We start from the raw sequence: 57671 nt of genomic DNA, 5'->3' as shown, positions 1-57671 counted from the left end.
AAGAAGGTTTTGATTATTCTTTCCGCTTTTGTTTTTACCTTGATTGCTGGGATCTATGCTTTTACCGCCAAGGAGCAATGGACATCAAAAGCCGAGGTGATTGCTCCAAAGACCATTGATTTAGGAAACTATTTTAATATACGTAAAGAATACGCCCGTATCTTAGGCGGGGAATTTGATGCTGGTGCACTAGCGAGCGGATTGTTCGGAAAATTTAATTTACTGTCAGAATCTTTGGATAGACGTAGAGAGTTTTTTATACAATCCGAATGGTATAAAAAATTGGCTAAAGGGGAAGATGAAGAATCTCAAAGAACAATTCTTTCAGAGCTTATCAGCAAAGATATCAGTATCACGAAGCCGGATCCTAAAAAAGAACCTGATTTAGTGGGACGAAGAATCAGTTTTAGCGCAGAAACGCCTGAGGACGCGCAAAAAACACTACAACAGTTTATTTCTTTTACAAATCAATCTGCATATCAACAGGAATTAGATAATTTCTTAATTTACTTTAATGAAATCGTTTCCGATTTAAACTATGAAAAAACAAAATTTGAAAGAGACTTAACCATTCAAAGAACAGTACAGCTTGAAAACTTGAATAATGCATTTAATATTGCAAAAGAGGCAGGAATAAAAGACTATTCAAAATCTTTTGGTTTGGCTAATGATACTGCGCTTCAAGCCGTAGCTATGTCAGAAACTAAAATTCCGTTATCCGATTCTAAATTAAGTGACGGTACATATCTTTTCATGCTTGGTGAGAATTATTTAAAAGCCCAGATTAATGTTATTAAAGAGAAAGGCGTGATTTACCCGCCAAGATATTATCAGGTAACGGAATTACTCAAAGAGCTGGAACCACTGTTAGCAAAAACAAAAGAAGTAAAAGCAGATACGTTTAGTTATCAGGCATCTCCGGATTACCCGGTAAAAAGAGATTGGCCGAAACGAGTTTTGCTACTTTTAATTGGTGCAGTGCTGGGTGGTTTGATTGGTTCTATTTGGGTTTTAGTGAAGTCACTGTTTGGTAATAAAAATGGATAAAGATATTAAAATTATCATCGCCACTCATAAGCAGCATTTTATGCCTTCTGATAACATGTATTTACCGTTGCATGTGGGTAAACTAGGCAAACAAGATTTAGGTTATCAAGGTGATGACACTGGTGAAAATATTTCTGCTAAAAATGCAAGTTTCTGCGAATTAACGGGACTTTATTGGGCATGGAAGAATCTAGTGAATGATTATTTAGGTTTAATTCACTATCGCCGCTTTTTTAGTGTGAAAAACCGTTTAGCGCGTCGTAATCAGCCACTTGAAACCTTATATTTAACTACCGAAGAAGCCTCAAAACTGCTTGAAGAATATGATGTAATTGTGCCAAAACGTCGTAATTACTATATTGAAACTCTCTATTCTCATTATGCAAACACATTACATGCAGAGCATTTAGATGTGACTCGCGACATTATCGCTGAAAAGTGCGGTGATTTTTTAGCAAGTTTTGATGAGGTAATGAAGCAGCGTGGTGGACATATGTTTAATATGTTTATCATGTCAAAAGAATTAGTAAATAACTATTGTTCTTGGTTATTCCCAGTGCTTTTTGAATTAGAAAAACGTATTCCTTCAGACCAATATTCTTCATTCCACGCCCGTTTTTATGGTCGAGTGAGTGAATTACTATTTAACGTATGGATGAAGCAATATTCAAAATCTAATCCATTAAAAGTGAAAGCTATTCCATTTGTTTATGGTGAGAAAATTAATTGGTTGAAGAAAGGTAGTGCGTTTTTAATGGCTAAATTTTTTGGCAAGAAGTATGAGAAGAGTTTTTAATCAATAGTATGAGTAATATTGAAGCTGCGCATAAAAAGAGATTATTTGGTAATTTCTTTTCATTAACTATTTTACAAATGGTTAACTATGTCTTACCACTTCTAACATTGCCTTATTTAGTTCGTGTGCTTGATGTGGGAACTTATGGTTTAGTGATGTTTGCGCAGTCATTTATTATCTTTTTTAATATATTAGTAGATTTCGGCTTTAATTTATCTGCAACAAAAGATGTTTCGATCTATCGAGATGATAGGGTAAAACTTACAGAAGTTTATAGCTCAGTCATGATAATTAAATGTTTATTAATGTTGGTATCATTAATATTATTAACGTTAATTATCTATTTATCAGATAGATTTTCTGAGGATAAAACAGTTTATTATTTAAGTTTTCTTTGGGTGGTAGGTCAGGCATTGTTTCCTGTTTGGTATTTCCAAGGAATCGAAAAAATGAAATACATTACCATAGTAAATATTGTGGCGAAATTTTTGTTTACCGGATGTATTTTCCTTTTTGTAAAAGAAAATTCGGATTATTTATTCGTTCCTTTATTTAATGGTCTTGGCTTAGTGATTGCCGCAGTGATTTCATTATGGATTGTTCATATTTCCTTAAAACAAAAAATTCGTTGGCAAAAATATTCAACATTGTGGTTCTATTTTAAACAAAGTTCAACATTCTTTTTATCCCGGGCTTCTTTGAGTATGTATACTTCTGCAAACTCATTTGTTCTCGGTTTGTTTTCTTCAAATACCATAGTTGGTTACTATGCGATAGCTGATCAACTTTATAAAGCATTACAAGCATTTTATACCCCTTTGTCGCAGGTGTTATATCCCTATATTGCAAAAGAACGAAATATTGGTTTATTTAAAAAAATCTTTAAAGCATCAGTTCTTCTAAATATCGTGGGTATATTTACTCTTTTCTTTATTGTAAAAGATGTGTTTGCAATTCTTTTTACCCAGAAGATTGGTGTAGAATCTATCTCTGTATTTAATATATTTTTAGTCGCTTCGCTAATTGTTGTGCCTAGCATTTTGTTAGGTTATCCATTTTTAGGTGCATTAGGCTATTCAAAAGAGGCTAATCTGAGTGTTATTTATGCATCAATTTTGCATATAGTTGGTTTGGGATTATTAATTTTATTTAATAAAATTTCATTATATTCCGTAGCTTATATGGTGTTAATAACAGAATCATTTGTTTTTATTTATCGTATTATGAAAATAAGAGGCAACAAATTATGGCAAAAACAGTTATAACCTATGGTACCTTTGATCTTTTTCATATTGGTCATCTCAAGTTACTACAACGATTAAAGTCGTTAGGAGATAAATTGATTGTTGCAGTTTCCACGGATGAATTTAATGCGGGGAAAGGGAAGACAACAGTTATTCCTTATGAGCAACGCGCAGAAATTGTTGCGAATATTAAATGCGTTGACTTAGTTATTCCTGAATCCAGTTGGGAACAAAAGATTATTGATGTTGAAAAATATGATGTGGATATTTTTGCCATAGGGAATGACTGGGAGGGGAAATTTGATTTCTTAAAAGAATATTGTGAAGTTGTTTATTTAGAGAGAACGACGGGAATTTCTTCGACCCAATTAAAACAAACACTAAAAAGTTTTTCTATTTCAAAAGATGAAATTCTTAAAGCTTTTGATATTCTAGAACAATTGAAGCGTGATTTAGAATGAAGCGATTAATTAAGTTATTTATTGCCACTTTTGTTGCTCTTGGTGGATGGGTTATGTATTTTTTATCGGGCTTTTTTAACCGAGATGAAAAGAAAATCGTTTTTGGAACCCACACAGGGACTTTTTCAGGTAATGTGAAAAGCCTTTATTTAGATGATAGTTACAAAGTTGGATATAAAAAAATTTTTATTTATAAGAATGAGAAAATTAAATTTAGTCTAGAACGGCTAAATGTAAATGGAGAATATTTGTTTTTTTCTGCATCTAGTATAGTGGGTTTATATCATATTTTAACTGCAAAACATTTTATTTATTCTAGCTACGTCTCTGATATTAATTATTGGCTATCAAAAGGTGCTAAATTATTCAATGTATGGCATGGTACACCTTTGAAAAAAATTGAACGAGATGTTACAACAGGATTTTATTCAATTAGAAATAAATATGAATTTATTTTTAAATATATATTCCCATATTTATATGTTCGCCCAGATGAATTGCTAGTTTGTTCTGAATATGAAAAACGATGTTTTAAAACCGCATTTGATGTATTAAATAGCTCATTTGTTGAAGCGTTTCCTCCAAGATTAAAGACATTGAAAGCAGATTATGAATCATCTCAATCAAAGAACCTTGTTATTTATGCTCCAACGTGGCGGGATGACGCCTCTTTTCAATTTTATAAAAGCTGTGATTTAGATAAGTTAAATGTATTAATGGCTGAGAAAAATTTGATATGTTTAGTTAAACCTCATCCATCAGATAAAATGCAACATTTAGATAAAGCATATAGTAATATTAAGCTAGCAGAATTATCTGAAGATTTTTACTCTTTAGTAAAAAATGCTAAATTAGTAATTACAGATTATTCGTCAGTAATGTTTGATTGTATGTATTGTGACATTCCAATAGTATTATTTTGTCCTGATTTAGATAATTATTTGAAGAATAGTAGAGAATTTTATTGCGATATTAATATTTTACCATTTTCATTAACTTGCGTATCTTCGGAATTGTTTGAGCTCATAAGAACCGAATCTTATATAAAGATGAAAAATGAAATATTTTCTCCTTATGAGAATGATTTATAAAGTCAAAAATATTTCTTTTGGGGGTGTAATGTTATTAACAAAACTAATGAAGTTTATTTTAGTTCTTGCTTTTATTGTTCTGGCTTTACTTTCTTTAGAAAAAATATTTTATATTAATGATTTTGTCCTATTAGGTTTATTCTTATTAATTCTATTTCTGGAATTAATAATAAATCCTAGGAGGACGTTCGTTAATATATTAGTAGTTATTACAATTGTATTAAATATCTTTGGTGTTTTCGCTATTGAGCATGCTACTACGAGTTATTATCTTTATGAGATTGAGCAATGGATTAGTCATGAGGGTAGTCTACCTCTTCTTTTTTTATATCAATACTCTTTTTTAATAGGTATTTTTCTAATTATCAAGGAGAAAAGTATCGATAAATTATATATAGGTAGTATTAATTATAAAAAAGTATTTCTTATTTTATTGGTTTCTTTATTAGTCTTAACTTATGTGGTTATCTTAAAATATAAGCCAGCTCCTATGCTTGGCGTTGATAGATTTGCATATGATAAAGATGTATTGGGGATTTTTGGTCAAATTACTAATATCTTGTTTTATTTTTCTCTAGGGCTGGGGATTTTGTTCTTTAAAGAAAAGAAAAAATTGTATCTATGTCTTTTATTTCTTGTCTTATTTGCCTTCTTATTAAAAGGGCATAAGTTTTGGAATTTAGTTGAAATATTATTTCTGTTTTTTATTCCTTTTTCTATATATATTTTTAGAAAAAAAGTTTTAAAATTAATCTTTATTATTGGTTCAGGGTTAGCAGTTTTTATTATTGCTGCAATTAGTATCAATGTATATTATTTCCCGTCATTCGAACCAATGGATTACGCAAGACAACGTTTATCTCAAGAAGGACAGCTATGGTGGTCAACTTATAAAAATTATTCTGATGAACTAAGATTGGATGAAATAACTAAAGAATTTAATACTTATCTTAACTATAATGATGTAAATCAATATGATGTTGGTATGTATAAAGTTATGCAACTAAATACAACCCCTGAGAGGTTTGAGTGGAAATTAGCTAAATTATCTCGTTTTACCTATTCAACGCCCGCACTAATTTTCTATCACTTTGGTAGTTATCTGGGAATGGTTGCGATGTTCATGTTAGGTGTTATATCTGGGTTATGGTTAAAGTTAGTTTTTGCTTCAATTATGATGGGGGACTTACTATTATCTATAATTTCTTCAAGATTCTTTTATATTCTGAGAAAAGGTGTTAAAGATGGTGACCTTTATAAATTTTTCTCATTAGAGTTTGTAGTCTTAATATGTGTGGTTCTAGGATTGTATTTCTTCTATAACTTTAAAGAAGACTTAGCAAATAAAGTGAATGCTGTATCAAAATAGTAATTTTTAGAAGGTTTAAAATATATGAAATACGATTATCTTATCGTTGGTGCAGGACTTTTTGGTTCTATCTTTGCCTATGAAGCGACTAAACGCGGCAAAAAATGCTTAGTTATCGAAAAACGTGACCACATTGGTGGGAATTGCTATACCCAAAACATTGAAGGTATTAATGTGCATAAGTATGGTGCACATATTTTCCATACTAGTAATAAAGTAGTTTGGGATTATATTCAACAGTTTGCTGAATTTAATCGTTTTACAAACTCACCTGTTGCACGCTATAAAGATGAACTCTATAGCCTGCCATTTAATATGCTAACCTTCAATAAAATGTGGGGCGTGATTACACCGCAAGAAGCAGAGGTGAAAATTAAAGAACAAATTGCAAAAGAAAATATTACAGAGCCTAAGAACTTAGAGGAACAGGCTATTTCTCTGGTTGGTCGTGATATTTATGAAAAACTCATTAAAGGTTACACTGAAAAACAATGGGGACGTAAATGTACTGAGCTCCCGCCGTTTATTATTAAACGTTTACCTGTGCGTTTTACTTATGATAACAACTACTTCTATGATACTTACCAAGGTATTCCGATTGGTGGTTATACGGGGATCTTTGAAAGAATGTTAGACGGCATTGAAGTAAAACTTGGTGTAGATTTTTTTGCTGAACGTGAAGATTATGAAAATCTTGCTGAAAAAATTGTCTTTACGGGAATGATCGATGAGTATTTCGGTTACCAATTTGGTAAATTGGAATATCGCAGTTTACATTTTGATAACGAAGTTTTAGATATGTCGAATTATCAAGGTAATGCAGTAGTTAACTATACTGAACCGGAAGTACCCTATACTCGTATTATCGAACATAAGCATTTTGAATATGGTACACAGCCAAAGACCGTGATTACTCGTGAACATTCAAAAGAATATGAAGAAGGGGATGAACCGTATTATCCAATTAATGATGAACGTAATAATGAACTTTATGCAAAATATAAAGCGCTTGCTGATGCCAAACCTAATGTGATTTTTGGTGGACGTTTAGCGCAATATAAATATTTTGATATGCATAATATTATTGCTGAAGCTTTAGAATGTGTAAATTCGCATTTTGCCTAATAATAGGGAATTATGAATGAAAAAAATCTTTTTTTGTAAATTTACCCTTGCCTTAAGTGATTTTATATGTCTGAGTTTATCTATTATTTTTGCTTTTTATTTGCTTGAAGCATGGACAGGTCAACTCAGCCGTTATGTGCCTACAGAGCAAATAGAAGAGCGTTTCTTAATTCATATCATTCTGTCTTTTATTGGTATGGGATGGTTCTGGGTTCGTTTACGCCATTACACCTATCGAAAACCGTTTTGGTTTGAATTAAAAGAGGTTTTACGAACTATTGTTATTTTAGCCGTTATTGAATTAGCTACAGTTGCATTCTCAAAACTATATTTTTCGCGGTATTTATGGATATTGACGTGGGTCGTCGCTATTATAATTGCTCCTCTTATGCGAGTATTTCTGAAAAAACTTTTGATTAAATCAGGAATGTATTTACGGGATACAGTTATTATTGGCGGAGGTCAAAATGCACTAGACGCATATTACGCTTTAATGAGTGAGCCATATTTAGGGTTTAATGTAAAATATTTTATTTCACCACAACAGAATGAGATGTTAAAGGATGTTAATATTCCTGTTCTTAATGAAAGTGATAATTTATGGAAGTCATCGATTAAAAAATCAGATCAATTTATTATTGCACTTGAAGAAGATGAAACTGAATTGCGCAATACATGGCTACGTTATTTCTCAACAAGAAAATATCGTTCTGTTTCTGTTATTCCTACTTTACGTGGATTACCGTTGTATAGTACCGATATGTCATTTTTATTCAGCTATGAAGTAATGCTGTTGCGTGTAAATAATAATTTAGCAAAACGAACTTCCCGATTCTTAAAAAGAATAATGGATATATTGGGGGCGTTAAGTATTATTATTCTTATTTCTCCTATTTTACTTTATCTTTATTTTGCTGTTAAAAAGGATGGTGGAAATGCAATATATGGGCATCCCAGAGTAGGTAGAAATGGTAAAATTTTTAAGTGTTTAAAATTTAGATCTATGGTTGTTAATTCAAAAGAGGTTTTGGATGATTTATTGAAAAATGATCCGGAGGCTCGCGCTGAATGGGAAAAGGATTTTAAATTAAAAAACGATCCCCGTATTACTAAAATAGGGCATTTTATTCGTAAAACCAGTTTAGATGAACTGCCGCAGCTTTTTAACGTATTAAGAGGCGAAATGAGTTTAGTTGGTCCACGCCCAATTGTGAAAGACGAGCTTGAGCGTTATCAAGAAGATGTGGATTATTATCTAATGGCAAAACCAGGAATGACAGGGCTTTGGCAGGTTAGTGGACGAAATGATGTAGATTATGAAACTCGGGTTTATTTTGACTCTTGGTATGTAAAAAACTGGTCACTTTGGAATGATATTGCAATTTTGTTTAAAACAGTGAAGGTTGTTTTTAAACGAAGCGGAGCATATTAAATTTGTTGGAACTTATATGAAATCACTTAATACAAATTATTTTTCTAGAATAGATCATCTTCGTTTTTTTGCAGCAATGCTTGTGATCTTTCATCATTTTAGAGGTAAGTTGACTTTAGATAGTGCAACAAATTTTGGGGATTATTTTGTTAGAACATGGTTAATAAATGGTTCCACAGGAGTTAGTTTATTCCTGTTTTTAACTGGTTTTTTGTTTTGTATTATTAGTGGATATGGTGATAAAAAAATTCAATATAGAGGATTCATTTATAATCGGATTTTACGTATTTTTCCTCTGATGGTGTTAATGGTTTTTATTGTTATTTCTGTGAACAGAGCGCATTCTACACCGATGGATATTTTCCGGATATTGACATTACAGCTTAATACCGGGCATTCCTATACTGGTTGGGGGCATGAGGCTTATCCTTCAGGTCCGATATGGACAATAGCTGTTGAATTCCAGTTTTATTTATTGTTTCCTTTTCTTGCATTATTTTTGGCTAAATATGGTTTAAAGTATTTATTTGCAGTGATTATATTATCGGTAGCATTAAGATTTAATATTGCGAATTTAGTAGATAGACCTATGTATTGGAATTTTTATCATACTATTTTGGGGCGCTTAGATCAGTTTGTTTTGGGAATGATTTTTGCAGTGTTATGGAAGAGAAATTATTTTTATTTATTTAAGTTTAAATTGGTTTCTTCTTTCATTATAATAATGTCTATTTCTGTTTTAATGTATTTATTCTCCTTTGAGAAGACAGACTCGATTTATGTATATTTTTCTTTTACAATTGAGGCTGTGTGTTGGGGACTAGTTACAGTTGCTTACTTTACTGTGAAGTTGCCTAATATAAAGTTTATAGATATAGGATTAGCTAAGTTGGGAGAAATTAGTTTTTCTCTATATGTTTTGCACTTGCCATTAGGTAATATGATCCAAAAAATATTGAATTTTCCTCCAGCAACAAATGTTATAGATTCTTTATCTCTGACATTAGTTAAGATAATTCCTATTATTTTAGTTTCATTTTTTACATTTTATGTTATTGAGAAACCTTTTATGTCGTTACGAGTAAAATATACCTAGATATATAAGCTTTTGAAAGGTTAATTTATGAAAAGAAAAGTAGTTGGCTTTCTTCTAGTTAGCATTTGGGGATAATATGTAGTAGGTCCGAATATAGCAGAAAATATTAAACGAAATATTATAGGTTAGATGTTTATTTAGCATATTTTGTATAAATGGTGAGTGAATATTTGTCAGGTAGGGAGAATAGGAGGAGGAAGCTCTTCGGCTTTATTATGTTATTTGATAGAACAGGTTTTGTTATACTTCTTTAAGTAGTTGGAAAAATAGTGAACACTCTACTCATCACCGGCGGCGCAGGTTTTATCGGTTCTGCTGTTATTCGATATATTATCAATAATACGCAGAATATTGTGGTGAATATTGATAAGCTGACTTATGCCGGAAATTTATCTTCTCTGACTTCTATCACAGATAATTCGCGTTATTTTTTTGAAAACGTGGATATTTGCGATTCTGTGGCATTAGAGCTTGTATTTGCACGGCATCAGCCTGATGCGGTAATGCATTTGGCGGCAGAAACTCATGTAGATCGCTCAATTAACAGCGCAGGCGAGTTTATCCAAACCAATATCGTCGGTACGTTTCAGCTTTTGGAAGTGGCGCGCCGTTATTGGCAGAGCTTGGAGGTTACTCGCAAGGCGGCGTTCCGTTTTCACCATATTTCCACCGATGAAGTTTATGGCGATTTAAAAAGTGCGGTCGGTTTTTTCACAGAGTTTTCACCTTATGCGCCGAGCAGTCCCTATTCCGCTTCTAAAGCCTCAAGTGATCATCTGGTGCGTGCGTGGTTTCGTACTTATGGTCTGCCTGTTATAGTAACGCATAGCTGCAATTGTTACGGACCTTATCAATTTCCAGAAAAGCTGATTCCATTAGTGATTTTAAATGCGCTGAATGGTAAAAGATTGCCACTTTACGGCAATGGTATGCAAGTTCGTGATTGGTTATTTGTGGAAGATTTGGCATGTGCATTATATCAAGTCTTAATACGAGGCAAGATCGGCGAAACCTACGATATTAGTGCGCATAATGAAAAAACCAATATAGCGGTAGTGCGTATGATCTGCGACTTATTGGAGCAACTGGCGCCGAATAAGCCACTCGGCGTGGCAAAATACGAAGATTTGATTACTTATGTTGCCGATCGCCCGGGACATGATAGCCGTTATGCTATTGATGCGTCTAAAATTCGGCGTGAGTTAGGGTGGAAACCGGTAGAGACGTTTGCAAGTGCTATGCGTAAAACTGTGGAATGGTATCTGAATAGTCAAAATGCTGAATTTTATCGTTAGAGCGTTCTGTTTGTCAGCGTGTTTGTAAAACATCCCATTTAATTTTTTCTTAACAATTAAGACACAAATTGAAAAAACTGGTATAGTTCCGCTGTACCGGTTTTTTTGTATAGGATATCAAGTTATGAAGGTGTTGCTTTCTTTTTCGCCCGCATCTGACGGTTGGGGTAGCGGTGCGTTGCTCAGTTTCAGCGATAATCAGGCGGTGATTCATGTAAAAAGCGATGAAAAAACAGACCGCACTTTAATTCAAAAGGCAGCGCGTAAGTTGCGCGGGCAGGGGATTAAGGCGGTCGATCTGGTTGGTGAACAATGGGGGCTGGAGTTTTGTTGGGCGTTTTATCAGGGATTTTATACCGCAAAGCAAGATTATTCGGTTGAATTTCCGCATTTGGATGATGAGCCGCAGGCGGAATTGTTGGCGCGTATTCAATGCGGTGATTTTGTGCGGGAAATCATTAATTTGCCGGCATCGGTGGTGACACCACAGGAACTGGCACAGCGCGCGGCGGCGTTTGTTAGCGAACAAGCGGCGGAATATGCCGATAAAAGTGCGGTGTCTTTTCAGATTATTTCCGGCGAAGCCTTGTCGGCGCAAGGTTATCAGGGGATTTGGCAGGTCGGTAAAGCCTCAGCCAACAAACCGGCAATGTTGCAGCTGGATTTTAATCCGAGCGGCGACCCAACAGCACCGGTTTTTGCCTGTTTGGTCGGCAAGGGTATCACCTTTGACAGTGGCGGTTACAGCCTTAAATCAAGCGAAACCATGAGCACGATGCGTACCGATATGGGCGGCGCGGCATTATTGACCGGTGCGCTCGGCATGGCGATTGCCGGCGGGCTGAATCGACGGGTGAAATTGTATTTATGCTGCGCGGAAAATATGGTCAGCGCAGATGCCATGAAACTGGGCGATATTATCACTTATGCCAACGGCGTCAGCGCGGAAGTGTTGAATACGGATGCGGAAGGACGTTTGGTGCTGGCAGACGGTTTGATTGAAGCAGATAAGCAACATCCGCAGTTGATTCTTGACTGCGCGACATTAACCGGTGCTGCGAAAGTGGCGGTGGGCAATGATTATCACTCGGTGCTGTCTATGGATGACGCGTTGGTCGCACAATTGTTTGAGGCGGCGAAATGTGTGCAGGAGCCTTTCTGGCGTTTGCCGTTTGAGGAATTTCACCGTGCACAGATCAGCTCAAATTTTGCCGATATCGGTAATATCGGCGCTGTGCCGATGAGCGCGGGCGCCAGTACTGCCACGGCATTTTTATCTTATTTTGTCGCGCAATATCAGAAAAACTGGCTGCATATCGATTGTTCAGCGACGTATCGTAAATCAGCGAACGATCTGTGGGCTGTCGGCGCCACCGGGATCGGGGTGCAGACGCTGGCGAATTTTTTATTATTGAAAGCGAACGGATAGCGCAAAAGGGGGAATTTATGGCGCAGCAACGAACGTTATCCATTATCAAGCCGGATGCGGTGGAGCGCAATTTAATCGGGCGGATTTTGGCGCAATTAGAACAACATGAATTTCGCATTGTTGCCGCAAAAATGGTGCATTTGACGAAAGCGCAGGCACAAGGATTTTATGCCGAGCACGAAGGCAAAAGTTTTTTTGCCGCGCTGGTGGACTATATGACCTCGGCGCCGGTGCTGGTTTGCGTGTTGGAAAAAGAAAACGCAGTGAAAGATTACCGCACTTTAATGGGCGCAACCGACCCGGCAACGGCAGAGCAAGGCACTTTGCGCCATGAATTTGCGCAGAGTAAAAGCCGGAATTCCGTACATGGCTCCGATAGCCTAGACAGTGCGGCGCGTGAAATTGCCTATTTCTTTGTCGATTCAGAGATTTGCCCGCGATAAAACCATGCCTTACGCAACAGATAATCAGCGCTGAATTTTTAACCGCCGCATAATCAACACATTATGCGGCGCTATTTTTTGGCAACGCAGCTGATTATTACTTAAGATATTCGCGGCTGCTCGCTGTTTTCGCGCATCAGCGCTAATCCATTTCGGTGCGGAAATAGCGCTTGCCTTTTAAGCAAAAAAGCGTATTATAGCCGTCCAGACGGAAAAACATCTAAACGAACAGCGAATAAAGGAATCTTATGTCATCATATTTATTTACTTCCGAATCCGTATCGGAAGGTCATCCCGATAAAATTGCCGATCAGATCTCGGATGCGGTATTAGACGCAATTTTAAAACAGGATCCAAACGCGCGCGTTGCCTGCGAAACCTATGTCAAAACTGGCATGGCGCTGGTTGGCGGCGAAATCACGACTTCCGCTTGGGTGGATATTGAGCACTTAACCCGTCAGGTTATTTGCGAGATTGGTTATGAACATTCTGATATGGGATTTGACGGGCATTCCTGCGCGGTATTAAACGCGATCGGTAAGCAGTCTTCCGATATTAATCAGGGCGTTGATCGTGGCAATCCGCTCGAGCAGGGCGCAGGCGATCAGGGCATTATGTTCGGTTATGCCACCGATGAAACGGATGTGTTGATGCCGGCAGCGATTACTTATGCTCACCGTTTAATGGAACGTCAGGCACAGGTGCGTAAAAACGGTACGCTGGCTTGGTTGCGTCCCGATGCCAAAAGCCAGCTTACGCTGAAATATGACAATAATCGCATTGTTGGTGTGGATACGGTGGTGCTTTCCACTCAGCATAGCGATGAGGTCAGCCAGAAAACCGTGCATGAAGGCGTCATGGAAGAAATTATTAAACCGGTGTTGCCGGCCGAGTGGTTGTCCGCGTCAACCAAGTTTTTTATTAATCCGACCGGACGTTTTGTGATTGGCGGACCAATGGGCGATTGCGGTTTAACCGGGCGTAAAATTATTGTGGACACCTACGGCGGTGCGGCACGTCACGGCGGCGGTGCGTTTTCTGGTAAAGATCCGTCGAAAGTTGACCGTTCCGCCGCTTATGCCGCCCGTTATGTGGCGAAAAATATTGTTGCTGCGGGGCTGGCGGCGCGCTGCGAAATTCAACTGTCGTATGCTATCGGCGTTGCCGAACCGACCTCGATTATGATCGAAACTTTCGGCACCGCAAAAGTCAGCGAAGCCTTATTGGTGAAATTAGTGCGCGAATTTTTTGATTTGCGCCCTTACGGCTTAATCAATATGCTGGATTTAATTCGACCGATTTATCGTCAAACCGCCGCCTACGGGCATTTCGGGCGTGAACAGTTCCCTTGGGAAAAAACCGATCGCGCACAGGAACTGCGTGCTGCCGCGGGGCTAAAATAAGTAGTTTGATTGATTGGCGCGGACAATTTGTTTGCGCCTTTGCTTTTTTCTTATGTCCGATCAAGATACCCAATTTCGTCATCTTAATATGCAGGTGCAGCGTAAATTACACGCCTGTTTGCAGCTTGCCGAACAGCATTTTGAGCGCGCTTTTCCGCCGCCGACGGTAAATTATCGCCTGCGCGGTGTAAAAGCCGGCGTCGCCTATCCGGCGCAAAACGAAATCAGATTGAACCGCACTTTATTACTGGAAAATCCGCAGGCGTTTATTGCGCAGGTAGTGCCGCATGAATTGGCGCATCTTATCGTGTATCAGGTGTTTGGACGGGTGAAACCGCATGGAACTCAGTGGCGAGCGCTGATGACCGAGCTTTTTCAGCTGCCAGCGGAAACCTGTCACCGCTTTAATGTGGCAAACGTGCAGGGAAAAACCTTTATTTATCAATGCGCTTGCCGCCAACATCAGTTAAGTGTAAGACGACATAACAAGATTCAGCGAAAAAGTGCGGTTTATTTTTGCCGCAAATGCCATCAGCCGTTATCCTTAGTCAATCCGAATAATTAGATGAATTTACGCAGCAGGTGTGCTATATTTCTCACGCTTAATGACTAATCAAAAGGAGTAAGTGCATGAGAAAATCATTATTGGCTATCGTTATTGCGGCATCAGGCGTGGCGTCAACGGCGGCTGCAAACTGGTATGTTGAAGGTGATTTAGGCTATTCTAAAATCAAAACTTCCGGGCTGAATTATGGGGAAATTAATAAAAGTAAGTTCACCCCAAGTGTGAGCGTCGGCTATAAATTTATCGACTGGCGTTTGGCTGTGGACTATACCCATTACGGTAAATCGGAATACAGTTATAGCGGCAACGGCGTGGTCGGTAACGGCGAGATGAAGATTCAAGGATTTGGGCTTTCCGCGATTTACGATCTGCATTTAAATACGGATCTGCAACCTTATATCGGGGTTCGCTTATCTTCAAACGTGGTTGAGCTGGACGAACATTATCGCCACGGAAGCGGCACTGTGTATACCTACAGTGAAGATACTGCCAAATTCGGCTACGGCGCTTTTGCCGGTGCGAGTTATCAGCTGGCGCCAGATTGGGCATTGACCGGAACGGTTGAATATAATCGTTTAGGCAAAATCAATGATGTCAAAATCAATCAATACGGTGCCAAAGTCGGTTTGCGTTACACATTCTGATTTCTTGGTTATGCAAAAAGTGCGGTAATTTTTACCGCACTTTTTGGCTGCACTGTCGTTTATTTTCTCCTGTTTTCCTGTTCCCGTTCGCTGAAAAAATCAGCGATTAGCCACGTAATCATGCTTGAAATCCTCGCTTTTGTTCCTATATACAACAACATTCAGTCACAGAGGATATTATTATGAGTAAAAATCAAGAAACCCGCGGTTTTCAGTCGGAAGTCAAACAACTGCTACATTTGATGATTCATTCGTTGTATTCCAATAAAGAAATTTTCTTACGCGAATTGATCTCAAACGCCTCGGATGCGGCGGATAAATTGCGTTTTAAAGCGTTGTCGGCACCGGAATTGTATGAGGGCGACGGTGATTTAAAAGTACGCATCAGTTTTGATGAGGCAAAAGGCACGCTAACCGTCAGCGATAACGGTATTGGTATGACGCGTGAACAGGCGATTGATCATCTAGGCACGATCGCCAAATCCGGAACGAAGGAATTTTTAACCGCACTTGGCAGCGATCAGGCGAAAGACAGCCAGTTAATCGGACAGTTCGGGGTGGGATTTTATTCCGCCTTTATTGTTGCCGATAAAGTCAGCGTGAAAACGCGTGCTGCCGGGGCAAGCGCGGATAGCGGCGTCTTATGGGAGTCCGCCGGCGAAGGCGATTACACCGTTGCGGATATCGAGAAAAAAACGCGCGGTACGGAAATTACATTACATCTGCGCGATGAAGAAAAAGAATTTGCTAGTGAATGGCGGTTGCGCGAAATTATTGGTAAATATTCCGATCATATCGGTCTGCCGGTTGAAATTCTAGCTAAAGAATATGATGAAGAAGGCAAAGAAAGCGGCGTTAAATGGGAAAAAATCAATAAAGCGCAGGCATTGTGGACGCGAGCAAAAAGCGATATTTCGGATGACGAATACAAAGAATTTTACAAACATCTAAGTCATGACTTCGCCGATCCGCTGCTGTGGGCGCACAATAAAGTGGAAGGCAATCAGGAATATACTAGCCTGCTGTATGTGCCGTCGAAAGCGCCTTGGGATTTGTTTAACCGTGACCATAAACACGGGTTGAAGCTCTATGTACAACGCGTGTTTATTATGGATGATGCACAACAGTTTATGCCCAATTACCTGCGTTTTATGCGCGGTTTGATTGACAGTAATGATCTGCCGTTGAATGTTTCCCGTGAAATTTTACAGGATAACAAAGTCACCGCGGCGCTGCGTAAGGCGCTGACCAAGCGTTCGCTGCAAATGCTGGAAAAACTGGCGCAAGACGACAAAGAAAAATATCTGCAATTCTGGAAAGAATTCGGCTTGGTATTGAAAGAAGGTCCGGCGGAAGATTTCGCCAATAAAGACGCGATTGCCAAATTATTGCGTTTCGCTTCTAGCAAACAAGACAGCAGCGAGCAGAATGTGTCGCTGGAAGATTATGTGGCGCGCATGAAAGAAGGGCAGAAAGCGATCTATTATATTACCGCTGACAGTTATATTGCCGCCAAAAATAGCCCGCACTTGGAGCTGTTTAACAAGAAAGATATTGAAGTGTTACTGTTATCAGATCGGATCGACGAATGGATGTTAAGCTATTTAACCGAATTCGACGGCAAGCCGTTGCAGCCGATTAGCAAAGCCGATCTGGATTTAGGCGAGCTGGCGGATAAAGAGGAGGACGCACAAAAAGCACAGGATGACGCGCTCGGTTCATTTGTGGAACGGGTGAAAACCTTGCTTGGCGACAGAGTAAAAGCGGTGCGTTTAACGCATCGTTTGACCGATACGCCGGCGCTAGTGTCCACCGATAACGATCAAATGACCACTCAAATGGCAAAACTGTTTGCTGCCGCAGGTCAGAGCGTGCCGGAAGTGAAATATACTTTCGAACTGAATCCGCAGCATCCGTTGGTGCAGAAAACCGCCGATATCGCCGATCAGGACGAGTTTGCCGATTGGGTGGAACTGCTGCTGGAACAGGCGATGCTGGCAGAACGCGGTGCGCTGGAGAATCCGTCGGCGTTCATTAAGCGTGTAAACCGGTTGTTATCTTAGTAAATTTGGATAGAATATAAGTGTTGTGCGTCTTGGAGGCGGCAGCACTTATTTTTTGCACGTTTTATAAGGACGACTTATGAAAAAAATGCTGTTCGCGGCGCTTTTCTTGTTATCAGCCTGTTCAATGAGCGGTTATAAAACAGAAAAATTATCTGCAAGTTGTCAGCTTTATTTTGCGCATATCGAACGGAATTTAGCGGCTTCCACCTTGGCGGCGGATAAACTGGCGGCGATTGCGCGCGGATTTGACAACACCAAAGCCGGGCTAAAAACGCTGTCCGTTGCGGGGCAGGAGCGTATTTGCAAAGCGCGTCTGGCGCAGTTGACGCGGCAGAAAAAATAATATCCGCCCGTATTTTGCGACTGTTCTTGGAATAAAGCATGACATTATTGATTGCCTGCGGCAATATTCAACAACATTATCCGCTACAGGATATACCCGCCGATTTATTAACCGATGAATTATTATTCCAGCCGAATGAGAATCCTCGCGTGCGCCAGCGTCATCGTTGTCGCTGGGTGGCGCATTTTCTATTGTGGGAACTGCTAAAAAAAGCGCAAATTGATACCGCACTTTTAGGCAATATTTCGCGTACTGTAAGCGGTCGTCCTCAGTTTTCGCTGCGTCATATTGATTTCAACATCAGTCATTCCGGCGATTGGGTGGCAGTTATTTTACAGATAAAACGGGCATCCTCTGACAGTGTAGTGGGGATTGATATTGAATATGCGCAAAAGCCGCGAAATTACACCGCACTTTTACGTCATTTTGCCGCCGAAGCTGAGCAACAGTGGTTTATGCGTCAGCAAGATGCGACGGGCAGTTTTTATCGTATCTGGTGTTTGCGCGAAGCGCTACTGAAATCGCAAGGTGTGGGGATTGTGAAACTGTCGGAAGTACGCCATGATCCGCTGTGTTTATCACTTCACTCGGCATATTGTCCGCGCGGGCAGCTGATTTTCAGTGCCCAATTCCCTTTTTATTTAGCCTTTTTCGCCAATGACGAACCGGTTGTAGCCCATTGTTTTCGCTGGGGTCAAGACGGTTTAGCAGCGGAAGAGCTGGAGCATTCGATAGTCTATTCGGTAAATCATTGAATTGCCCTCTTTAAAATCACAAAATCGACCTTAAATAATAGCGACTTTCATTAGACTTAGCGTGATATTTTGTTTAGACTGTGTAACAATTTTTTGACAAATGGAGAGAAGCATGTCCTTTAACGGTTCAGATCAAGATCCTTGGGGTAAGCCGGGCAGTAACGGAAAAAAGCCCGAGCACAATCAGCCGAATGACGGTAAACAAAAGCCGAATTGGAATGATGACGCGCCCCGTGATAATCAGCAGTCGCCGCCCGATCTCGAAGAAGTATTCGGTAATTTGCTGAAAAAATTGGGTGGCGGTAATCGAAACGGCGGCAGCAAAAAACCGTCGTTCAATGCCGGTAAACTGTTGCCGATTGCCGTTGCCGCCGGGGTTATTCTGTGGGGTGTGAGCGGATTATATACGGTCAAGGAAGCGGAACGCGGCGTAGTATTGCGTTTTGGCGAGTTGCATTCGATTGTGCAGCCCGGTTTGAATTGGAAACCGACTTTTGTTGATCGCGTGGTACCGGTTAATGTGGAACAAGTCAAGGAGCTGAGAACGCAGGGTTCCATGTTAACGCAGGATGAAAATATGGTGAAAGTCGAAATGACGGTGCAATACCGCGTGCAGGATCCCGCCAAATATCTGTTCAGTGTCAGCAATGCGGACGACAGCTTGAATCAAGCGACGGACAGTGCGTTGCGCTATGTAATCGGACATATGTCAATGGATGATATTTTAACCACCGGACGGGCTATTGTGCGTGAAAACACTTGGAAAGCTCTGAAAGATATTATTCAGCCGTACAATATGGGGCTGGATATTCTAGATGTGAACTTCCAGTTTGCGCGCCCGCCGGAAGAAGTCAAAGCTGCGTTTGATGACGCGATTAAAGCGCAAGAGGACGAACAGCGTTATATCCGTGAAGCGGAAGCCTATGCCCGTGAGCAGGAACCGATTGCTCGCGGTGATGCACAACGTATTATTGAAGAGGCGACCGCGTATAAAGATCAAATTGTGTTGAATGCGCAGGGGGAAGTAGAACGTTTCCGCCGTTTATTGCCGGAGTTTAAAGCTGCGCCGGATTTATTGCGCGAACGTTTGTATATTCAAACCATGGAAAAAGTAATGGCGAATACGCCGAAAGTGATGCTGGATGGTAATAACGGCAATAACCTAACCGTGTTGCCGCTGGAGCAGATTTTGACTGGTAAACAGGCAAAAGCGACGCCGAGCGCGCAATCGAAAAATGACCTATCACAAAGTGCGGTCAGTGCGAAGCCGGTTTATGGGGAAAACAATCCGCCATCTCATGCACCACACAATTCGGAAAATCGTCAAGGGAGATTTAATTAATGCGTAAATTGTTAACTCCGATCATTATTGTTCTGATCGCCGTAATTTATTCAAGCATTGTGATCGTCGATGAAGGCACGCGCGGTATTATGTTGCGTTTCGGTAAGGTGCAGCGTGATGCCGATAATAAGGTGGCGGTGTATAATCCGGGACTGCATTTTAAAATTCCGTTTATCGACAGTATCACCGTGCTGGATGCCCGCATTCGCACCTTAGACGGACAGGCGGATCGTTTTGTCACCGTGGAGAAAAAAGACTTGCTGGTGGATTCCTATGTAAAATGGCGGGTAAGTGATTTCGGGCGTTTCTTCACCGCGACCGGCGGCGGAGATTATACTCAGGCGTCGAATTTACTGCGTCGTAAAGTCAACGACCGGCTGCGTTCCGAAATCGGTTCTCGAACTATTAAGGATATTGTCTCCGGCACGCGTGGCGAATTAATGGCAGGTGCCAAAAAAGCCTTAAATAACGGACAGGACAGCACATCGGAACTGGGTATCGAAGTGATTGATGTGCGAGTAAAACAGATAAATTTGCCGGACGAAGTGTCTTCTTCCATTTATCAGCGCATGCGCGCCGAACGTGATGCCGTTGCTCGCGAGCACCGTTCGCAAGGGAAAGAAAAAGCGGCGTTTATTCAGGCGGATGTTGACCGTAAAGTGACCCTGATTCTTGCCAATGCGAATAAAACCGCACAGGAATTGCGTGGTAACGGTGATGCCGCAGCGGCGAAATTGTATGCTGAGGCATTCAGCAGTGAACCGGAATTTTACAGTTTCGTGCGCAGCATGAAAGCCTATGAGAATAGCTTTGCCGAATCGGAAAATATGATGATTCTGAAACCGGACAGCGACTTCTTCCGCTTTATGCAGGCGCCGAAATGATCGGCAGATAACAAAACCGGGTGAATTTCTTCACCCGGTTTTTCATTCTACTAAGATTAATGTTTTTAAATATTGGTAAATTTCCCGGTAAGCTTTCGGTGGCTTGTTTTGTTCCTGTTCTTTTTGTGCCGCGCGGATTAGGTTGCGTAATTGCTGGCGATCTGCTTGCGGGTAATCGGTAAGTAGCTGGCTCAGGGCGTCATCGCCTTTGGCAAGAAGTTCATCACGCAGCAATTCTAATTTATGCAGCATCGCCTGTTGATGATTGTGTCGGTTTTCGACTTTATCCAGCGCTTCCTGAATCGGGGCGACATTGGTGTTGCGCAAGAGTTTGCCAATATATTGCAGCTGCCGACGTTTGGCTTCTTTCTGCAAACGGCGGGCAAGTTCCACCGCATCCGACAGGTTGTCATCCAGCGGAATTTTAGCTAAGTTGGTTTGGGTTAAATTCACCAGTTTTTCGCCCAGCTTCTTTAACACTTCGGCATCTCGCTTGATTTCGCTTTTGCTGACCCAGATAATTTCTTCTTGCTGTTCTTCCCAATCAAATACGTCTTTTTTGCGTTTTGCCATTATTACGTCCTGCATTAAAATAAAAACCGCGTTAGTTTAGCATAATTTCGCCCGAATTAGCGAGACGGCGCAAAATAAGCTAAAATGCGTAACATGTTTAATACAAAGGTTTCATTATGGAAAATCAACAAAATTCGACCGCACTTTTAAAACAGCAAGAACAAGCATTGCGCGAGGCGGTGGAATATGCACTTGATACGGCACGCAAAGCCGGTGCCAGCGCGGAAGTATCGGTAACGAAAGTCAGCGGGCTGTCAGTCTCCGCCCGTTTGCAGGAAATTGAAAATGTGGAGTTTAATAATGATGGTGCGCTGGGCATTTCGGTATATCTGGGGCAGCAAAAAGGCAATGCCTCAACTTCCGATTTAAGTCACCGCGCAATTAAAAGTGCGGTGGAAGCGGCGTTGGCAATTGCGAAATATACCTCTCCTGATGATTGTGCAGGCTTAGCCGCGCGGGAATTAATGGCTTTTGAGGCGCCGGAGCTAGAATTGTATCATCCCGCGGATATTGATGTGGAGCGCGCGGCGGAGCTGGCACTGCGAACGGAACAGCGCGCGCTGGATTATGATAAGCGGATCGTAAACAGCGAAGGTGCGGCGTTTAATTCTCATACCGGCGTCAGGGTGTATGGTAACAGTTATGGCATGCTGCAAAGTTATTTGTCGAGCCGCTATTCGTTATCTTGTTCTATGATCGCCGCCCATGGTGCGCAGCAGGAGCGTGATTATGAATATACGGTGGCGCGTAATATACACCGGCTGGAAAGCGCGGATTGGGTTGGAACTCACTGCGCGCAGAAAACCCTGGCGCGTTTGCAACCGCAGAAAATCGCAACGCAGGAAGTGCCGGTGGTGTTTTTAAATGATGTGGCGACCGGTTTATTCGGGCATTTGGCGGCGGCGATAAGCGGCGGCAGCTTGTATCGTAAAGCCAGCTTTTTGTTAGATCAGTTGGGTAAACAGATTTTGCCGGATTGGTTTCAGTTAAGCGAGCGACCGCACTTAATCGGGCAGCTGGCATCATCTCCTTTTGACAGCGAAGGCGTTAAAACGGTTTCGCGCGAGATTATTACACAGGGGATCTTGCAGACATATTTGCTGACCAGTTACAGTGCGCGCAAACTGGGAATGCAGACTACCGGTCATGCCGGTGGGATTCATAATTGGTTGGTCAAGCCGAATTTAAGTGGCGGATTGACCGCACTTTTACGCCGAATGGGGCGCGGTTTGCTGGTTACCGAGTTAATGGGACAAGGGGTTAATCCGGTGACCGGCGATTATTCCCGTGGCGCAAGCGGTTTTTGGGTGGAAAACGGCGAGATTCAATATCCGGTGGCTGAAATTACAATTGCCGGTCAGCTGACGGATATGCTGCGTAATATGATTGCGGTGGCGGATGATATTGAGCACCGCTCGAATATTCAAACCGGCTCGGTATTACTGGCGACAATGAAAATTTCGGGCAATTAAATTAATTTCATAAATGAGAATAATTCTTATTGACAATAATGACGATTTTGTTAAAATGAGCGCGTTTGTTAAGTATTGCGGTTAAAAGTGATTGGGTAGAGGTCATTTTTAGGATACTCCAAACAAAAGTAGAGTAGAAAGTAAATTCGTTAGGGTATTTGAAAAGCTGGAGTTTATACTTCAGCTTTTTTTTTGCTACAATACGCGCGCTCATCCGTAGAACAGAGATAACTTATTGATAAAGGGATAGTAATGAAAAAACATCATGTTGATATTTTAATTCCGCAGCAAGAGGTCAAAACCCGTATTCAGGAATTGGGACGTGAAATCACGCAATTTTACCGACATAAACGGGCGGATAAAGTGATTATCGTCGGTCTGCTGCGCGGTTCTTTTATGTTTATGGCGGATTTGGTACGCGAAATCCAGCTGCCGGTGGAAATCGAATTTATGACAACCGCAAGCTACGGTTCGGGTATGACGTCAAATCATGATGTGAAGATCAGCAAAGATCTGGACGGCGATATTAAACACGAGCATGTTTTGATTGTGGAAGATATTATTGATACCGGTTATACCTTGCAAAAAGTGCGTGAGATTTTAAATTTACGTGAACCGGCATCGCTGGCGATCTGTACCCTGTTGGATAAGCCTTCCCGGCGCGAGGTGGAGGTGCCGGTGGATTGGGTCGGATTTTCTATTCCTGATGAGTTTGTGGTTGGTTATGGCATTGATTATGCACAACGCTACCGTAATTTAGGTTATATCGGTAAAGTGGTGCTGGAGGAATAACGCTGCAATAGCGTTATGTTTTGAATAGACCAAAAGAAAAAAGCTTGCGCTCTGAGCATGATTCGCAAGCTTTTTTCCATATGGCTGTTTATTGTTGTTTAGACGTTAGCTTCGCTAATCCGATATCGCAACTTCGGATTTGGGTGGCAAGTTCCATTTCAAGAATTTGCTGCTTGCTTTGGTTCAATTTGCTTTTAATTTTACGTAACTGGGTGTGGGTGCCCGGTTGTTTTTCTGCTTCGGCAATCAGATTTTCTGTTTCTTTAAACAGCTTTTCACACTGCTGCGGTAATGCCTGAATTTCTTTTTGTTTTTCTGTCGGCTGTGCCTGTGCTGATAACGAAACCGCGGTGAGTGCGGCAACTGCGAAAAAAGCCGTCAGCACTGATTTTATTGTTGTTTTCATTAAGACCCCTTTATTAATTTTTAAATACTAAAAATCAAACGCAACGAAAGTTATCAGAATATCGGGGCAATGTCTAGTATTGGTTGGTTTTTTATTCCGTCTTGTGATCATGCGCATAATAAATGTTGTAAAAATGTTAATAGGATATACAATTTGACCTATATCAATAGATAATATTATACCTATTTATTATTATTTTTGATTTAAATACAAAAATGTGATCGGTATTGCATTTTTACTGTTTTTTATCCTTATCTTTAGTAGTAGAATACGTACCTGTCTTGGGGTACCTATGATAATAATTAATTACTGGCTGTAAAAATAGTGTGAATTTTATGTTGTAGTAATAATTATAAAGGTAATTCAATGGAGCTTGCTTAAGGAACATTCTTTTAAGCGTATGGGGTGATTACATGGTAATCATTTGTGAAGAACTTGTAGCATTTACAAGGAGTTGAGATGTTAGACGTTGTTGAACTCTCTAGATTGCAGTTTGCATTAACTGCGTTATATCACTTTTTGTTTGTGCCGTTAACGCTGGGATTATCCTTTATTCTGGTGATAATGGAAACGCTTTATGTAGCGACAGGCAAAGAAGTTTATAAAGATATGACAAAATTCTGGGGTAAGTTATTTGGTATTAACTTTGCTCTGGGGGTCACCACTGGTATTACGATGGAATTCCAGTTCGGTACCAACTGGTCATATTATTCTCATTATGTCGGTGATATCTTCGGTGCACCGCTTGCGATTGAAGCATTGTTAGCATTTTTCTTAGAGTCAACTTTCGTCGGGTTGTTCTTCTTTGGCTGGGATCGTTTATCAAAAGGCAAACATTTGTTAACAACATATTGTGTGGCTTTCGGTTCAAACTTATCGGCAATGTGGATTTTGGTGGCAAACGGCTGGATGCAGAATCCGATTGGTTCCGAGTTTAATTTTGAAACCATGCGTATGGAAATGACCAGCTTTATGGAGTTGTGGTTAAATCCGGTAGCACAAAGTAAATTCTTACACACCTTATCCGCCGGTTATGTATCCGGTGCGTTCTTTGTATTGGGTATCAGCGCATACTATATTTTAAAAGGACGCGATCTTGGTTTTGCCAAACGTTCTTTCTCCGTTGCGTCGGTATTCGGTTTAATTTCCGCACTTACCGTATTGGTGATGGGGGATGAGTCCGGTTATGAAATCGGTCAGACACAACCGGTAAAATTAGCCGCGATGGAAGGGGAGTGGCATACTCAGCCAGCACCGGCGTCGTGGAATATGGTTGTTGTTCCGAATCAAGCGGAGCAGAAAAATGATTTTGCCATTCAGATCCCTTATGCTGCGGGATTAATTGTGACCCGTTCTATTGATAAACAGTTCGCCGGTTTAGTTGATTTACAATCGCGCAATGAAGCGCGTGTACGCAATGGTATTGTCGCCTACGGCTTATTACAACAGCTAAAAGCGGAGAAAAAAGCGCAAGGTCAAGTAAGCGACGAGCTAAAAGCCCAGTTTAGTGCGGTTAAAAATGATCTTGGTTTTGGCTTATTGTTAAAACGCTACACCGATAACGTTGTGGATGCGACGGATGCGCAAATCAAAGCTGCGGCTGCGGATACTATTCCGAATGTCGGACCGACTTTCTGGTCATTTCGCGTGATGATGCTGTGCGGCGGTTTGATTTTACTTCTGATGCTTGCAGCCTTTGTGCAGAACGTACGTAAAACCGTAGGTCGCAGCTCGTTATTGCTGAAAGCCTTATTATGGGGGCTGCCGTTGCCTTGGATTGCCATTGAAAGCGGTTGGTTCTTAGCCGAATACGGTCGTCAGCCGTGGGCAATCTATGATGTTCTGCCGGTCGGTGTCGCCGCTTCTAATTTAACGACGGGCGATCTGTGGTTCTCTATCGGCTTAATTTGTGCCTTGTACACCATATTCCTTGTAGTCGAAATGTACTTAATGTTCAAATATGGTCGTCTAGGTCCAAGTTCGTTAAAGACCGGTCGTTACTATTTTGAACAATCATCTAAATAAGCAGGAGCGCACTATGATTGATTATGAATTGCTACGTTTTGTTTGGTGGATCTTAGTCGGTGTATTGCTTATTGGATTTGCAGTAACTGATGGATTTGATATGGGCGTTATCACGCTATTGCCTTTCGCAGGTAAAAAAGAGGTGGAAAAACGCATTATGATCAACTCAATTGCACCGCACTGGGACGGCAACCAAGTTTGGTTATTAACCGCCGGCGGTGCAATGTTCGCCGCTTGGCCGATTGTTTATGCCACCTCATTTTCCGGATTTTATATTGCGATGATTCTGGTGCTTGCCGCCTTATTCTTCCGTCCGGTAGGTTTTGAATATCGTGCCAAAATCAACAATCCGACATGGCGTAGCGCATGGGATTGGGGCTTGTTCTTAGGCGGTTTTGTGCCGTCATTGGTGTTCGGTGTCGCATTTGGTAATTTATTACAAGGTGTGCCGTTTGAATTCAACGAATTAATGCAGGTTACTTACACCGGTTCATTCTTTGCGTTATTGAATCCATTTGCTTTATTGTGCGGTCTGATTAGTTTAGCGATGTTAACCACACACGGCGGCGCATGGCTGCAAATGAAAACTACCTCTGAATTGCGCGAGCGTGCTCGTGTTATTACGCAGGTAGGTGCATTTGCAACTTTGATTACTTTCGTGTTGGCCGGCGTTTGGTTGTATTTTAAAGACGGTTTTGTCGTGACCAGCGTGCTTGATCACAACGCACCGTCTTCACCGCTTGGCAAAGAAGTGGTGACTCAAGCCGGCGCATGGTTTGATAATTACAAGGCGGCACCGATATTGTTGCTCTTCCCGGCATTGGCGGTGGGCGGCGCATTGTTGAATATTCTGGCATCAAAGGCGAATCGCTGCGGATTGGCGTTCCTGTTCTCGTCATTAACCATGGCGGGTATTATTCTGACCTGCGGTATTTCCATGTTCCCGTTCATTATGCCGTCAATTACACATCCTGAAATGAGTTTACTGATGTGGGATGCCACTTCAAGTGAATTGACTCTGACGTTGATGCTTGGATTGGCATTAGTATTCGTTGTGATTTTACTGGCGTATACGATTTGGGCATATATGAAGATGTTTGGTCGTCTTGACAGTGATTTCATTGAAGAAAACAAAAACTCATTATACTAAGGAGATAAATTATGTTTTATGTGTTATGGGTAGTGGGTGTTTTGTTCGCCGTTATGATCAGTGCCGTGATTACGATCGGTATTGAAAAAACAGGTAAATTTGACGAGTAAGTCAATGATTACTACATTGTATCAAATGGTAAATAAGGGCTCTTGGCGGGCCCTTTCATTTATTATTGCGCTGCTTATCACCTTATTCTTTTTCTTTAATATCAATGAGTTTGCATCTCAGCTGCGCGTTGTTTCACCATTTTGGGTGATGGCGGTGATCTGGGCGACCATGATCTTATGGATTCACGGAATCGGATTCGACATTCGTTCTGTTGTCTGGAAAAGCGTGTTTTTTCCGCCATTCGGCTATCTGATTGCGCTCATTGCGCTGTTGCATAACCTGCTATAACTCGCCTAAGTGGGATGCACCCACTTTTTTATTTTATCTATAGCGCTGTGTATGAGATTGATAATGTCTGTTATTGGATAATGACAGATTATGAAAATTGTTTAATTTTTATAAAAAATAATTAATTTCGACCGCACTTTATTGCTTGCTAATCCGAGCCAGTCGCTCTAAAATACGCGAATTTTCTTCCTGATAAAATACTGTCGATAGCTCTCAAGGTTGAATGCTGATATGAGTATAGTTTCGTTTCCGGTACGCGTGTACTATGAAGATACCGATGCCGGCGGAGTAGTGTATCATGCGCGTTACCTGCATTTTTTTGAACGCGCGCGAACAGAGTATTTACGCATGCTGAATTTTTCGCAGTACGCGTTATTACATGAACGTAATATCGCATTTGTGGTCAAATCAATGCAGATTGACTACTGTTTTCCGGCAATCTTGGATGATTTGCTGGCGGTAGAAACTGACGTAACCGAAGTCAAAGGCGCAACGATTTTGTTTACACAACGGTTAAGAAGAGATGATGTGATTTTATGCAAAGCCACCGTTAAAGTGGCTTGTGTTAATCTGGGTAAAATGAAACCGATGGCGATTCCTGTTGAGATCAAGTCTGCGTTTCAGATGAACTGACGTTTAGGTATATTAATTTCTCGGAGTTATCTAATGACTACTGAATTGAACTTTTTAGAGCTGTTTCTAAAAGCAAGTATTGTTGTTCAAATTGTAATTTTAATTTTGGTCTCATTCTCGATTGCCTCTTGGGCGATCATTATTCAGCGCAGTCGCGTACTAACGAAAGCGCTGAAAGAATCCTCCGCCTTTGAAGACCGTTTCTGGTCGGGTGAAGATCTGCATAAATTGTATGAAGGATTGTCCAATCGTCGTGACGGATTGTCCGGCAGCGAACAGATTTTTTATGTCGGTTTTAAAGAGTTTTCCCGCTTGAAACAGGCTAATCCGGATTCACCGGAATCCATTATTCAGGGCAGTTCGCGTGCCATGAATCTGGCAATGAACCGAGAAGTGGAAGATTTAGAAACCCGCGTACCGTTTTTAGCGACCGTCGCATCCATCAGCCCGTATATCGGTTTATTCGGTACGGTGTGGGGGATTATGCACGCGTTTATGGGATTAAGTGGCGCCAAACAGGCAACCTTGCAAATGGTGGCGCCGGGGATTGCGGAAGCGCTGATTGCCACCGCAATCGGTTTATTCGCCGCGATTCCGGCGGTGATGGCATATAACCGTTTAAGTTTGCGCGTCAACAAGTTGGAACAGAATTACGGTAACTTTATTGATGAATTCACCACCATTTTGCATCGTCAGGTGTTCGGTCGTAATCATCATAACTAATTGAGATTGCAGGTTGACCGCACAAAAGTGCGGTCGGTTTTAGAAAAGTTTTTTAGAGGCAACTATGTCTTATCGTCGCAGACGTCGCGATATTAAATCCGAAATTAATATCGTGCCTTTTTTAGATGTATTATTAGTACTGGTGCTGATTTTTATGGCGACCGCACCGATTATCAGCCAGAGCGTACAAGTTGAACTGCCGGATGCGGTCGACAGTCAGAACGTATCGAATGAAGATAAAGTGCCGGTGATTCTGGAAGTATCGGGTATCGGTCAATATACGCTTTCCGTGGGAGGCGAGCGCAGTGAGGGGCTAACGGAAGAAATGGTCACTCAAATGACTAAACAGGAATATGACAAAGATAACAACACGATGTTTTTAGTGGGCGGTGCGAAAGATGTGCCTTATGAGGAAGTCATCAAAGCGCTGAATCTGCTCCACCTTGCGGGCATTAAATCCGTCGGTTTAATGACTAACCCGATTTAACTAAGTAGGTATAATTGTGCGGAATAATCGGCAAAATAAAGGTATCGATGCGGTCATTGTTTCTATCGTACTGCACATTATCTTGTTTGGTTTGTTGATATTAGGTTCTTTCTATCACAATGTCGAAATTATGGGCGGCGGTGAAGGAGACGGTGATGTTATCGGCGCGGTAATGGTCGATACCGGATCGGCTGCGCAGGAATGGGGGCGTTTACAGCAACAGAAAAAAGGTGATGCCGACAAGCCAAAGCAACCGGAACCGATTGATGAACAAAAGCAAGATAAGCAGGAACAGCTTGAAGAACAAAAACGCCAGCAGGCATTAGAACGTGAAAAGCAGCAGGAACGTCAGAAAGCGTTAGAACAGCAAAAAGAACAGGCTCGTCAGAAAGAGCTTGCTGAGCAGCAGAAAAAACAGCAAGAAGAAAAAGCCAAATTAGAGGCGTTGCAAAAACAGAAAGAGGCTGAACAAGCCAAAGCCAAACAGGCGGCCGAGGCGGCAAAACTGAAAGCTGATGCCGAAGCCAAGCGGTTGGCGGCTGCGGCAAAACAAGCTGAGGAAGAGGCTAAGGCAAAAGCTGCGGCAGAAGCGGCTCAAAAAGCGAAAGCCGAGGCAGAGGCAAAAGCTAAGGCGGAAAAAGAGGCGAAAGCGAAAGCTGAAGCGGACGCTAAAGCGAAGGCTGATGCTAAAGCGAAAGCCGATGCTAAGGCGAAAGCGGAGGCGGAAGCCAAAGCAGCAGCGAAAGCAAAAGCCGATGCGGAGGCGAAAGCCAAAGCCGACGCCAAGGCAAAAGCGGAGGCGGCAGCGGCAAAACGGCGTTCGGAGCAGGCAGCATTGGACGACTTTTTAAACGGCGGTGATATCGGCGGCGGCAGCGCCTCTGTTGGTGGTAACACCAATCGGCAGGGGAGCCAGGGACGCGGCGCCGGATTAGGTAGCGGTGACGGCGGTAAAGTCGGTGATCAATATGCTGGTGTAATTAAAAAGGAAATTCAACGCCGTTTCTTAAAAGATCCGAGCTTTGCCGGTAAAGTTTGCCGGATTAAAATTCAGTTGGAACGTGACGGTACCATTTCCGGTTACCAAAAGGTTTCCGGACCGGATGATATTTGTACTGCGGCATTAAGTGCGGTTGCGCGAACTAAAAAAGTGCCGGCGGCACCGTCTGATGCGGTTTATAGTAAATATAAAGCCCCGATTATTGATTTTGATATTAAATAACTGGTATGGTTTTAGGAAAGTAATTTAACCTGAGGAAAGCGACATGAAACGTATAATGAGTTTGTTGACAATGCTGTTTCTGTTATTGGCGAATTCAGCTTTTGCCGATGACGAAGTCCGTATTGTAATTGATGAAGGGGTTGACAGCGCACGCCCAATTGCCGTCGTCCCTTTTAAATGGAACGGTTCCGGTGCTGCACCGGCGGATATCGCGGATATTATTTCCGCCGATTTGCGTAACAGCGGGAAATTCAATCCGATTCCGGTAAGCCGCATGCCGCAGCAACCGAGTGCGGCATCCGAAGTGACGCCGGATGCGTGGTCGTCTTTGGGGATTGATGCCATTGTAGTCGGTCAGGTAACGCCGAACGGAAACGGTTATAGCATCGCTTATCAACTGGTCGATACTATCGGGGCGTCAGGTACAGCAGGTACCGTTTTGAGTCAGAACCAATATGCCGTGCCCGCCAATGCAACTCGATTGGGCGCGCATACGGTCAGCGATGAAGTCTTTGAAAAGCTGACTGCCATTCGCGGTGCATTCAGAACTAAGATCGCTTATGTTGTGCAGAAAAACGGCGGTTCTCGCCCTTATCAGGTGCGCGTGGCGGACTATGACGGACACAACCAGTTTATCGTAACGCAAAGTTCCCAGCCGTTGATGTCTCCGGCATGGTCACCGGACGGCGGCAAACTGGCGTATGTTTCCTTTGAGAAGAAAAAGGCTCAGTTAGTGGTACATGATCTGCATTCTGGTGCGCGTAAAGTTGCCGCCTCCTTTGAAGGGCATAACGGTGCGCCAGCATTTTCACCGGACGGTTCAAGATTGGCGTTTGCTTCTTCCAAAGACGGTGTGTTAAATATTTATGTCATGAATTTAGGTAGTGGACAAGTCTCTCAGTTGACCAGCGGCGCCGGTAATAATACCGAACCGGGTTGGTCTCCGGACGGACAGTCAATCGTGTTCACTTCCGACAGAAGCGGATCGCCGCAGGTTTACCGTATGAGTGCGTCAGGTGGTGGTGCCTCATTGGTTAGCTCGGGCGGCCGTAGTTATAGCGGGCAAATTTCCGCCGACGGTAGTACGTTAATCATGATTTCAGGCGATCATATCGTGAAAAAAGACTTGGCGACAGGGGAAACCGAGATGCTAAGTTCCACTTTCTTGGATGAAAGCCCGAGCATTTCGCCGAACGGAATTATGATTATTTATAGCTCTACACAAGGCTTAGGAAAGGTGCTACAATTGGTTTCTGCTGACGGTCGATTCAAAGCCCGTCTACCAGGAAGTGATGGACAAGTTAAATTTCCAGCTTGGTCACCATATTTGAGTAAAAACTAGGAGAAAAGTTAATGAAAAACTTTGCAAAATTATTAGTCGTAGCTGGCTCTGTAGCAGTATTAGCAGCTTGTAGTTCATCCAAAAATGAAAGCGCTGGCGCTGACGCAAATGCTCAAACCTTCGGCGGTTACTCCGTTCAGGATTTACAGCAACGTTACAACACTGTTTATTTTGGTTTCGATAAATACAACATCGAAGGCGAATACGAACAGATCTTAGATGCGCATGCGGCATACTTAAATGCAACTCCTGCATCTAAAGTGTTAGTTGAAGGTAATACTGACGAACGCGGTACTCCGGAATACAACATTGCATTAGGTCAACGTCGTGCAGATGCTGTTAAAAACTTCTTATCAGCTAAAGGTGTTCAAGCTGGTCAGGTTTCAACCGTTTCTTACGGTGAAGAAAAACCAGCTGAGTTAGGTCATGACGAAGCAGCCTATGCGAAAAACCGTCGTGCAGTGTTAGCATACTAATTTTTACGCATTCCTTTTTAATATGAAAACCGAGCCCGAACAGGCTCGGTTTTTATCTGCGCAAAAACCGTTTGTTTCTTATTATATCTGGCGAGTATTCATTCAAATGAATAAAAAATCAAAAATTTTTATTGATTATTAAAATAAAACCAGTATTATAAGCCTCCGTTACGCGATGATATCTTCATGGGTCGTTAGCTCAGTCGGTAGAGCAGCGGACTTTTAATCCGTTGGTCGAAGGTTCGAATCCTTCACGACCCACCATTCAAACGTAACATTCCGTAAATATACTTACGGGTCGTTAGCTCAGTCGGTAGAGCAGCGGACTTTTAATCCGTTGGTCGAAGGTTCGAATCCTTCACGACCCACCAATTAACGGTAATATTCCTTAAATATATTTTCGGGTCGTTAGCTCAGTCGGTAGAGCAGCGGACTTTTAATCCGTTGGTCGAAGGTTCGAATCCTTCACGACCCACCAATTAGTTGAAACTATCCGCCTAAGATTATATGGGTCGTTAGCTTAGTGGTAGAGCAGCGGACTCTTAATCCGTTGGTCGAAGGTTCGAATCCTTCACGACCCACCAACAGTTTTTCTTGTTATTCCAACGTATTCCGACATTTTTATCTCAATTCTTTTTTTGTTTTTGCGATCTGTATTCCAGAAATGTGATGATTTTGTCGCTAAAAGATTTTTTCATATTTAAAGTGCGGTGTTAAAACACAACGTTTTAACTATGCAAGATGAGAATGGGGCATAATGTGGCGAAAGGGGTTACCTTATTGGAAATGTTGACCGTATTGGTGATTCTTAGCAGTGTGATGTTGTTGGCTTTACCAGCTTGGCAGCATAGCGGCGATCGGGCGATTTTAGAAAGAGAACAGCGCAAGCTGTATTTATTTCTGCGCTATATTCAGGCTCGAGCAGAGAATTCCAACGATATTTGGCTGTTGATTGCCAATCGGGATAGCTATCGACAGCGCTGGTGTCTTACGGCGCAGATAAAAAACGAACAGATTTGTGATTGTTTGGCACCGCAGCATTGCTCCGTCCAGCTTTCGGCACAGTTTTACTATCCTGATTATGCCGATAAAACCATGTTGATCAGTAAATCTTATTACCCGACAGAAATCACTCGACTGAACGGTATTCGTAATACCACATCGACTGCCTGCATGGTGTTGCAAGCGGGGGACAGTCGAACCCTGTTTTCGTTTTTTAATATCGGCAGTCTGAAACTGAAGGGTGATCAGGCATTGAGCGCCTGCGTGAAGGATGAGGCATAGAGTATGCGCTCCTTATATCACGGGCAAAGTTTGATCGGGTTGATGTTGTCTCTTTCCCTCTCTTCACTGTTATTGCTGGTGGTGATCCAGTTTTACGGACAGACCCGACGGCAAAATCAAGACATCTTATTTCAACTGCATTTACAAAGTGAATTGCAACGCACGGTGCAGCTTATCGGCAAAGATTTACGTCGCGTCGGCTTCCGTGCCGTTGCGGAGAAATTAACTCGCAATAATCTGATGTTATTTGAACAGGATGAGCGGGGGCGCAGTGTTGTGATTGCGCAGGCAGACGGCGAAAAACCGAATAGTTGTATCTTGTTTTTCTATGATTTGGATGCCACAGGGTGTATCGGTACCGGTTATAAGTCCGGTCTTTGTTTGTCAGCGGGGCAAAACAGTGCCAGAGAAATTGAACGCGAATTATTCGGCTATCGGTTGCATGATAGTATGCTGGAAACCCGTCTGACCTATAAAAATACTGTGCACCAATACTGTACTCAGGAGCAGTGTCGCAGCTATATACAACAGCCGGCTTGCAACAGCGGTGGCTGGGTAGATTTACTGGACGATAGCGAAATTGCCATTACGCATTTGCAATTCGACTGGTTGATTGCGGGAAAGGCGGTGGAAGTGCGGTTGGCGGGGCGCTTAAAAAAACGACCAGAGATACGTTATGACACCGGCATTATTGTGCCGTTAATCAATCAAGAGGCGGAATAATGGCATATCGCGGTATAATGACTCTCACGCTGTTGATGCTACTTAGCGCATTGTTGGTGATGTTTATGCGGTTTGATGACGATCTGTTACGCCTGTATTCCGCTTTGCCCTCACAGCGTCAAGTGTATTTGCAGGCGCAACTAGAATTACAGCATATCAGCCACGAACAGGCACATGCCGAATGTAATAGCGTGCCTTTAGATAATGATGATAAAACCCGGCGCATCCGCTTTGAAAACAATGAAAAAAATCACCGCACTTTCCATTTTGTTTGGTGCGAGCGGCTGTCGCTGTTTCAACAGGCGCCGAAAAAAGCGTTGAACCTGGGCGGGTTTGAACAATATCTCGCACCAGAACTTGAAGCTTTGTTTGCCGCTGAGTTGCATCCGCCACCGCCAAGCCTGCCAAGCGCCAAAACGGGGCATCTTTATTGGTTTAACCGGCAGCAAACGGAATGGGAACTTAACGGCAATATTTATGCCGTTATTGTGGCACAAGGTGACCTTCTCATTACCGGCAAAGGCAAAATCAGTGGCGCTTTGATCACCGGCGGAAAATTTCACAAAAGCGAACAAGTGCAGATTACTTACCATAAAGAGACGGTGACTAATATTGTCAGACAATACAGCCGATGGCAGTTAGCGGAGAAAAGCTGGTATGATGTCGAACCCTTATAGTGCGGTGAATTATCCGGGCATCAATTTGCTCTCCCTGTTAGTGACTTTAACCTTATTTAGTGGTATTTTTCTGTCCGTTAATCAATGGATTGCGGTACAGCGCCACAGTGCGGTAGAAATTTATCAGCGATATCAAGCAATACAGATCGCAGAAAACCAGCGGCAACGATTATTTTTAGGTTTGGCGTGTCAGTCGCGCGTTGAACAAAATCAGCTCACTTTTCGTATCAGCTGTTCGTCGGCGCAAGTGACGGTACATTATCCGGCGGGCGAAATCGTATTATAAAAAGGAACAGATGTGTTTACCGTTTATTATTCCAATCAACTGGATATTCAAAAAGAGATTTTGATTCATTTAATGCAGCGACAGCCGTTGAATGATCCTTTGCAGGCAGAAACGATTCTGGTGCAAAGCCCGGGAATGGCGCAGTGGCTGCAATGGCAAATTGCGGAAAAGCAAGGCATTGCCGCGAATTTACAGTTTCCGCTACCGGCAACCTTTATCTGGCGGCAATATGCGGACAATCTACCAGATGTGGCACAGCAAAGCCAGTTTGACAAAGAGAGTATGACTTGGCGGCTAATGCGACTCATTCCCGACCATTTATCCCGTTCGGAGTTTCAGCCGCTGCGCCGTTATCTGAGCTCTTCCGTGCAGGCGGAGCAGCAGAAACTGTATCAGCTGGCGCATAAGATTGCCGATTTATTCGACCAATATTTAGTTTATCGCCCAGCATGGATAAGCGCCTGGGAACAGGGAAACGATCCGTCCGTTAGCAGCCAAATCGGGCATCAGATCGACGGCAGCAATCAGCAATTATTCGCCCAGATTACTCGCCATGTGCAATGGCAGGGCGCATTATGGCGCGCACTGACGGAAGACATTCGGATGCAGACCGGCGGTGAAATCCAGCATCGGGCACGCTTACACCAGCGCTTTTTAGCGTTATTGGCTCAGGGCACACCGAAAAAGCTGCCAGCACGGATTTTTGTGTTTGGTATTTCCGCTTTACCGAAGACCTATCTGGACACACTGCATGCGATCAGCGCTTATTGTGACGTGCATTTATTTTTTAATAACGGCTGCCGAGAATATTGGGGCGATATTATCGCTCCGTCCTATTGGCAAAAATTACAGATTCGCCACCGCACTTTATATACGGATAAGTGCGCCCGACCGCTGCTTTCGACACGGCAAGTCCGCAAGCTGGAAAACAACGCAATTGAATATACCTATGACAACGAGCTGTTACAGATTGGGCATCCTTTGCTGTCTGCGTGGGGAAAACAAGGGCGCGATTTTTTATATTTATTAACCGAGCTACAAGCTAATGACATCAGTGCTTATATCGAACCGCCGGAAAATCATCTACTGTCGCAGATCCAAGCGCGCATCTTAAATTTAGTGCCGAGCGGAAAACAGCCGCTGCATTATCAGGCTACGGATCAATCGCTGAGTTTTCATGCTTGTTACAGCGCCATGCGGGAAGTGGAGGAGCTGCACGATTACTTGCTGCATTTGTTTAGTCAAGATAACAGCCTTACGCCGAAAGATATTGTGGTTATGGTGGCGGATATTGATCAATACACACCTTATATCCGCGCCGTGTTCGGTCAGGAGCCGCACTATATTCCTTTTTCCATTTCCGATAACAAGTTATCGGAAAGCGATGTGTTGATTTCCGGCTTTCTCAGTTTGCTAAACTTAAAAGAAAGCCTGTTCGGGGCGGAAGAAATACTGGCGCTGCTGGATATTCCGGCGATCCGCACACGCTTTCAGATTGAATCTGACGATTTGGTTCTGATTCATCATTGGGTTGCTGACAGCGGGATTCGTTTTGGGCTGGATAAATATACGGATGCCGCTCAGCATAATTATAATGCTTGGCAGGCGGGGCTGGAACGCATGTTGCTCGGATATGCCCTGCGCGAAGAAAACGGTGTCTGGCAGGATAGCTTGGGGCTGGATAACAGCTATGGCTTGAACGGGCGGCTAGCGGGCTATCTGGCCGCATTTATCGACAGTCTGTCGCAATGGCAGCAGGTGCTGGCGGCAGAACACGAGGCGTTGCAATGGCAGCAGCATTTGTTGACGTTGACCGAAACGTTTTTCGCCGCCGATGAGCAGAACAATGAAACCTTGTGGTATTTGAAAGATTGTATTCAGCGCTTCACCGAACAATTACAAGCGGCGAATTTTGATGAACCGCTTAGTATCGAAGTGGTTAGCGACGTGTTGGACGGATATTTGCAAGATAGTCCGAACAGCCTGAAGTTCCTTGCCGGCAAGGTGAATTTTTGTACGTTGTTGCCGATGCGTTCCATTCCGTTTAAAGTAGTCTGTCTGCTCGGTATGAATGAGGGCGATTATCCGCGCCGACATACGCCGAACAGTTTTGATTTAATGCAATATCATCATCAGAAAGGCGATCGTTTCCGCCGCGATGATGATCGCTATCTTTTTTTAGAAGCGTTGTTGTCGGCACAAGATTATCTTTATATCAGCTATGTTGGGCGTTCCGTGGTGGACGACCAACCCAAAGAACCTTCTGTACTGGTTAGCCAGTTATTGGATTATGTGGCGGAAAACCTGAGTGCGGCGGATGGTGAAGATACAGATAACTCGCCGCAGGATTGGCGCGCGTTGCTAGTAAAACAACATGCGATGACCGCATTCAGCGAACAAAACTTCCGCGGTAACGACCGCACTTTTGCGCGCAAATGGCTGCCGTTGGCAAGACGTTTGCAGCATGCTGATACGCCGGATTTTATGCAGCCGCTGGCGCCGGAAGTTGCACCGATAAGCGAGATCGCGTTGCCTGATTTAATTGCATTTGTCCAACATCCGCTGAAGTATTTTTTGCAGCAACGACTGGGCGTAAGTTTTAATGATGAAAATCCGTTAATTGCAGACAGTGAGAATTTTAGTCTGAATAATCTGGATCAATATTGTATTCATGAACAATTACTCTATTGTGATGAGTCGGCGCAGGAGGCATTTTTTACTGCGCTGATGATTAAAGGCGTGATGCCGCGCGGCAGTTTTGCGCAGGTTTATGAAAAACAACTGAAACGCGATATTCAGGAGTTAAAAGCATGTGTGGAGGATTATCTGACTCGGGATGGGCAGCGACAAGCGATAGAATTGTTTGTTGAATGTGCAAGCGGAACGGTCCGTTTATACGGCGATTTGGATCATTTATATGCGCAGGAAAACGGTATGTTGCAACGGGTGTGCTGGCGAGTCGGTGCGATCAGAGATCAGGACGTGATTGAAAGCTGGGTGTATTATCTGTTGCAATGTGCCGCACAGCATAATGCGGCGCCTGCGCGTTATTATGCTAAAAAAGAGAAGATCACCTTCAAAACACTGGAAAAAAACACCGCACTTGCGCAGTTGGCGGTGTATGTACAAGATTTTATTCAGGGGCAATGCCAACCCTTGCCGGTTATCACAAGTGCGATTGATGGCTATCTGAATTTACTCCGCGTCGATAAAAGCTCGGTGTTTAAAGCGGAAGACGCCGTTGATCTCGCAGCCTGCGCGCAGAAGCTGGACAGTCTTATTCGTGGCACTGCCTATACCCGGCAGGATCTTTACTGGCAGCGGGTTTTTGCTCACATACCGCCGAGCGAGTTGCAAATCCGAGTCATGAACCGACGTATGCAAGCGTGGTTTGCGTTGATGAGCGAGCATTTGCAGCACTAGACAACGTCAACAAACGGCACGATGTAGCGTGCCGTCAGGGATTATTGTTTGCGCCAGATTGTGCCGTTCGGACCGTCTTCCAGCACAACACCCATTGCATTTAACGCATCACGAGCAGCATCCGCTTGCGCCCAGTCTTTAGCCGCGCGGGCGTTATTACGCTGTTGGATCAGGGCGTTAATTTTGGCCACTTCATCGGCATCGGAACCGGATTGCAAAAAGTGTTCCGGCTCTTGTGCCAGCAACCCCAGCACGCCGGCAAGTTCGCGCATACGGGTGGCTAGACCGTTAGCCTGCGCCATATTGTCGGTTTTCAGTTTATTGATGTCACGCGCCATTTCAAATAAAACGGAAAGGGCGTTCGGCGTGTTAAAATCATCGTCCATAGCGTCTTTAAAGGCGGCAACAAAATGCTCTCCACCGTCGGCCGGCGCATTGCGATCGGTGCCGCGTAGTGCGGTGTACAGGCGTTCCAGCGCGCCATATGCCAGATTCAGATTTTCTTCACTGTAATTCAATTGGCTGCGATAATGGGCGGTTAATAAGAAATAACGCACGCTTTCCGCATCATAATGGCTCAGCACATCACGAATAGTAAAGAAATTGCCCAGTGATTTCGACATCTTTTCTTTATCGACCATAATCATACCGGAATGAATCCAGTAATTGACGTACTTGCCGTCGTGCGCGCAGCAGGATTGGGCGATTTCATTCTCATGGTGCGGGAACATTAAATCTGAACCGCCGCCGTGAATATCAAAGTGTTCGCCCAGTTGTTTGCAGTTCATCGCCGAACATTCGATATGCCAGCCCGGGCGACCGGCTCCCCATGGTGCTTGCCAGCTCGGCTCGTGCGGTTTGGACATTTTCCATAACACGAAATCCATCGGGTTTTTCTTGATTTCCGAAATTTCCACCCGCGCACCGGCTTGTAGCTGAGAAAGATCCTGACGAGACAGTCTACCGTATTGCTGAAAACTTTCCACATCAAACATCACATCGCCGTTTTCCGCTACATAGGCGTGACCGCGCTGAATCAGCTTTTCTACCAGCGCGATAATCTCTGCGATATGGTGCGTTGCGCGCGGTTCGGAATCCGGACGCAGGATATTCAGTGCATCAAAATCCCGATACATTTCGCCTACCATGCGGTCCACCAGCTGTTCACAGCTTTCCTGATTTTCCAGCGCGCGTTTAATGATTTTGTCGTCCACATCGGTGATGTTGCGCACATAAGTCAGATGATAGCCCAGATAACGCAGGTAACGCGCGATCACATCGAAACAAACAAAGGTGCGTCCGTGTCCGATATGACATAAATCATAGACGGTGACGCCGCACACATACATCCCCACATGATTGTCGTGAATGGGTTTAAAAATTTCTTTCTCTCGGGTTAATGTATTAAAAATTTTTAGCATTGTGTTGTTCTCGTGAAAAGGTCATAAAAATGCGGGCAAAACCGACCGCACTTTAAAGCGTAATTTATAGCACTTATTGGGCTTTTATGGAATAATAAACGCCTTTATATTTGACAGGAATAAGAAAATGATTACATTACATACAAACTTCGGCAATATCCGGATTAAATTGGATCACGCAAAGGCACCGCTGACTGCCGCAAATTTTGAAAATTACTGCAAAAAAGGGTTTTATAACAACACGATTTTTCATCGGGTAATTGACGGTTTTATGATTCAGGGCGGCGGCATGGAAGCGGGCATGCGCGAAAAAGCCACCGAGGCGCCGATTCAAAATGAAGCCGCTAATGGGCTGAGCAACAAACGCGGCACTATCGCCATGGCGCGCACCTCTGATCCGCATTCCGCGACTGCACAGTTTTTTATTAATGTGGCGGATAACAGCTTTTTGGATTACCGCGCGAAAGAAATGTTCGGCAAGACGGTCGTGCAGGAATGGGGCTATGCGGTGTTCGGCGAAGTGGTTGACGGTATGGATGTGGTAGATAAAATCAAAAGCGTGAAAACCGGCAATAAAGGATTTCATCAAGATGTGCCGCAGGATGATGTGGTGATTGAATCCGTTACGCTGGAAGACTAATTGGTTCGGCGGGCTGTCAGCCCGCTTTTTTATTGGAGGTGAGCATGCAACAAGAGGAGCGCTGGCTGCAATGGGCGGTGGAACTGCAAAGTCTGGCGCAGGCGGGGCTGTTTTATTCGCCGAATAAATTTGATATTGAGCGTTTTCAGCGTATTCGCGAAATCAGTGCGGATATTATTCAGTATAAATCGGGGCTTTCGGCACAAAAAGTCAAAGATCTATTTTGCAATGAAACGGGTTTTCAGACTCCGAAACTGGATACGCGGGCGGCCGTTTTCCGTCAGGATCAGATTTTGCTGGTGCAGGAAGAAAACGGTTTGTGGTCGCTGCCCGGCGGTTGGGTGGATGTGGATCTGTCCATTAAGGAAAATACTATTAAAGAAGTGAAGGAAGAGGCGGGCTTGGCAGTGAGCGCCGATTTTATTATCGCCATTTTGGATCGGGATAAACATAATCTGCCAAAAATGGCGCACAAAGTGTGTAAAACGTTCGTTTATTGTACCGCACTTGGCGGTGAGTTCCGACCGAATAACGAAACCATTGACAGCGGCTATTTTAGCCTGGAAGCATTGCCGCCGCTGTGTACGGAAAAAAATAATGAAGCGCAGGTGCGCATGTGTTTTGAGGCGCACTATGCGCCAAGCTGGAAAACCTTGTTTGATTGATGATGACATTTTTTGATACCCATACGCATCTGGATTATTTGCTGCGCATGAGCGGCGAGCCCTTATCCCGTCTAATGGCAAATGCGGCGCAGGCAGGGGTGCGAAAAATGCTGATCGTTGCGGTGATGGAAAAAGACTTTGAAACGCTGGCAAAAATGACCGCACTTTATCCGCAACGGCTGTATTATGGTTTGGGGCTGCATCCGTTATATATTCGACAGCATACGCAGGCGGACTTGGAGCGGCTGAACCGATTGCTGGCACAGCGTCCGCGCGGATGTACGGCGGTGGCGGAAATCGGCTTGGAACGTGCTAAGCCCGAATTATTAAGCACGGCATTATGGCAAAAACAGCAGGATTTTTTCTCTGCTCAGTTAAGTTTTGCCAAACAATATGGGTTGCCGGTCAATCTGCATTCGCGCAAAGCCCATGAGCCACTGTATGCCTTCCTTAAACGGGCGGATCTGCCGAAATGTGGTGTCGTGCACGGTTTTGCCGGCAGCTATGAGCAGGCGAAGCGTTTTGTGGATCTCGGTTATCGAATCGGAGTTGGCGGTGTGATTAGCTATCAACGTGCCAATAAAACTCGGCAGACGATTGCAAAATTACCGCTTGATGCCTTGATACTGGAAACCGACAGCCCCGATATGCCGGTGTTCGGTTTTCAGGGACAACCGAATCGCCCCGAGCGAATTGTCGAGACTTTCAAGGCGCTGTGTCAGTTGCGTCCCGAAGCGGCGCACGTTATTGCGCAAGCGCTTTGGCACAACAGTGTGCAGCTATTTGCCTGAGCGAATTTTATCGGCGCTGAAACGGTGAATCACCTGATTGGCGGAACCGCGCCAAACCAGCGCCGGATCGGCCTGCGCCTGAATGAATTTGCCGTCGATGAGAACATCGATATAAGGCAACATGGTTTGTTGCTGAGCATTGAGTTCATCCAGTTTATAACCCGTCCACAGCCAAATATCTTTATCCGGACATTCGCGTTTTACTCGTTGTACCAACTTTAACAAGGTCGGAATATTGTTTGGATGCAGCGGATCACCACCGGACAGACTGAGCCCTTGGCGTTTAATACGGGTGTCTTGCAAATCGTTGATGATTTGATCTTCCATGGCTTGATCGAACAATACCCCGGCGGAAAAGGACCAGCTTTTCTGATTGTAACAGCCTTTGCAACGATGGGTGCAGCCGCTGACGAACAAGGTACAGCGCGTGCCTTCACCATTGACGATATCAACGGGGTAATATTGTAAATAGTTCATTTGTTTTCGTGTTAATGCTCGGACATTATAAAGTAACGTCTTTGTTAGCTTAAAGTGCGGTGAATTTTTTTTATTTTTCAATATTGCGCGGCAAACGCATAGCAAACCGCATTGACGGAATATAAAGACGTTATGTCGTTACGGTAGAAAATATCTATTGTTAACATCCCGTCTTTTGAGCAAAGGGGCGGGAGAAAAACGGCATCCGCTTTCCCGCCGCCTTGTTCGGGGTGATGGCAAATTACATATGTTTAACCCGGCGTTTGACTTCTTCCTGCTTGCCGGCGTTAAACGGTCTGGCGTCCGGGCTACCGAGATAACCGCAGACTCGGCGGGTGACCGACACTTTTTCGCTGTCGTGATTACCGCATTTCGGACAGGTAAAGCCTTTGCTGGTACACTCGAATTCGCCGGTAAAGCCGCATTCGTAGCATTCATCAATCGGCGTGTTCGTGCCGTAATAAGGCACGCGCGCATAGCTGTAATCCCACACATCTTCCAGCGCTTTCAGATTATGCTGGATATTCGGATATTCGCCGTAGCAGATAAAACCGCCATTGGCTAATGCTGGATAAGGCATTTCAAAGTCCAGTTTGTCGTAAGGATTGACTTTTTTCTCAACATCTAAATGATAGCTGTTGGTGTAATAACCTTTGTCCGTCACACCGTCGATAATGCCGAACTGGCGCGTATCCAGCCGGCAGAAACGGTCGCACAGGTTTTCGCTCGGTGTAGAATATAAACTGAACGCATAGCCGGTTTCCGCCCGCCATTGTTTAGTTGCCTCGCTGAGCCGTTCGACGATTTTCAGCCCTTTTTGGCGCAGCTGTTCATCGTCATAAATATGGTGATGATAGAGCGCATTGATGGTTTCATGGATACCGATATAGCCCAGCGAAATTGAGGCGCGTCCGTTTTTGAAAATTTGCGCCACATTGTCATCGGCTTTCAGGCGCACACCGCAGGCGCCTTCCATATACAGAATCGGCGCTACTCGGGCTTTGGTATTTTCTAGCCGGGCGATACGTGTCATCAGCGCTTTTTTCGCCAGCGCCAGACGCTGTTCCAAAATATCGTAAAAGCGCTGTTCATCGCCCTTGGCTTCCAATGCGATACGCGGCAGGTTGAGACTGACCACGCCCAGATTATTGCGCCCGTCATGCACATATTCGCCGTTTTCTTGATAAGCGCCGAGGAAACTGCGGCAGCCCATCGGCGCTTTGAACGAACCGGTGACTTTCACCACCTGATCATAATTTAAAATATCTGGATACATGCGTTTAGAGGCACATTCCAGCGCCAGCTGTTTGATATCGTAGTTCGGATCGGTTTTGCTATGGTTCACGCCGTTTTTAATGGTGAATACCAATTTCGGGAAGACCGGCGTTTTATGGTTTTTACCTAATCCCCGAATGCGATTACGCAAAATGGATTGCTGAATCAGCCGTTCCTGCCAGCCGGTACCCAGCCCGAAACCGAGGGTGACAAACGGAGTTTGACCGTTTGAGGTGTGCAGCGTATTGACCTCATATTCCAGCGATTGAAAGGCGTCAAAACATTCTTTTCCGATTAACGCCTTGGCATAGGCTTCCGGTTGCGGAATCTGCCAAAGTGCGGCGGTTTTTAAGTGTTTTTCATAACTTAACTGCACATAAGGCGCCAGCACTTCATCAATACGGTTAATTGTCGTGCCGCCGTAAATATGGCTGGCAACCTGCGCGATAATTTGCGCGGTAACTGCGGTTGCGGTGCCGATGGATTTCGGCGGTTCAATTTCCGCATTGCCCATTTTAAATCCGCTGGTCAACATGCCTTTTAAATCCACCAGCATGCAATTGAACATTGGGAAAAACGGTGCATAGTCTAGATCATGATAATGGATTTCGCCTTTTTCATGGGCCGCTACCACATCGCGCGGCAGAATATAGCGTTTGGCGTAATGTTTGGCGACGATCCCCGCCAGCAAATCCCGTTGAGTAGGAATCACTTTGGCGTCTTTGTTGGCGTTTTCGTTCAGCAGTTCGACATTGCTTTGTTCAATTAATCCCTCAATCTCTTTGGTCAGATTACTGCGCTTTTCACGCGCCAGATCTCTGTCGTGGCGGTATTCGATATACGCGCGGGCGATTTGCGGGTACTGGCTTGACATCAGATGATTTTCAACAATTTGCTGAATACGGCTGATGTCGATTTCCTGTTGATGATGCGCGAAAATTTCATCGCATACCTGCTGACCAATACTGTAACAATAGCGGTCGTCATTGATGCCGACAGCGAGTGCTGCTTTTTTTATGGCGTTGATAATACGCTGAATTTCAAATCCGATTCGTGAGCCGTCACGTTTGATTACGAAAAATGTGCCCATAACTACCTCTGCATGTTCTGCCTGTTAAATTCGCGATACACTATATATAGATATTATTTTTATTTCAACTACTAGATATAGTGTTTTTTCGTCGGTTTTTTATGCAAACTATGGGTTAGTGATTGGTTTTACTGGGGAAATTATCGATTTTTTATGAGAATTATTCTCAACTAAAATTTATATTTTGTGATGTTGATCATATTATTTATTGTGTCGCTTAAATCATAAGCAAAAAAAGTGCGGTGATTTTTACCGCACTTTTGGGATTACGATTTATACATGGATTCGATTTGTTCCTTGTAGCGCTGAAGAATTACTTTACGGCGCAGTTTCAGGGTCGGAGTGATTTCATTCATCGCAGTAGTGAACGCCTGCGGTAGCAGGGTAAATTTTTTCACTTGCTCAAAACTCGGCAACTCTTTTTGCAACTCGTTAATCCGTTTTTCAAACAGTTGAATAATATCGGAATGTTTCACCAGTTCGAGACGATCTTGGTATTTGATATTCAGCTGTTTGGCGTATTCTTCCAATGAAGCGAAACAAGGTACTATAAGGGCTGAGACGTATTTTTTCGCATCGGCAATCACGGCAATTTGCTCAATAAATTTGTCTTTGCCGATTTTGCCTTCAATATATTGCGGCGCGATATATTTGCCATTAGAAGTTTTCATTAATTCTTTGATGCGATCGGTGATATACAGATTGCCCTGCGCGTCGAACTGCCCGGCGTCACCGGTTTTCAGAAAGCCGTCGGCAGTGAAGGCGTCGGCGGTTTCTGCCGGTTTTTTGTAGTAACCGCGCATAACCATACCGCCGCGTACCAGAATTTCGTTATCGGCGCCGATTTTCACTTCGCAGCCGGGCATCAGCTCGCCGATTGAGTTTGGTTCGAAATGCCCATCCTGCCAGCAGGAAACGGTTGCGGTGGTTTCCGTCATGCCGTAGCCCAACTTGATATTGATGCCGATACTCTGGAAAAACAGCCCGATGGACGGGTCCAGTTTTGCGCCACCGCACGGCATCATACGGATTCGCCCCCCCAACAGATTTCTCAGTTTGCTCAACACCAATCGATCAGCCAATAGAAATTGACTGCGGGTAAGCAATGAAACGCGCTGTCGATTGGCGGTCAATTGAAAATAATGTTGAGCAACCTTTATTGCCCAGTTAAAGAGTGTCCGGCGAAGAAAAGGCGCCCGCTGCACTTTATCGTGAATAGCGGCATAGATTTTTTCATAAAAGCGCGGTACTGCGCACATCAATGTCGGACGGATTTCATTTAATGCAAAACGTACCTGGTTGGTATCTTCAATATAGCAATTCATCGCACCGCGATGCAGCACATAGGCGACCCATGCGCGCTCGAAAATATGCGAAAATGGTAAAAACGACAGTGATATATCCTGCATATCGATTGGTTGCAGTGCTTTATCGTGCGCTTGTAACTGGTGAGCGAGATTCGCATAATCCAGCATCACGCCTTTGGGCTCTCCGGTCGTGCCGGAGGTATAAATTAAAGTAAATAAATCGCTCAGCCGTTTATCTGCCAGACGAGATGTTAGCTCGGATTGATTTTGTTCAGAACCGTCGGCGATAAAATCCTGCCAGTAACAGGCAATCGCGTTATCCAGCAGGCGGATGCTGTCTTTCATCGCGACAATGCGCTGTAGCTGCGGACATTGTTCGGCAATAGCCAAGGCTTGTTCGTATTGTTCCTGATCGCCGACAAATAAAATTTTAATATCAGCATCATTAATGATGAATTTTGCCTGCTGCGCGGTGTTGGTGGCATAAATGGGTACACTTACCGCACGAATCTGTAATGCGCCGATGTCTGCTATCGTCCAGCGTGGCATATTATGTGCGAAGATACCGATTTTATCCTGTATGCCGATATGATTTGCCAGCAATGCTCGCGATACATCGTCGATTTGCTGCTGGAAAGTCGACCAAGAGATATCTTTCCAACCGTTATGTTCGTGGTAACGAAGTGCGGTGCGATCAGCTAATGTTTTTGCTTGATGATGAATGCGGTTAATGAAGTGAAAATCAAGTTGCTCCATGTTTTCTTTGCTTCCCCTTAACAATAATTTTATGCGGTTGCGGTCATTCTTATAATTTAAGCGAACACTTGTGCGCTAATATAATGGTTAACAAAACAAAATTCCAGTAGAAAAAACAAAAAAAGTAAGTAAATTATAGATTTTGTGATGTTGATAACATTTTCTAATGAATACAGTTGTTCAGCTTTTTCGAAAAGCAGGAGGGCGGCAATGTGCAGATACAGCGGCGCGAAGTGTAAAATATATTTTGCTGGCGATAAAAAACCGCCCGTAAAAGGGCGGTTGAATATGAGAAAAAGTTGAATCGGGTAGCCAAGCTGTATTGCTACAGCTTAGCCCCCTAAGAACTGTACAAGCAAATTTCTCTGCATACAGCTCAAGCCTTTCTATTAACTGCTAGGCAGTCGGCTTCATTACTTTCAAATTCAGGCGGTGAATTTGACGATGACACTCAGGGTGTACCAAACATCTATTGTTTAGCGTATCCTTTCCACCATACACTTTGTAAATAATATGGTGATCGTGCCAGCCCGTTTCTTTTGTAATTGGAAAACCACATAATACACATTTCCCTTTTTGCTCTTTGTACAAGACTTGCCATTGTCGTCTGTGTGATTGTTCATCATACATTCTACTTTTTTGAACAAGATTTTTCCCATACAATTCCCATTCGGGTAAAAATGGCTTGTATTGTGATTTTACCTTTTGGTGCCGTTTAATTTTAACGTACCCACAATAAATTAAATCTATTGGGATTAGTTTGCCCTGTTTATCATTGGTTACCGTACCAAAAATCCAATTTCGAGTACTATTTGAACAAAAGTATTTCTCTTTTCAGTCACTCGTCTTACTGCTAATGCTTTTGCATAAAATGAGTGGGTCAGCATTCTTTGTAGGTTTTTTACTCTACGCCAATTGCTTTCCTGTGTCGCCTTCGCAATCCGCACCTGCATTCCTTTCACATATCGATTTGCTTTATACCAATCGATATAATGCCATTTTGATATGTTCGGGGTCGCTGGAGCTGGATTATTTACTAATTTCTTAGTATGATGAATCCGCTCTTTCATACTTACCTCCGTTTAGAGATAAGTTTTCTTGGTAAACAGATAGTTCCTCTTTCTGGTCTGTGAAAACTTTCAAGAGTTGCTATCATTACCAATAGTTGTTATCACTAAGGATAAAGAGTGCTTGCGTTGGTTTTGTTTGATTATTTCTAATCAGCAAGCCAACGCTCGCTTTGTCCCGTTTAAACTTTTAAGGAATTAGTCAGACATCTTGCGATGAAAGACCAGTTAGAAGTCTGCACCCTTTCGGGTTAGGTTATATTTCACACCCTATCTGCGCCATTACAGTACAGCATTCGCTTTCTCTAACCTCTCTTACCTACACCCCCAACAGCATTGCTTACGCTTTGCCTGCCTTTTCAGGCGGAAATATAGGTTTACCAAGTTCCATTATTACTACACGAATAGTGAAGATATAGTCTGTTTCCCGACAGTGTTATGGTGACGTATCCCAAGGCTAAAATGAGATAACCCACTGCATACCTTTTGGTTCAAGCCGATAGCGACCGTAGGCTTGTTCTACATAACGAGAATTACGACTATTCACTTACGTTTATCTTTCTATCCAACCTAGCCCCTCAACCCAATGGTCGTTTCGAGTATTTTATTAATATCTCACAATATTAATAACCTTATCGGGGGGCATTGTCAGGAAGCTCCACACAAAACCGTTGTCAGTAATGCGCTATCCCTAGGTTACTGTTAGTCACATAACAGGTTACACTCATTTATCTTTCCGTAACAGCATATATCCACTTCAAAATAAATTGTAACAATAGTAATAACAGCTTACTCATACTTAACTAAGTTAGTTCCTATTCCAGTACTAAATAAGCCCTTGCCGTATACTTCATAAATTTACCTTTCGTTATTTCTAACTCCGTTCGCAACCAATAGTAATACTAATTATAAGGCGCTACATCTCTCACTTTTACTCAAAATCTCCCTAAGGTAAATTTGGGATAGTTCAAGGGTGTCCTTTATATTAGATGTTTTCTTGGTAGAATTCAGGTCGAACGACATCGCTTACTCATTTCCGCAAGCAAATACACGGTTCAACCACTTAATTGAAATGGGGCTTCGGTAGAAGACTTCCCTTAGTGAAGATAAAATTTATTGGTAAAAATACGCCTCTCCTCACTAAGCATTACCAGTGCTTAGTTCTGTTCCGTTTTCTAGAGGCTGACGGAACTCTGGGCTTTATTTATAGTAGGTTTGTAAATGCATTCTCTAATCTGAGGTTTAAATACCCTAAGCCAATTTGCATATACATTAGTGTATGCTGTGCTGCTCTTTATTCCCTTTTATTTGGAAATAAACTAAGAAGTAACTTTCTAACAACGGATCTTGCTTTCCTACTCTCCTTAATCCCATAACTTCAAGATTAAGTACATCAGAGTGAAGATCATACCTTATTGTTATTAGAGTTGGTCGATTTACCTTTACCAACTTAGAACTAGATCTTGAGCAACGCTCCTTTTCTAGCCTGCTACCCAATTACCACTATTGTAGTATTGAATAGTCGGGGAAAACAGTAATAATACTGTTTTCCCCTTGAGCTAAACCCTTGATATATAAGGATTTAACCCCAGTAAGCACGACACTTGTCGCACTTAGCCTTTATAGTTGTAAATATGTGCAACTAAGTCTAATACTTTGTTTGAATAACCGGTTTCGTTGTCATACCAAGAAACTAATTTCACGAAGCTATCAGTTAATGCGATACCTGCTGCAGCATCAAATACCGATGTTAATGCGCAACCGTTGAAGTCGGTAGAAACGACGGCATCTTCAGTATAACCTAACACACCTTTCATTTCGTTTTCGGAAGCGCGTTTGATTTCAGCACAGATTTCAGCATAAGTTGCCGGTTTTTCCAGGTTAACGGTTAAGTCAACAACAGATACGTTTGTTGTCGGTACGCGGAATGCCATACCAGTTAATTTACCGTTTAATGCCGGAAGTACTTTACCTACTGCTTTAGCCGCACCGGTTGACGACGGGATGATGTTTTGTGATGCGCCACGACCACCGCGCCAGTCTTTTGCAGACGGACCGTCAACAGTTTTCTGAGTTGCTGTTGTTGCGTGAACAGTGGTCATTAAACCGTCTTTAATGCCGAATTTTTCATGGATGACTTTTGCTAATGGCGCTAAGCAGTTTGTGGTACAAGAAGCGTTGGAAACAATATCCTGACCTTTATAAGCATCAAAGTTTACGCCGTTAACGAACATTGGAGTCGCATCTTTAGACGGACCGGTTAACACCACTTTTTTAGCGCCGGCAGTAATGTGTTTACGCGCAGTTTCGTCGGTTAAGAATAAACCTGTCGCTTCAACGGCAATATCCACACCGATTTCGTTCCATTTTAGGTTGGCAGGATCACGTTCGGACGTTACGCGGATAGATTTACCGTTAACCACCAGATGACCGTCTTTTACTTCAACGGTGCCCTCGAAACGACCGTGGGTTGAATCGTATTTCAACATGTAAGCCATGTATTCTACGTCGATTAAATCGTTGATACCTACAACTTCGATGTCGTCGCGAGCTTGCGCAGCACGGAATACGATACGGCCGATACGGCCGAAACCATTGATACCAATTTTAATTGCCATAAGATTTTCACCTATAATTTAAGTTAAACAAATTCTTACGTTTCACAGGATGCCGCCAAGCGTTACCCCGCTATCCGTCGGTTGCAGATTATAGCACGGTTTCTTTTGGGGATGAAACCGCACTAGGCGGAAAACTATAACAGATAACCTTTTTGTGATCTATGTCAAAATTATTCCGAGGTTTGGCTAAGTGATTCAAAAATAAAATGCGATTCGGTATAAATTTGCCAAAAAAGCACCGCACTTTTGCTGATTTTTTATGGATTTATCGGCATAATGAACGGCATTATCGCTATTTGAAAAGGACGAGTATTATGAGTAAAGGCAATTTGTATATTATTTCCGCACCGAGCGGCGCGGGAAAATCCTCATTAATCGCCGCGTTGCTGGAAAAGAACAACGGCGCCGAGATGATGGTTTCGGTATCGCATACCACCCGCAATCCGCGCCCGGGCGAGATCGACGGCGTTCATTACCATTTTGTCTCGCATCGTGAGTTTGAAGCGCTGATTGCGCAGGATTTATTTTTAGAATATGCCAAAGTGTTTGGCGATAATTATTATGGCACTTCATTGCCAGCAATCGAGCAAAATCTGGCGCGCGGTATTGATGTTTTTCTTGATATTGATTGGCAGGGCGCGCAGCAAATTCGCGCCAAACTGCCTACGGTGAAAAGCATTTTTATTCTGCCGCCGTCCATATCGGAGCTGGAACGCCGTTTAATCGGGCGCGGGCAGGACAGCGAGACGGTGATCGCCGCACGCATGGCGCAAGCGGTAGATGAAATGTCTCATTATGACGAATATGATTACGTTATCATTAACGAGGATTTTGAGCGGGCGTTGGCGGATTTGGTGCATATACTGCGCGCAGAACGCCTGACCCTTGATTACCAGCAGACACAAAATACCGCGTTACTGCATCAATTACTGGCAAAATAAGCGGCGTTTTAGTATCATAATCACCCTTTTTTATTTTTAAAGATTAATTTATTGGTGGAGTAATTTATGGCTCGTGTAACAGTGCAGGATGCGGTTGAAAAAATCGGCAACCGTTTTGATTTGATTTTAACCGCGGCGCGTCGTGCAAGACAGTTGCAATTGCATGTCCGTGAACCGCTAGTGCCGGAAGATAACGATAAACCGACGGTTATCGCTTTGCGCGAAATCGAAAAAGGTTTGATCAATAATGACATCATGAACGCACAAGACCGTCATGATGCCTTGGAACAGGAGTCGGCGGAACTGCACGCGGTGTCTTTGTTGTCCGAATAAACGGAAAAGTGCGGTCAGTTTTTCTTTAATTTATCAGACAATTGGTTTCGTCTTAATGAAAAGTCAGGTGTCCTTTGTATTTATTTGAAAGTTTAGAGCGAATCATTCAGGGCTATTTGCCGACTGAACAAATTGAATTGGTAAAACGTGCATTTATTATCGCCAGAGATGCGCACGAAGGACAAACACGCTCAAGCGGCGAGCCTTATATCACGCATCCGGTGGCGGTGGCATCGATTATTGCCGAAATGCGGCTGGATCACGAAGCGGTAATGGCCGCCTTGTTGCATGATGTGATTGAGGACACGCCATACACGGAACAGCAGCTGAAAGCCGAATTCGGCACCAGCGTCGCCGAGATCGTAGAAGGCGTATCTAAACTGGATAAACTGAAATTCCGCACTCGCAAAGAAGCCGAAGCGGAAAATTTCCGTAAGATGATTTTGGCCATGACACGCGATATTCGCGTGGTGCTGATAAAACTTGCCGACCGCACCCATAACATGCGTACACTGAGTGCGCTACGTCCTGATAAGCGCCGCCGTATCGCCAAAGAAACCCTCGAAATTTATGCCCCTCTGGCGCATCGTCTCGGTATTGAACATATTAAAAATGAACTGGAAGATCTCGGTTTTGAAGCCATGTATCCGCAGCGTTATGCGGTGTTACAGAAGGTTATTCAAATTGCGCGCGGTAACCGTAAAGATATGATTCAGCGTATCGCCGACGAAATCAAAGGGCGATTGGACGATATGGGAATTGACGCACGAGTATTCGGGCGGGAAAAACATCTTTATGCGATTTATCAAAAAATGCGCCTGAAAGATCAGCAGTTCCATTCCATTATGGATATTTATGCTTTTCGTGCAATAGTCAAAGATGTGGATACCTGTTATCGCGTGCTGGGACAAATGCACAGTTTGTATAAACCGCGTCCGGGCAGAGTGAAGGATTATATCGCCGTGCCTAAAGCCAACGGTTATCAATCTTTGCATACGTCTATGATCGGGCCGCATGGCGTGCCGGTGGAAGTTCAGATCCGCACGGAGGAAATGGATCAAATGGCGGAAATGGGGGTCGCTGCTCACTGGGCCTATAAACAGGGCGGCAAAAACGACAGTACGACCGCCCAGATCCGCGCGCAACGCTGGTTGCAAAGTCTGATCGAATTACAGCAGAGTGTGGGCAATTCTTTTGAGTTTATCGAAAGCGTTAAATCGGAGTTTTTCCCGAAAGAAATTTATGTGTTTACGCCGAAAGGACGTATCGTAGAATTGCCAGCTGGTGCCACACCGGTGGATTTCGCCTATGCCGTGCATTCCGATATTGGCAGTTCCTGCGTGGCGGCAAATGTGGATCGCAAGCCTTATCCGTTATCACAGGCGTTACAATCAGGACAAACGATTGAAATTATCACCTCGGCTACTGCACAACCGAATGCGGGTTGGTTAAATTTTGTCGTTACGGCAAAGGCGCGAACCAATATTCGCCACGCGCTGAAGGATTTGCGCGCCGATACTGCCTTAGTGCTGGGCAGACGCCAGCTAATCAACGCATTGTTGCCGAAAAAATTAAGCGATATTGACCCGCTGCGAATTAACGAATTGCTGGCGGAATTAAAATTAGATAATTTTGATGCGCTATTGACCGAGATCGGATTGGGTAATCAAATGAGTGCCGTGATTGCTTATCGGTTATTGGGCGAGGCGATAGAAATTGATACCGACGGCGAACTGAACAACAATAAAAACCCGTTAGAAATCAAAAGCAGCGAAGGGCTACTGACGACATTTGCCCAATGTTGTCATCCGGTTCCCGGCGATCCAATCGTGGCTTATGCCAGTCCGGGCAAGGGGTTGGTGATTCATCACGAATGCTGTATGAATCTGAAAAAGCGCAAAGACGATCCTGAACATTATACGCCGGTGACATGGGAACAAAGCGATAACAAAATGGAATTTGAGGCAGAATTACGCATTGAAATGATTAACCAGCAAGGCGCGTTACCGAATCTGACCTCGGCGATTTCTGCGCTGGACAGCAATATCCACAGTATTTGGACAGAGGAACAGGACGGGCGTTTGTACCAAATTGTAGTATTATTAACCACCAAAAATACTCATCATCTGGCCAATATTATCCGCAGAATTAAAACTATCCCAGGCTTTGTGAGTATTGAACGTAACACCAACAGTTAAATGAATAGTCGAATACTTGATGCGGTACCGCTGACCTCGCTATCTGGTGTGGGAGCGGCCATTGCCGAAAAATTAAGCCGCATCGGTATTGATAATTTGCGAGATTTGCTTTTTCACCTACCGATTCGCTATGAGGATCGAACTCGCATTACGCCTATTGCCGATTTACGCCTTGAGCGCTATGCCACCATTGAAGGAATTGTGCAAACCTGCACGGTACAATTCGGTCGTCGTCCGATTTTAACCGTTACGCTGTCCGACGGCACATCGAAAATAACATTGCGCTTTTTTAATTTTAATGCGGCGATGCGTAACAGTTTTCAGACCGGTACCCGCGTGCAGGCGTTTGGCGAAGTGAAACGCAGGCGGTTTATGGCGGAAATTCATCATCCCGAATATCGGATTATTCGCGATAAAGCGCCGCTCATATTGGAAGAAACCCTCACACCGATTTATGCGACGACAGACGGGTTAAAGCAGACCACCCTGCGTAAGTTGACGGAGCAGGCACTGGCATTATTGGAGAATATTCAGGTTGCAGAAATTCTCCCCGACGGGTTTAATCCATATCCTTTCAGTTTGAAAGAGGCAATTCGTTTTCTGCATCGACCGCCGCCGGAGATTTCCTTGTCGCAGCTGGAGGAGGGCAAACATCCCGCCCAGCAGCGATTGATTTTTGAAGAACTGTTGGCGCACAATTTGGCAATGCAAAAAGTGCGGTCGGGAATGCAACAGTTTTCTGCATTGCCGCTGCACCGACAAACAGATTTAGCCCGACGATTTTTAGCCCAATTACCATTTCAACCGACATGCGCGCAGCTTCGCGTCAGTGAAGAAATTGAACGGGATTTAGGTAAAAATTATCCGATGATGCGCTTGGTGCAGGGCGATGTCGGTTCCGGTAAAACGCTGGTGGCGGCATTGGCGGCGCTGTTGGCTATCGACCACGGCAAACAGGTTGCATTAATGGCGCCAACCGAAATTCTGGCGGAACAGCATGCCGCAAATTTTCGCAATTGGTTTGCGCCTTTGGGCATTGAGGTCGGCTGGCTGGCGGGGAAAGTAAAAGGCAAAGCTCGGCAGCAGGCGTTGGCTCAAATCGGCAGCGGCGGCGTAAGTATGATTATCGGTACCCATGCGTTGTTTCAGCAAGATGTCGTTTTTGCCGATCTGGCGCTGGTGATTATTGACGAACAACACCGGTTTGGCGTGCATCAACGCCTGATGTTGCGCGAAAAAGGCGAAAAAGCCGGCTGTTATCCTCATCAGCTAATTATGACGGCGACGCCAATTCCCCGCACGCTAGCGATGACGGTATATGCGGATCTGGATACTTCCGTTATTGACGAACTGCCGCCGGGGCGTACGCCGGTGACGACCATTGCGGTGTCCGAAGAGCGCCGCGCCGAAATTGTCGCTCGCGTACATCATGCCTGCGCGCATGAAAAACGACAGGCCTATTGGGTATGTACGCTCATTGACGAAAGCGAAGTGCTAGAGGCACAGGCAGCGGAAGCAACCGCGCAGGATTTACGCAAAAGTTTACCGCACTTGCGAATCGGCTTGGTTCATGGTCGTATGAAAGCAGCGGAGAAACAGGCGGTCATGGAAAGTTTTAAACAGGCTGAACTGGATTTACTGGTGGCGACAACTGTTATTGAGGTTGGTGTCGATGTGCCGAACGCCAGTCTGATGATTATTGAAAATGCTGAACGGTTGGGATTGTCTCAGCTGCATCAGTTACGCGGTCGAGTCGGTCGCGGCAGCACGGCGTCTTTTTGCGTATTAATGTATAAACCGCCATTAGGCAAAATTTCGCAAAAACGTTTGCAGGTTTTGCGTGAAAGTCAGGACGGTTTTTATATTGCGGAAAAAGATTTGGAAATTCGCGGACCGGGTGAAGTATTAGGCACAAAGCAAACAGGCATTGCCGAATTTAAAGTGGCAAATTTAATGCGTGATCGTAAAATGATCCCGCAGGTTCAGCATTATGCCCGTGAGTTAATCCAACGTCACCCGGATGTGGCTGAGCAGCTGATTCGGCGTTGGCTGAATAATCGGGCAATATATTCCAATGCCTGATAGAATTTAAAAAGTGCGGTCATAAATTTAAACGTTTTTGGGATTGAATAGTATGATGAGTTTAAAACCGACAATCCTGTTTTTTGATTCCGGCGTCGGCGGTTTTAGTGTTTATAAGGAAGTGAAACAGCTTTTACCGGATTACCAGTATCTATATTGTTTTGATAATGCGGGTTTTCCTTATTCCGAGAAAGCTGAAGAGGTGATTATCGAACGTACGTTGGCAATTTGTCAGAAAATCGACCGACAATACCCTTTAGATCTCATTGTGATCGCCTGTAACACGGCAAGTACCGTTGTGCTGCCGACCTTGAGAAGCCATTTCGCCATTCCTATTGTCGGTACTGTACCTGCTATAAAGCCTGCCGCGGAAATGTCGGTTAGCAAGCATATTGGTCTGCTAGCGACAAAAGGGACCGTAAAGCGTCAATATGTGAATGAATTAATTGAAAATTATGCCGCACATTGCCGGGTTGAAAAACTGGGCAGTACGGTTTTGGCTGAAATTGCGGAACAAAAATTGCGCGGGGCTTCGGTGGATTTGCTCGCTTTGAATGAAGAGTTGAAAATTTGGCGAGGGTTAGACGATCTGGATACGGTAATACTGGGCTGTACGCATTTTCCTTTAATTAAGGATGAAATCCAGATCTGCCTGCCGCAAGTCAAATATTTTGTTGATCCGGGCAGAGCCATTGCAATGAGAGTAAAAAAACTGCTGGATATTCACACTACGGTCAGACCGATTAGCGAAACCCGGAATTTGATTTTTTGTACGCAGAGTTTTAAATATGAAGCCGTATTTCAGCAAGCGCTTTCATTATGGGGATTTCAAGAGTTGCGCTTATTGAATATTGATAATTAACGATAAAGCGGGGCTTGATCACTATTTCGTATAAAAAAACATCGCTTAATTAAAAAAATAAGAATTTTTCCAAAAAGCGCTTGCAAAGGTTGATGAAATCCCTATAATACGCCCCACACAACGACGCGACGTTGTAAGCAAAGTGAAACTGACTCGCGTCGTTGTTTTTTGTTCTTTAACAATCTATCAGACAATCTGTGTGGGCACTTGTTGATTGACTTTGTT

General features: G+C 43.5%; 54 protein-coding genes and 4 tRNA genes (1 of these 58 running past the window's edge). 49 read left to right on the top strand and 9 right to left on the bottom strand.

The window, feature by feature from the left end:
* From BN3349_RS02900 to hflC, 20 genes are all read left to right on the top strand, one after another.
* A protein-coding gene (locus BN3349_RS02900) for an LPS O-antigen chain length determinant protein WzzB (RefSeq protein WP_040975779.1) crosses the window boundary here: on the top strand, window positions 1-1047 show its 3' portion. The gene continues 81 nt to the left of window position 1, outside the view; the window shows 1047 of its 1128 coding nt (coding positions 82-1128); its start codon lies beyond the left edge, outside the window; it ends in the stop codon at window positions 1045-1047.
* Window positions 1040-1843 (top strand): DUF4422 domain-containing protein, encoded by an 804-nt coding sequence (locus tag BN3349_RS02895; protein WP_040975778.1) that lies wholly within the window; start codon window positions 1040-1042, stop codon window positions 1841-1843. Before BN3349_RS02900 ends, BN3349_RS02895 begins: the two co-directional genes overlap by 8 nt.
* Before the next feature lie 8 nt (window positions 1844-1851).
* The gene (locus tag BN3349_RS02890) at window positions 1852-3108 is read left to right on the top strand and encodes an oligosaccharide flippase family protein (protein ID WP_040975777.1); all 1257 of its coding nucleotides are present in this window, start codon (window positions 1852-1854) and stop codon (window positions 3106-3108) included.
* A complete protein-coding gene (tagD, locus tag BN3349_RS02885) occupies window positions 3090-3548 on the top strand; it encodes a glycerol-3-phosphate cytidylyltransferase (RefSeq protein ID WP_040975776.1) in 459 nt (152 codons plus the stop codon). Before BN3349_RS02890 ends, tagD begins: the two co-directional genes overlap by 19 nt.
* Window positions 3545-4639, top strand: coding sequence for a CDP-glycerol glycerophosphotransferase family protein (locus BN3349_RS02880; protein ID WP_040975775.1), 1095 nt, complete (start codon window positions 3545-3547; stop codon window positions 4637-4639). Before tagD ends, BN3349_RS02880 begins: the two co-directional genes overlap by 4 nt.
* Window positions 4605-6008 (top strand): DUF6418 domain-containing protein, encoded by a 1404-nt coding sequence (locus BN3349_RS02875; protein ID WP_245853729.1) that lies wholly within the window; start codon window positions 4605-4607, stop codon window positions 6006-6008. The genes BN3349_RS02880 and BN3349_RS02875 overlap by 35 nt, the downstream gene beginning before the upstream one ends.
* A 24-nt stretch (window positions 6009-6032) precedes the next feature.
* On the top strand, window positions 6033-7133 hold the full coding sequence (gene glf / locus BN3349_RS02870) for a UDP-galactopyranose mutase (protein ID WP_040975773.1): 1101 nt from the start codon (window positions 6033-6035) through the stop codon (window positions 7131-7133).
* Window positions 7134-7149: 16 nt separating this feature from the next.
* Complete coding sequence (gene wbaP / locus BN3349_RS02865) at window positions 7150-8565, top strand: undecaprenyl-phosphate galactose phosphotransferase WbaP (RefSeq protein WP_040975771.1); 1416 nt, start codon at window positions 7150-7152, stop codon at window positions 8563-8565.
* A gap of 16 nt (window positions 8566-8581) precedes the next feature.
* Window positions 8582-9661 (top strand): acyltransferase family protein, encoded by a 1080-nt coding sequence (locus tag BN3349_RS02860; RefSeq protein WP_040975769.1) that lies wholly within the window; start codon window positions 8582-8584, stop codon window positions 9659-9661.
* Window positions 9662-9930: 269 nt separating this feature from the next.
* Window positions 9931-10956 (top strand): dTDP-glucose 4,6-dehydratase, encoded by a 1026-nt coding sequence (gene rfbB, locus BN3349_RS02855; protein WP_048736490.1) that lies wholly within the window; start codon window positions 9931-9933, stop codon window positions 10954-10956.
* Between the two features lie 124 nt (window positions 10957-11080).
* On the top strand, window positions 11081-12385 hold the full coding sequence (pepB, locus tag BN3349_RS02850; RefSeq protein WP_040975767.1) for an aminopeptidase PepB: 1305 nt from the start codon (window positions 11081-11083) through the stop codon (window positions 12383-12385).
* A 17-nt stretch (window positions 12386-12402) separates the two neighbouring features.
* The gene (gene ndk / locus BN3349_RS02845; RefSeq protein ID WP_040975765.1) at window positions 12403-12828 is read left to right on the top strand and encodes a nucleoside-diphosphate kinase; all 426 of its coding nucleotides are present in this window, start codon (window positions 12403-12405) and stop codon (window positions 12826-12828) included.
* Between the two features lie 248 nt (window positions 12829-13076).
* Entirely contained in the window at window positions 13077-14231 is a 1155-nt protein-coding gene (metK, locus tag BN3349_RS02840; RefSeq protein WP_040975763.1) for a methionine adenosyltransferase, read from the top strand.
* Window positions 14232-14283: 52 nt separating this feature from the next.
* Window positions 14284-14796 (top strand): SprT family zinc-dependent metalloprotease, encoded by a 513-nt coding sequence (locus tag BN3349_RS02835; RefSeq protein WP_040975761.1) that lies wholly within the window; start codon window positions 14284-14286, stop codon window positions 14794-14796.
* 65 nt (window positions 14797-14861) lie between these two features.
* A complete protein-coding gene (locus BN3349_RS02830) occupies window positions 14862-15440 on the top strand; it encodes an opacity family porin (protein ID WP_040975759.1) in 579 nt (192 codons plus the stop codon).
* A 182-nt stretch (window positions 15441-15622) separates the two neighbouring features.
* Entirely contained in the window at window positions 15623-17503 is a 1881-nt protein-coding gene (gene htpG, locus BN3349_RS02825; protein WP_040975757.1) for a molecular chaperone HtpG, read from the top strand.
* Between the two features lie 79 nt (window positions 17504-17582).
* Window positions 17583-17849, top strand: coding sequence for a DUF5339 family protein (locus tag BN3349_RS02820; RefSeq protein WP_040975756.1), 267 nt, complete (start codon window positions 17583-17585; stop codon window positions 17847-17849).
* Window positions 17850-17887: 38 nt separating this feature from the next.
* Window positions 17888-18604, top strand: coding sequence for a 4'-phosphopantetheinyl transferase superfamily protein (locus tag BN3349_RS02815; RefSeq protein ID WP_040975755.1), 717 nt, complete (start codon window positions 17888-17890; stop codon window positions 18602-18604).
* Between the two features lie 112 nt (window positions 18605-18716).
* Entirely contained in the window at window positions 18717-19946 is a 1230-nt protein-coding gene (hflK, locus tag BN3349_RS02810) for an FtsH protease activity modulator HflK (RefSeq protein WP_040975754.1), read from the top strand.
* Window positions 19946-20830 carry a protease modulator HflC gene (gene hflC / locus BN3349_RS02805; protein ID WP_040975752.1) on the top strand — a complete coding sequence of 295 codons (885 nt, stop codon included), beginning with the start codon at window positions 19946-19948 and terminating at the stop codon, window positions 20828-20830. The genes hflK and hflC overlap by 1 nt, the downstream gene beginning before the upstream one ends.
* A gap of 42 nt (window positions 20831-20872) precedes the next feature.
* Here hflC and yjgA read toward each other — a convergent pair whose 3' ends face one another.
* A complete protein-coding gene (yjgA, locus tag BN3349_RS02800) occupies window positions 20873-21403 on the bottom strand; it encodes a ribosome biogenesis factor YjgA (protein ID WP_040975751.1) in 531 nt (176 codons plus the stop codon).
* Window positions 21404-21519: 116 nt separating this feature from the next.
* On the opposite strand from yjgA, the gene pmbA reads away from it, so the two are divergent.
* The gene (pmbA, locus tag BN3349_RS02795) at window positions 21520-22875 is read left to right on the top strand and encodes a metalloprotease PmbA (RefSeq protein ID WP_040975749.1); all 1356 of its coding nucleotides are present in this window, start codon (window positions 21520-21522) and stop codon (window positions 22873-22875) included.
* A gap of 252 nt (window positions 22876-23127) precedes the next feature.
* Complete coding sequence (gene hpt, locus BN3349_RS02790; RefSeq protein WP_040975748.1) at window positions 23128-23667, top strand: hypoxanthine phosphoribosyltransferase; 540 nt, start codon at window positions 23128-23130, stop codon at window positions 23665-23667.
* 88 nt (window positions 23668-23755) lie between these two features.
* Here the strand turns inward: hpt and BN3349_RS02785 are convergent, their stop codons facing one another.
* Entirely contained in the window at window positions 23756-24073 is a 318-nt protein-coding gene (locus BN3349_RS02785; protein WP_040975747.1) for a DUF5339 domain-containing protein, read from the bottom strand.
* Window positions 24074-24532: 459 nt separating this feature from the next.
* Between BN3349_RS02785 and BN3349_RS02780 the strand changes: the two genes are divergently transcribed.
* The 19 genes from BN3349_RS02780 (at window position 24533) to recC (ending at window position 38923) form a co-directional block, all read left to right on the top strand.
* Window positions 24533-26098, top strand: a complete 1566-nt coding sequence (locus BN3349_RS02780; protein WP_040975746.1) for a cytochrome ubiquinol oxidase subunit I — start codon at window positions 24533-24535, stop codon at window positions 26096-26098.
* A 13-nt stretch (window positions 26099-26111) separates the two neighbouring features.
* Window positions 26112-27248 carry a cytochrome d ubiquinol oxidase subunit II gene (gene cydB, locus BN3349_RS02775; protein ID WP_040975745.1) on the top strand — a complete coding sequence of 379 codons (1137 nt, stop codon included), beginning with the start codon at window positions 26112-26114 and terminating at the stop codon, window positions 27246-27248.
* Between the two features lie 11 nt (window positions 27249-27259).
* Complete coding sequence (locus tag BN3349_RS02770; protein WP_098042115.1) at window positions 27260-27358, top strand: cytochrome bd oxidase small subunit, CydX/CbdX family; 99 nt, start codon at window positions 27260-27262, stop codon at window positions 27356-27358.
* A 4-nt stretch (window positions 27359-27362) separates the two neighbouring features.
* Entirely contained in the window at window positions 27363-27647 is a 285-nt protein-coding gene (gene ybgE / locus BN3349_RS02765) for a cyd operon protein YbgE (RefSeq protein WP_040975744.1), read from the top strand.
* Between the two features lie 231 nt (window positions 27648-27878).
* The gene (gene ybgC / locus BN3349_RS02760) at window positions 27879-28280 is read left to right on the top strand and encodes a tol-pal system-associated acyl-CoA thioesterase (protein ID WP_040975742.1); all 402 of its coding nucleotides are present in this window, start codon (window positions 27879-27881) and stop codon (window positions 28278-28280) included.
* A gap of 33 nt (window positions 28281-28313) precedes the next feature.
* The gene (tolQ, locus tag BN3349_RS02755; RefSeq protein ID WP_032093681.1) at window positions 28314-29003 is read left to right on the top strand and encodes a protein TolQ; all 690 of its coding nucleotides are present in this window, start codon (window positions 28314-28316) and stop codon (window positions 29001-29003) included.
* A gap of 64 nt (window positions 29004-29067) precedes the next feature.
* A complete protein-coding gene (gene tolR / locus BN3349_RS02750; protein ID WP_032109608.1) occupies window positions 29068-29490 on the top strand; it encodes a colicin uptake protein TolR in 423 nt (140 codons plus the stop codon).
* A 16-nt stretch (window positions 29491-29506) separates the two neighbouring features.
* Window positions 29507-30712: a cell envelope integrity protein TolA gene (tolA, locus tag BN3349_RS02745; protein ID WP_040975741.1), complete on the top strand. Its 1206-nt coding sequence runs from the start codon at window positions 29507-29509 to the stop codon at window positions 30710-30712.
* A gap of 43 nt (window positions 30713-30755) precedes the next feature.
* A complete protein-coding gene (gene tolB / locus BN3349_RS02740; protein WP_040975740.1) occupies window positions 30756-32054 on the top strand; it encodes a Tol-Pal system beta propeller repeat protein TolB in 1299 nt (432 codons plus the stop codon).
* A gap of 11 nt (window positions 32055-32065) precedes the next feature.
* Complete coding sequence (gene pal / locus BN3349_RS02735; RefSeq protein ID WP_032109612.1) at window positions 32066-32530, top strand: peptidoglycan-associated lipoprotein Pal; 465 nt, start codon at window positions 32066-32068, stop codon at window positions 32528-32530.
* A gap of 188 nt (window positions 32531-32718) precedes the next feature.
* Window positions 32719-32794: transfer RNA gene (locus tag BN3349_RS02730), tRNA-Lys, on the top strand.
* A gap of 31 nt (window positions 32795-32825) precedes the next feature.
* A tRNA-Lys gene (locus BN3349_RS02725) sits at window positions 32826-32901 on the top strand.
* 31 nt (window positions 32902-32932) lie between these two features.
* Window positions 32933-33008, top strand: a tRNA-Lys gene (locus BN3349_RS02720).
* Between the two features lie 31 nt (window positions 33009-33039).
* Window positions 33040-33114: transfer RNA gene (locus tag BN3349_RS02715), tRNA-Lys, on the top strand.
* A gap of 163 nt (window positions 33115-33277) precedes the next feature.
* Window positions 33278-33814, top strand: a complete 537-nt coding sequence (locus BN3349_RS02710) for a type II secretion system protein (RefSeq protein WP_040975738.1) — start codon at window positions 33278-33280, stop codon at window positions 33812-33814.
* Window positions 33815-33817: 3 nt separating this feature from the next.
* Complete coding sequence (locus BN3349_RS02705; protein WP_040975737.1) at window positions 33818-34537, top strand: type II secretion system protein J; 720 nt, start codon at window positions 33818-33820, stop codon at window positions 34535-34537.
* Window positions 34537-35214, top strand: a complete 678-nt coding sequence (locus BN3349_RS02700) for a DUF2572 family protein (protein ID WP_040975736.1) — start codon at window positions 34537-34539, stop codon at window positions 35212-35214. Before BN3349_RS02705 ends, BN3349_RS02700 begins: the two co-directional genes overlap by 1 nt.
* A complete protein-coding gene (locus BN3349_RS02695) occupies window positions 35195-35500 on the top strand; it encodes a DUF5374 domain-containing protein (protein ID WP_180334829.1) in 306 nt (101 codons plus the stop codon). Before BN3349_RS02700 ends, BN3349_RS02695 begins: the two co-directional genes overlap by 20 nt.
* Before the next feature lie 12 nt (window positions 35501-35512).
* A complete protein-coding gene (gene recC / locus BN3349_RS02690; RefSeq protein WP_040975735.1) occupies window positions 35513-38923 on the top strand; it encodes an exodeoxyribonuclease V subunit gamma in 3411 nt (1136 codons plus the stop codon).
* Window positions 38924-38964: 41 nt separating this feature from the next.
* Here the strand turns inward: recC and cysS are convergent, their stop codons facing one another.
* On the bottom strand, window positions 38965-40344 hold the full coding sequence (gene cysS, locus BN3349_RS02685; protein ID WP_040975734.1) for a cysteine--tRNA ligase: 1380 nt from the start codon (window positions 40342-40344) through the stop codon (window positions 38965-38967).
* Window positions 40345-40471: 127 nt separating this feature from the next.
* Between cysS and BN3349_RS02680 the strand changes: the two genes are divergently transcribed.
* The 3 genes from BN3349_RS02680 to BN3349_RS02670 are packed head-to-tail and all read left to right on the top strand — an operon-like array spanning window position 40472 to window position 42440.
* Entirely contained in the window at window positions 40472-40984 is a 513-nt protein-coding gene (locus BN3349_RS02680; protein ID WP_040975732.1) for a peptidylprolyl isomerase, read from the top strand.
* A gap of 44 nt (window positions 40985-41028) precedes the next feature.
* Window positions 41029-41649, top strand: coding sequence for an NUDIX hydrolase N-terminal domain-containing protein (locus BN3349_RS02675; RefSeq protein WP_180334828.1), 621 nt, complete (start codon window positions 41029-41031; stop codon window positions 41647-41649).
* Between the two features lie 2 nt (window positions 41650-41651).
* Window positions 41652-42440 carry a TatD family hydrolase gene (locus tag BN3349_RS02670; RefSeq protein WP_040976017.1) on the top strand — a complete coding sequence of 263 codons (789 nt, stop codon included), beginning with the start codon at window positions 41652-41654 and terminating at the stop codon, window positions 42438-42440.
* On the opposite strand, the gene nrdG is transcribed toward BN3349_RS02670, so the two are convergent.
* The 6 genes from nrdG to gap all read right to left on the bottom strand — a co-directional run bounded on the left by nrdG (window position 42429) and on the right by gap (window position 51030).
* On the bottom strand, window positions 42429-42917 hold the full coding sequence (nrdG, locus tag BN3349_RS02665; RefSeq protein WP_040975728.1) for an anaerobic ribonucleoside-triphosphate reductase-activating protein: 489 nt from the start codon (window positions 42915-42917) through the stop codon (window positions 42429-42431). The two genes, BN3349_RS02670 and nrdG, sit on opposite strands and share 12 nt — an antisense overlap.
* Window positions 42918-43158: 241 nt before the next feature.
* Complete coding sequence (gene nrdD / locus BN3349_RS02660) at window positions 43159-45282, bottom strand: anaerobic ribonucleoside-triphosphate reductase (RefSeq protein ID WP_040975726.1); 2124 nt, start codon at window positions 45280-45282, stop codon at window positions 43159-43161.
* Window positions 45283-45548: 266 nt separating this feature from the next.
* On the bottom strand, window positions 45549-47345 hold the full coding sequence (locus BN3349_RS02655) for an AMP-dependent synthetase/ligase (protein WP_040975725.1): 1797 nt from the start codon (window positions 47343-47345) through the stop codon (window positions 45549-45551).
* Between the two features lie 396 nt (window positions 47346-47741).
* Window positions 47742-47975 (bottom strand): HNH endonuclease, encoded by a 234-nt coding sequence (locus BN3349_RS12210; RefSeq protein ID WP_245853726.1) that lies wholly within the window; start codon window positions 47973-47975, stop codon window positions 47742-47744.
* A 149-nt stretch (window positions 47976-48124) separates the two neighbouring features.
* Window positions 48125-48415 carry a reverse transcriptase N-terminal domain-containing protein gene (locus BN3349_RS02645; RefSeq protein WP_040975722.1) on the bottom strand — a complete coding sequence of 97 codons (291 nt, stop codon included), beginning with the start codon at window positions 48413-48415 and terminating at the stop codon, window positions 48125-48127.
* 1610 nt (window positions 48416-50025) lie between these two features.
* Window positions 50026-51030, bottom strand: a complete 1005-nt coding sequence (gap, locus tag BN3349_RS02635) for a type I glyceraldehyde-3-phosphate dehydrogenase (protein ID WP_040975721.1) — start codon at window positions 51028-51030, stop codon at window positions 50026-50028.
* Between the two features lie 314 nt (window positions 51031-51344).
* Here gap and gmk point away from each other — a divergent pair, with 314 nt between their 5' ends.
* The 5 genes from gmk to murI all read left to right on the top strand — a co-directional run bounded on the left by gmk (window position 51345) and on the right by murI (window position 57446).
* The gene (gene gmk / locus BN3349_RS02630) at window positions 51345-51971 is read left to right on the top strand and encodes a guanylate kinase (protein ID WP_040975720.1); all 627 of its coding nucleotides are present in this window, start codon (window positions 51345-51347) and stop codon (window positions 51969-51971) included.
* Between the two features lie 66 nt (window positions 51972-52037).
* On the top strand, window positions 52038-52304 hold the full coding sequence (rpoZ, locus tag BN3349_RS02625; RefSeq protein WP_032109641.1) for a DNA-directed RNA polymerase subunit omega: 267 nt from the start codon (window positions 52038-52040) through the stop codon (window positions 52302-52304).
* A 74-nt stretch (window positions 52305-52378) separates the two neighbouring features.
* Window positions 52379-54502: a bifunctional GTP diphosphokinase/guanosine-3',5'-bis pyrophosphate 3'-pyrophosphohydrolase gene (gene spoT, locus BN3349_RS02620; protein WP_040975719.1), complete on the top strand. Its 2124-nt coding sequence runs from the start codon at window positions 52379-52381 to the stop codon at window positions 54500-54502.
* Window positions 54503-56584, top strand: coding sequence for an ATP-dependent DNA helicase RecG (gene recG, locus BN3349_RS02615; protein ID WP_040975718.1), 2082 nt, complete (start codon window positions 54503-54505; stop codon window positions 56582-56584). It begins immediately after the preceding gene.
* 52 nt (window positions 56585-56636) lie between these two features.
* A complete protein-coding gene (gene murI / locus BN3349_RS02610; protein WP_040975717.1) occupies window positions 56637-57446 on the top strand; it encodes a glutamate racemase in 810 nt (269 codons plus the stop codon).
* Window positions 57447-57671: the final 225 nt, after the last annotated feature.

Source organism: Necropsobacter massiliensis (genome assembly GCF_000827595.2).
Lineage (GTDB): Bacteria > Pseudomonadota > Gammaproteobacteria > Enterobacterales > Pasteurellaceae > Necropsobacter > Necropsobacter massiliensis.
The sequence above is the reverse complement of the archived record's forward strand: the minus strand, read 5'-3'. Positions and strand labels throughout refer to the sequence as shown.

Bases quoted from the DNA above. Each gene is read 5' to 3' on its own strand.
- BN3349_RS02895 (WP_040975778.1), top strand. From the start codon at position 1,040: ATGGATAAAGATATTAAAATTATCATCGCCACTCATAAGCAGCATTTT.
- BN3349_RS02890 (WP_040975777.1), top strand. From the start codon at position 1,852: ATGAGTAATATTGAAGCTGCGCATAAAAAGAGATTATTTGGTAATTTC.
- tagD (WP_040975776.1), top strand. From the start codon at position 3,090: ATGGCAAAAACAGTTATAACCTATGGTACCTTTGATCTTTTTCATATT.
- BN3349_RS02880 (WP_040975775.1), top strand. From the start codon at position 3,545: ATGAAGCGATTAATTAAGTTATTTATTGCCACTTTTGTTGCTCTTGGT.
- BN3349_RS02875 (WP_245853729.1), top strand. From the start codon at position 4,605: ATGAAATATTTTCTCCTTATGAGAATGATTTATAAAGTCAAAAATATT.
- glf (WP_040975773.1), top strand. From the start codon at position 6,033: ATGAAATACGATTATCTTATCGTTGGTGCAGGACTTTTTGGTTCTATC.
- wbaP (WP_040975771.1), top strand. From the start codon at position 7,150: ATGAAAAAAATCTTTTTTTGTAAATTTACCCTTGCCTTAAGTGATTTT.
- BN3349_RS02860 (WP_040975769.1), top strand. From the start codon at position 8,582: ATGAAATCACTTAATACAAATTATTTTTCTAGAATAGATCATCTTCGT.
- pepB (WP_040975767.1), top strand. From the start codon at position 11,081: ATGAAGGTGTTGCTTTCTTTTTCGCCCGCATCTGACGGTTGGGGTAGC.
- ndk (WP_040975765.1), top strand. From the start codon at position 12,403: ATGGCGCAGCAACGAACGTTATCCATTATCAAGCCGGATGCGGTGGAG.
- metK (WP_040975763.1), top strand. From the start codon at position 13,077: ATGTCATCATATTTATTTACTTCCGAATCCGTATCGGAAGGTCATCCC.
- BN3349_RS02835 (WP_040975761.1), top strand. From the start codon at position 14,284: ATGTCCGATCAAGATACCCAATTTCGTCATCTTAATATGCAGGTGCAG.
- BN3349_RS02830 (WP_040975759.1), top strand. From the start codon at position 14,862: ATGAGAAAATCATTATTGGCTATCGTTATTGCGGCATCAGGCGTGGCG.
- htpG (WP_040975757.1), top strand. From the start codon at position 15,623: ATGAGTAAAAATCAAGAAACCCGCGGTTTTCAGTCGGAAGTCAAACAA.
- BN3349_RS02820 (WP_040975756.1), top strand. From the start codon at position 17,583: ATGAAAAAAATGCTGTTCGCGGCGCTTTTCTTGTTATCAGCCTGTTCA.
- BN3349_RS02815 (WP_040975755.1), top strand. From the start codon at position 17,888: ATGACATTATTGATTGCCTGCGGCAATATTCAACAACATTATCCGCTA.
- hflK (WP_040975754.1), top strand. From the start codon at position 18,717: ATGTCCTTTAACGGTTCAGATCAAGATCCTTGGGGTAAGCCGGGCAGT.
- hflC (WP_040975752.1), top strand. From the start codon at position 19,946: ATGCGTAAATTGTTAACTCCGATCATTATTGTTCTGATCGCCGTAATT.
- yjgA (WP_040975751.1), bottom strand. From the start codon at position 21,403: ATGGCAAAACGCAAAAAAGACGTATTTGATTGGGAAGAACAGCAAGAA.
- pmbA (WP_040975749.1), top strand. From the start codon at position 21,520: ATGGAAAATCAACAAAATTCGACCGCACTTTTAAAACAGCAAGAACAA.
- hpt (WP_040975748.1), top strand. From the start codon at position 23,128: ATGAAAAAACATCATGTTGATATTTTAATTCCGCAGCAAGAGGTCAAA.
- BN3349_RS02785 (WP_040975747.1), bottom strand. From the start codon at position 24,073: ATGAAAACAACAATAAAATCAGTGCTGACGGCTTTTTTCGCAGTTGCC.
- BN3349_RS02780 (WP_040975746.1), top strand. From the start codon at position 24,533: ATGTTAGACGTTGTTGAACTCTCTAGATTGCAGTTTGCATTAACTGCG.
- cydB (WP_040975745.1), top strand. From the start codon at position 26,112: ATGATTGATTATGAATTGCTACGTTTTGTTTGGTGGATCTTAGTCGGT.
- BN3349_RS02770 (WP_098042115.1), top strand. From the start codon at position 27,260: ATGTTTTATGTGTTATGGGTAGTGGGTGTTTTGTTCGCCGTTATGATC.
- ybgE (WP_040975744.1), top strand. From the start codon at position 27,363: ATGATTACTACATTGTATCAAATGGTAAATAAGGGCTCTTGGCGGGCC.
- ybgC (WP_040975742.1), top strand. From the start codon at position 27,879: ATGAGTATAGTTTCGTTTCCGGTACGCGTGTACTATGAAGATACCGAT.
- tolQ (WP_032093681.1), top strand. From the start codon at position 28,314: ATGACTACTGAATTGAACTTTTTAGAGCTGTTTCTAAAAGCAAGTATT.
- tolR (WP_032109608.1), top strand. From the start codon at position 29,068: ATGTCTTATCGTCGCAGACGTCGCGATATTAAATCCGAAATTAATATC.
- tolB (WP_040975740.1), top strand. From the start codon at position 30,756: ATGAAACGTATAATGAGTTTGTTGACAATGCTGTTTCTGTTATTGGCG.
- pal (WP_032109612.1), top strand. From the start codon at position 32,066: ATGAAAAACTTTGCAAAATTATTAGTCGTAGCTGGCTCTGTAGCAGTA.
- BN3349_RS02710 (WP_040975738.1), top strand. From the start codon at position 33,278: ATGGGGCATAATGTGGCGAAAGGGGTTACCTTATTGGAAATGTTGACC.
- BN3349_RS02705 (WP_040975737.1), top strand. From the start codon at position 33,818: ATGCGCTCCTTATATCACGGGCAAAGTTTGATCGGGTTGATGTTGTCT.
- BN3349_RS02700 (WP_040975736.1), top strand. From the start codon at position 34,537: ATGGCATATCGCGGTATAATGACTCTCACGCTGTTGATGCTACTTAGC.
- BN3349_RS02695 (WP_180334829.1), top strand. From the start codon at position 35,195: ATGATGTCGAACCCTTATAGTGCGGTGAATTATCCGGGCATCAATTTG.
- cysS (WP_040975734.1), bottom strand. From the start codon at position 40,344: ATGCTAAAAATTTTTAATACATTAACCCGAGAGAAAGAAATTTTTAAA.
- BN3349_RS02680 (WP_040975732.1), top strand. From the start codon at position 40,472: ATGATTACATTACATACAAACTTCGGCAATATCCGGATTAAATTGGAT.
- BN3349_RS02675 (WP_180334828.1), top strand. From the start codon at position 41,029: ATGCAACAAGAGGAGCGCTGGCTGCAATGGGCGGTGGAACTGCAAAGT.
- BN3349_RS02670 (WP_040976017.1), top strand. From the start codon at position 41,652: ATGACATTTTTTGATACCCATACGCATCTGGATTATTTGCTGCGCATG.
- nrdG (WP_040975728.1), bottom strand. From the start codon at position 42,917: ATGAACTATTTACAATATTACCCCGTTGATATCGTCAATGGTGAAGGC.
- nrdD (WP_040975726.1), bottom strand. From the start codon at position 45,282: ATGGGCACATTTTTCGTAATCAAACGTGACGGCTCACGAATCGGATTT.
- BN3349_RS02655 (WP_040975725.1), bottom strand. From the start codon at position 47,345: ATGGAGCAACTTGATTTTCACTTCATTAACCGCATTCATCATCAAGCA.
- BN3349_RS12210 (WP_245853726.1), bottom strand. From the start codon at position 47,975: ATGTATGATGAACAATCACACAGACGACAATGGCAAGTCTTGTACAAA.
- BN3349_RS02645 (WP_040975722.1), bottom strand. From the start codon at position 48,415: ATGAAAGAGCGGATTCATCATACTAAGAAATTAGTAAATAATCCAGCT.
- gap (WP_040975721.1), bottom strand. From the start codon at position 51,030: ATGGCAATTAAAATTGGTATCAATGGTTTCGGCCGTATCGGCCGTATC.
- gmk (WP_040975720.1), top strand. From the start codon at position 51,345: ATGAGTAAAGGCAATTTGTATATTATTTCCGCACCGAGCGGCGCGGGA.
- rpoZ (WP_032109641.1), top strand. From the start codon at position 52,038: ATGGCTCGTGTAACAGTGCAGGATGCGGTTGAAAAAATCGGCAACCGT.
- recG (WP_040975718.1), top strand. From the start codon at position 54,503: ATGAATAGTCGAATACTTGATGCGGTACCGCTGACCTCGCTATCTGGT.
- murI (WP_040975717.1), top strand. From the start codon at position 56,637: ATGATGAGTTTAAAACCGACAATCCTGTTTTTTGATTCCGGCGTCGGC.